Below are 56039 nucleotides of genomic sequence, written 5' to 3'. Positions count from 1 at the left end.
ACAACCTGAAAATAGTCCCGGATCGGCAGAGCGAGGTGCTGGCCGATGATCGCGGCGTAGCCGGTCGCGCCGGCGCGCTCTGCCCCGTCCGACCCCGGCGCGTTATCATCAGTCATGCGCGTATCCTGGTCCCGATCGCCGAGTATACTGGAATTGGTCTAACGTCGGTAGCGCCCCAAGTCTGAACCGATGCCAAACACGCCCGTGAAAAATCGGAGGATTGCGCCATCCGCAGCGATCATGATTGATACATCGCAACGACAGTGGCCGGGGGCGAGGCAGCGGTGCAGAATGCCGATCGCCAGGAGGACGGATGAGCCACGACCACGCGCACCCGCATGATCACCCGCACGGCAGCGACCTCTCGCCCGTCGAGGCACGAGTCCGCGCCCTCGAATCCCTACTGACCGAGAAGGGCTATATCGATCCGGCAGCCCTCGACACCCTCGTAGACCTCTACGAGAACAAGGTCGGTCCGCATGCCGGAGCCCGGGTGGTGGCACGGGCCTGGGTCGATCCGGCTTACCGAGCCCGGCTCCTGTCCGACGCCACGCGGGCGATCGCCGAGCTCGGTATCGGCGGGCGGGGCGGGGAGCACATGGTGGTGGTGGCCAATACCCCCGAGACCCACAACCTTATCGTGTGCACGCTCTGCTCCTGCTATCCCTGGCCGGTGCTCGGCCTGCCGCCGATCTGGTACAAGGCGCCACCCTATCGTGCCCGGGCGGTGATCGACCCGCGCGGCGTGCTGGCCGAGTTCGGGGTATCGATTCCCGAATCCACCCGGATCACGGTCTGGGATTCCACGGCCGAGACCCGCTACATGGTCCTGCCGATGCGCCCCGCGAACACCGAAGGGTTCTCCGAGGAGGCCCTGGCCGCCCTCGTCACGCGCGACGCGATGATCGGCACGGGCCTGCCGGATTCCATGCCGCCGACCGCGCCGGAGATGCCGCTATGAATGGCGCCCAGGACCTCGGCGGCGCGCACGGCTTCGGGCCGGTGGTGCCCGAGCCGAATGAGCCGGTGTTCCATGCCGAATGGGAGCGTCGGGTCTTCGCGATGGCGATGGCCATGGGCTACACCGGCGCCTGGAACCTCGACGGCAGTCGTGCCACCCGGGAATCACTGCCGCCCGCCCAGTATCTCGGGTCTAGCTACTACGAAATCTGGCTGGCCGCCCTGGAGAAGCAGGTCGCCGCCACGGGTCTCGCGACGCCCGACGAGCTCGCCGCAGGCCAAGCTCTCGAGCCGTCCAAGCCGGTGACGCGGGTCCTGGCGCATGACGGTCTGGAGGCGCGCTTCAGGGCCGGCTTCCCGAGCAGTCGCGAACCAGCGGCTGCGGCCCGCTTCGCGGTTGGCGATCCCGTCATCGCCAGGAATGTCCACCCGACCGGGCATACCCGCCTGCCACGCTACGTCCGTGGGCGGCGGGGCCGGGTCGAGTGCGTTGATGGCACCTTCGTCTTTCCGGACACCAACGCCTACGGGGCGGGCGAGAACCCGACTTGGCTGTACACCGTCAGCTTCACGGCTCAGGAATTATGGGGCCCCAGCGGCGATCCGGGCGGGACCGTCACGGTGGCGGCCTTCGAACCCTATCTGGAGCCGGCGTGAGCACTCCATCACCCAAAGCCTTCGCGGCGCCCTGGGAGGCGCAGGTCTTCGCCCTCGTGGTGGCCCTGCAGGAGGCCGAGTTGTTCACCTGGTCCGAGTGGGCCGAGGCGCTCGGCCGGGAGATCCGGCCGGATGACGGGCCTGAGCGCACGGCGGATTACGGCGCGTGGCTCGCGACGCTGGAGAAGATCCTCACCGAGCGTGGGGTTACGGCCACCGAAAGCGTCGCCACGCGAACCGACGCGTTTCTCCGCGCCGCGGCTGCGACGCCGCACGGCCAACCGATCCGCCTGGAAAACGATCCGCTCTACCGGGCCTGAACCCGGAGGCTGTCGAGCGGTACCGGGGCGGCGTGCGGGCGACCGCTCAGCAATTGGTCAAGCAGCGCCAGAACCTCGGGCCGGCCGCAATTGCGCGTAGGCTCGAACGGTGTCCAGGTCTGGGTAAAGTCGAGGCGCTCGAACACATCGCGGTAGCGGCGCAACTCGCTCGGGGTGAGTGGCACGCCGCGTACGAAGGCCTTGTGCGCCGAGATCGTGGTGGCCCGGCGCGGATCGGCCGGATCCAGTTCGAACTTCAATGCGTCGCCGCAGAAACAGATCTTTCGCCCTCGGTCGTACAGAACGGCATGACCGTCGAAATGCCCTGCGGTGCGGTGCAGCTCCAGGCCCGGCAGGGGTTCCAGGAAATCGTCGTAGGGCCAGCTCACTTGAAGCGCGGCGCTCCAAGTGAAGTCGGCGGCCGGCAAGCAGAGCTCCGGGTCGAACCGGTCCTGAAGTTGCGTCAACGCCCCGTAGGCGTGCGGGTGCGAGGACGAGAGGACCTGCATGCCGCCAAGCGCCGCAATCTGGTCGAGGGCGGCCTCGCTGAAGACCGGGCAGCCCTCGAAGCCCATATTGCCGTGCTCGGTCCGGATCAGATAGGCGGAGGGCCCGATGCCGGAGACCGGCTCGTTCCAGAACCGCCAGACGCCGGGTTCCAACTCCTGCCAGTGGCACGGGAAGGCGTCCTGCGCCTCCCGGGTCGTGCGGAAGCGCCAGCCGTCCTGCGGGACCACGTGACGGGCGTCGAGGCACATCGGGCAGGACGGGGGCGCCTCGAAATGGCGCTGCCAGAACCCGCAATTGTCGCAGGTATAGGCCGGCAGCTTCAGGGCGCCCGCGAAGGGTAGATAGCCGGGCATCGTCTCGGATCTCTTTGTCTTAGATCTCTTTCGAGGAATGGTCCCCGAGGCTCCCAAAGGGCTCAGCCCCTTCGCAGAGTTCGGGGCAGAGCCCCTGAGACCTGCAGGACTTCTCTAGCGCATGCGATCGGGCAGCGCAGCGCGCCGCGGGCGGGTAGCCGCCACCGCAGCGGCGGCGAGCCCGAGAAGCGCGAGCCCGGCGAGCCCGCCGACCGCCAAGTCGCGGGTCCGGCTGGTGACAAACTCGCCCCGTGTGGATTTCATCCGGTCGTTGAACCGCCCGTCGATGCCGACCTCGCCGGGCACTGGATCGTACAGGTTGCCCTGCATCTCGGGGATGGTCGTGTCGGACAGCTGGGCCGACCACATCGAGGCGGCCTTACGGTCGGCGAGCGCGGGGGCGAGCGCCTGCGCGGCGGCCATCATCATCGATGAGCGCCCGACCCAGACCTCCCGGCGCGGATGCTCGACGGCGTAGACGATCGCCTCGGCACAGAGCCGCGGATCGAAGACCGGGTCCGGGGCATACTGGCGATGGCCGGTGTGGTTGCGCGCCCAGTTGAATTGCGGCGTGTTCACCGCCGGCAGATAGACCACGCTGAGGCTGACGGCGACGTCGTCGTGGAGCAGCTCGCAGCGCAGGGCATCGGTGAAGCCGGAGACGGCGAACTTGGCCGCGCAATAGGGTGCCTGGAGCGGCGCCGCCCGGATCGCCAGGCCGGAGGAGACCTGGATGATCGCACCGCGATTGCGCCGCTTCATGTAGCGGAGCGCCGCCAGGGTGCCGTAGACTTGGCTGAGATAGGTGGTCTCGGTGACCCGCCGGTACTCGTCCGGGGTGATCTGGTCGGCGGGGCTCACCACGGTCGACATGGCGTTGTTCACCCAGGCTCGGATCGGGCCGAGCTCGGCCTCGATCCGGGCGGCGGCCGCGTCGACGGCCGACGAATCAGCGACGTCGGCCGCGATCGCCAGAACCGGCTGGCCGTAGGCGGCGAGCGCCCGCTCGGCCGCAGCGAGCCGGCCGGGATCGCGGGCCACCACGGCCACAGACCAGCCGCCGGCGGCGAAGCGATGCGCGGTCGCGAGCCCGATTCCGGCGGTCCCTCCGGTAACGACTGCAACCCGTGCCATCCTGGCCTCACGCGAACGGTTAAGAATCGCTGCGGCAACGGGTGTGGCCGCCTCCGGTTGCGCCGCACCACCGTGCCGCAACGTCACGGCCGCCGGTCTTTTTGGAACCGTTGCGCAACGACCAACGACGAGCGCTGTTGATTCTGCGTAGTCGCGCGCCATCCAAACGCGGCCGGCCTCAAGGATCGCAGCCATGCGCTCTGGACGACGGTTCTCCCTGCCGATCGATCCCTGGCCGCAAGCCTCGCTCGGCGAGCGGATGTCGGTCGGCCTGGTCCTGACCCTGCTACTTGTCGTGCCGCTCTGCGCAGCCAGCGCGATGATGGTCGTGAGCGCGGCGATCGGGGCCTACATCACCTGGTCGTACGATCTCGGCGCGTCCTTGCGGGACGCCCTCGAGCGCCAGATCGGCCGGATGGCCGGCGCGCACGGACGCACGTTCCGGAAGGTCTGAGGTTCGGCTCGCGTCCAAGCCGGATCGGCAAGCAACTGTTGAAATCGTTCGCTGAACCGTCACAGCGAGCGCAGCGAAGCAACCCATGGCGACGCGCGATCCCCGAACCGGGGCGCGTCACTGGGTTGCTTCGCTGCGCTCGCAATGACGCTGTCGTTCGAATGCAGGCTGAACCGGTGTATGGCGACCCCGCAACCGCCACCTGACGCAAGGCCGATTTGACCTCGACGCATCGGCTGGGCCAGTCAGGTTCGGAACCGAGAGATCGCCATGTTCCGTTCCCTGATGAGTGCCCGGCGCTTCGCGCCACTGTTCTGGTGCCAGTTCTTCTCGGCGTTCAACGACAATTTCCTGAAGAACGCCCTGGCCTTCCTGATCCTGTTCGGGATCGGCGGGGAGGCGGATGCGCATGCGGGCGTGCTCGTCACCCTGGCGAGCGCCGTGTTCATCGGGCCGTTCTTCATCCTGTCGGGCCTGGGCGGCCAATGGGCCGACCGGTACGACAAGGCGCTGATGGCCCGGCGGCTCAAGTTCGCAGAAATCTTCGCCGCCGGGACCGCGGTGCTCGGCTTCCTGCTGCATTCGGTGCCAGTGCTGTTCGTGGCGCTCGGCCTGTTCGGGACGATCGCGGCCCTGTTCGGCCCGATCAAGTACGGGATCCTGCCGGACCACCTGCGCCGCGAGGAACTGCCGGCCGGCAACGCTTTGGTCGAGGCCGCGACCTTCCTGGCGATCCTGCTGGGCACGATCGCGGCGGGCGCGGCCTCGGCGATGGGCGGCTCCGGCTTGGTGTTCGGCGCGCTGGTGATGGGCTTCGCGGTTTTGTGCTGGCTCTCGGCCCGGATGATCCCGCCCACCGGGGAGGGGGCGCCGGACCTGAAGGTCGACCGCAACGTCGCGCGCTCCACCGCCTCCCTGCTGCGCGACCTCTGGGCCGACACGCGGCTGTGGCGCGGCTCCCTGACGGTGAGCTGGTTCTGGCTGGTCGGCGTCGTCGTTCTCTCGCTTCTGCCGGTTCTGGTGCGCGACGCCTTCAACGGCACCGAGACCGTGATCACCCTGCTGCTCGCGCTGTTCTCCATCGGCATCGCCGTGGGTTCGGGACTGGCCTCGTGGCTCGCCAGCGGCCGGATCGTGCTGCTGCCGACGCCGGTCGGGGCGGTGCTGATGGGCCTCTTCGGCCTCGACCTCGCCTGGACGATCGGACATCTGCCGCCACCACCCGCTGAAGCGATCGGCCCGCTCGCATTCCTGCAGACCGCAGAGGGCCTGCGCACCGCCATCGGCTTCCTCGGCCTCGCCGTCTCGGGCGGACTCTATATCGTCCCGTCCTTTGCGGCCGTGCAAGCCTGGACCGACAAGGCGATGCGCGCCCGCATCATCGGCGCGGTCAACGTCGTGACCGCGGCCTTCATGGTCGCCGGCACCCTGGCGCTGGCGGCCCTGCAGGGCGCCGGCCTGTCGATCGCCAGCCTCCTCGCCCTGGTGGGGGTGCTGAACCTGATCGTCGGCGCCGTCGTGTTCGCGACCCTGCCGACCAGCCCGTTCCGGGACGCGCTCTCGATCCTGTTCCGGGCCTTCTACCGCTTGGAGGTCCGCGGGCTCGACAACGTCGCGGCGGCCGGGCCGAACTGCATCCTGGCGCTCAACCACGTCTCGTTCCTCGACGCGCCGCTGGCCCTGTCGCTGCTCGACCAGGAGCCGGTCTTCGCGGTCGATAGCGGCATCGCCCAGCGCTGGTGGGTCCGGCCGTTCCTGCGGGTCACCAAGGCGATGCCGCTCGACCCGACCCGTCCGCTCGCGACGCGGACGCTGATCAACGCGGTCAAGAGCGGCGAGACGCTGATCATCTTCCCCGAGGGCCGGCTCACCGTCACGGGCAGCCTGATGAAGGTCTATGACGGCGCTGGGCTCATCGCCGACAAGTCGGGCGCCATGGTGGTGCCCGTGAAGATCGACGGGCTGGAGCGCACCGCCTTCTCGCGCCTGTCCCGCGGGCAGGTCCGCCGCCGCTGGTGGCCCAAGGTGACCGTGACGGTGCTGCCGCCGGTGCGGCTGAGGGTGGACGACACCCTGCGGGGCAAGGCCCGGCGGCAGGCCGCTGGCGCGGCCCTCTACGGCATCATGTCGGACCTGCTGTTCCGCACCGCCGACACGAACCGCGGCCTGATGGCGGCGCTGATCGATGCCGGCGACCGCCACGGCTGGCGCCGCACCGCGCTCGAGGACCCGGTCACCGGTCGCATGAGCTACAGCCGGCTGGTGCTCGGCGCGAACGTGCTCGGCCGCAAGCTGATGCCGCTTGTGCCGGAGGGCGGCCGGATCGGTGTGATGCTGCCCAACGCCAACGGCGCGGCCGTGACCCTGTTCGCCCTCGCCTCGGCGGGCCGGGTGCCGGCGATGATAAACTTCTCCGCCGGGGCGGCCAACGTGCTTTCGGCGTGCCGGGCGGCGCAGGTCGACAGGATCCTGACTTCTCGGGCCTTCATCGAGAAAGGACGGCTCGGCACCCTGATCGAGGCCATCAAGGAATCGGTGGAGCTGGTCTACCTGGAGGACGTGCGCGCCACCGTCACCACGCCGGACAAGATCCGCGCCCTGCTGGCCGGGCGCAAACCCATGGTGAAGCGCACCGGCGAGGATCCGGCCGCCGTCCTGTTCACCTCGGGCAGCGAGGGCACGCCCAAAGGCGTAGTGCTGGCCAACCGCTGCATGCTCGCCAACGTCGCCCAGGTGGCGGCCCGGATCGATTTCGGGCCCACCGACAAGGTGTTCAACGTGCTGCCGGTGTTCCATGCCTTCGGGCTGACCGCCGGGCTGGTCCTGCCCCTGGTCTCCGGGGTGCCGGTCTATCTCTACCCATCGCCGCTGCACTACCGGATCGTCCCGGAGCTGATCTACGGCTCGAACAGCACGGTCCTGTTCGGCACCGACACGTTCCTCACCGGCTATGCCCGGGCCGCGCATTCCTACGACCTCCGCTCGCTCCGCTACGTGGTGGCCGGCGCCGAAGCCGTGAAGGAATCCACCCGCAAGACCTGGGGCGAGAAGTTCGGGCTGCGCATCCTGGAGGGCTACGGCGTCACCGAATGTGGGCCGGTGGTTGCGCTGAACACGCCGATGTTCAACCGCTTCGGCACGGTCGGGCGGATCCTGCCCGGCATCGAGACCCGCCTGGAGCCGGTGCCCGGGATCGCGGAGGGCGGACGCCTCTCACTCCGGGGACCAAACATCATGCTGGGCTATCTGCGGGCGGAGAAGCCCGGCGTGCTGGAGCCGCCGCCGGACGGCTGGCACGACACCGGCGACATCGTGGCGATCGACGCCATGGACTTCGTCACGATCAAGGGCCGGGCCAAGCGCTTCGCCAAGATCGCCGGCGAGATGGTGTCGCTGGCCGGCATCGAAGCGCTCGCAGCCGAACTCTGGCCGAACCATCCGAGCGCGGTGGCGGCCGTGCCGGATGTGCGCAAGGGCGAGCGGCTGGTGCTGTTCACCCAGGAGACGGGCGCGACGCGCGCCGCCTACCAGAGTTTCGCCAAGGAGCGCGGCGCCTCGGACGTGGCGATCCCCGCCGAGGTGGTGGTGCTGGAGGCGATCCCGATGCTCGGCAGCGGCAAGGTCGATCAGGTTTCCGTCGTCAAACTCGCGCTGGAGCGCGCTCGGGAATCGGCCGCCGCCTGAGCGGCCGTCTTGTCCGCCCGACCCGCGTCCCCCAAACAGGGGATGCGGGCGTCGGCGCGATCGCATGGTATCGGGAATACAGTCATGATTCGATCAATCCTAAGTGATTGAGATTCGTCGACTGGATTTCGCGATTCGTGCACGTGTCGACGAGGAGTTGAACATGCTCAAAGGCAGGCGATTTCCGATCTGGCTGACCCGGCGGGCCTATTTCAAGCGGATCGAGCGCTGGGCAAAACCCGTCAAGACCCGCAAGCCCGCGCCGCAGATCCTCGAGGCCGAGCCCGCAATTCTTTCCTCCAACGTCGTCCCTTTCCCGATCCGGGTGGGGCCGGTGGGCCGGCCGACCTTCCCGGGCATGCGCGGCGTCGGCATCGGCTGAGCCGAAATTCCGGGACTTGCTGGCGCCGGCAGATCAGTGAATCTGTGGCCCCCGGGAGACTCGGGACCAGGAGGATGCGTGCCGGACCACAGGGTTGATCCGAGCGCCGCAGCATCGTCCCGGTGCCCCCAGCGCCGCGTCACTGGGGTGAGCCTCGGGATCGCGGCGCTCGTGCTGGGGTTCCTGGCGGCCGGTGCCGGCATGCTCTGGCGCTACGCCGCAGCGCTGCCACCCCTCGACCTCGCGGCGGCCTCGGCGCGCTCGACCGTGGTGCTCGACCGGTCCGACACGCTGCTGCGCCCCTTCGCCACCGCGGACGGCCGATGGCGCCTGCCGGTCACCGCCGCGACCGTCGATCCACGCTACCGGGCGATGCTGCTCGCCTACGAGGACCGGCGCTTCGGATCCCATCCGGGCGTCGACCCGGTGGCGATTCTGCGCGCCGCCGGCCAATGGCTGGCCCATGGGCGGATCCTCTCCGGCGGCTCGACCCTGTCGATGCAGGTCGCCCGCCTGGTCGAGCCGCGCCACGGGCGCTCGCTGGAGGCCAAGCTCCGCCAGATCGTGCGGGCGCTGGCGCTGGAGCGCCATCTCGGCAAGGCGGCGCTCCTCGATCTCTACCTGGCGCTCGCCCCCTATGGCGGCCCGCTCGAAGGTGTGCGGGCGGCGAGCCTTTCCTATTTCGGGCGGGAGCCGGCGCGGCTCACGGCGGGGCAGGCGGCTCTGCTGGTCGCCCTGCCGCAATCCCCAGAGACCCGCCGGCCGGACCGATTCCCCGGCCGCGCCCGGGCCGCCCGCGACCGGGTGCTCGACCTGGCGGCGCGCCGCGGCGTCCTCACCCCGGCGGAGGCCGCAGCGGCCAAGGCGGAGCCGGTGCCGACCGAACGCGAGCCGTTCCCGATGCTCGCGGCCCACGCCGCCGAGGAGGCGGTGGCGGCCGAGCCCGGGGCGCCGGTGATCCGCCTGTCCATCGACGGCCGCCTCCAGGCGCGGCTGGAGACGCTGGCGGCCGAGCGCGCCGCCGCGGCTGGTCCGGCCCTGTCGGCCGCGATCCTGGTGCTCGACAACCGCGACGGCCGGGTCCTCGCCCAGGTCGGCAGCGCCGGCTACCTCGACCCGACCCGGCGCGGGGCGATCGACATGACCCTGGCGGTGCGCTCGCCGGGCTCGGCCCTGAAACCCTTCGTCTACGCCCTGGCCTTCGAGAACGGTCTCGCCCATCCCGAGACGCTGCTGGAGGACCGCCCGGCGCGGTTCTCGGCGAGCTACGCGCCGGAGAATTTCGACTTGACCTTCCAGGGGACGGTCACCGCAAGGCGCGCCCTGCAGCTCTCGCTCAACGTGCCCGCGGTGGCGCTGATGGAGGCGGTGGGGCCGGCGCGCTTCATCGCCCGGCTGCGGGCGGCAGGCGCCGCGATCCAGCTCCCCCGCGAGGCGGCGCCGGGCCTGCCGGTGGCCCTGGGTGGCCTCGGCATCACCCTGACCGACCTCGCCCGGCTCTATGCGGGGCTCGCCCGGGGCGGGACGGTCCCGGACATCCTGCGCCGGGCTGGGGATTCCGCCGCGACCGGCCCAGAGCACCGGATCAGCGAGCCGGTGGCGGCCTGGTACATCGCCGATATCCTTCGCGGAACGCCGCCGCCCGAGAACGCGCTGCCGAACCGCATCGCCTACAAGACCGGGACCTCCTTCGGCTACCGTGACGCCTGGGCGGCAGGGTTCGACCGGCGCGTCACGATGGTGGCCTGGATCGGGCGTCCCGACGGCGCATCGGTGCCCGGCCTCGTCGGCCGCATGGCCGCCGCGCCGATCCTGTTCGATGCCTTCGCGCGGCTCGGCACCGAGCCCGAGCCGATCCCGCCGCCCGCCAACGTACTGAGCGCAGCCGCATCGCTTAGTCTGCCGCCGCCGCTGCGCCACCTGCAGCGCGACGGCGCGGACATGCAGGGCCCGGCGCTCAAGATCGCCTATCCCCCGGACGGGGCCCACATCGATCTCGGCCTCGCGGGCGAACACGCGGAGGAGCGCGAGCCAGCAGGCCCCGGTCTCGCCCTCAAGGCGCTCGGCGGTGTGCCGCCGCTGACCTGGCTGGTCGACGGCCAGCCGGTGGCGCAGACGGCGCGGCGCCGGGCCGAGTGGGTCCCGGACGGAGCCGGATTCGTCCGGATCTCGGTTCTCGATGCAACGGGGGCGAGCGACAGCGTCTCCATCCGTCTGGAGTGACGTCGCGGATCAGAGATTTCGCGACGAACATGCCTGGGTGCGTCATTCTGCAGCCACCAATACGCTCGCGAGGCCCAATCTTTCTATTCGGATTCATCGGTCGTCAACGAATACCGGTCTAAAGCTCACCGGTGAGGTCGGTGATGGCTTGGAAGGTCGGCGCCGCGATCGCGGTGCTTCTCGGATTGGTCGGTGTAGCGGCGGGACTCGGAAGCGGTGGCGATCCGCGCCGAGCCGGCTGGCGTGAGACCTATCGGCCGCCCGCCGAGATCCCGTTCCCCAGTGAGAACCCCTATTCCGCCGCCAAGGCCGAGTTGGGCCGGCGGCTGTTCTTCGATCCGATTTTGTCCGGCGACGGCACCCGCGCCTGCGCAACCTGCCACATCCCAGATCTCGCCTGGGGCGACGGGCGTGCGCGCGCCGCGACCCGGATGCAGGGTGACATGGACCTGCGCACGCCGACCCTCATCAACGTCGCCTGGCAGGATGGCCCCCTCGGGTGGGACGGGAAGTTCCGGACCCTCGAAACCGTCGCCGCCATGCCGATGACGTCGCCTGCAAACATGAATCTGCCGATGGCAGATGCGCTCGCTCGGCTCTCCGCCGATGCGAGCTACGCGGCCGCCTTCGCCACCGCCTTCAAAGATCCGGCCATCACCCGTGACCGGCTCGAGGCGGCGCTCGCCACCTTCGAGCGTCTGATCGTCGCCGGAACGACCCCGTTCGATCGCTGGATCGCCGGCGACGAGGCCGCCATCGCCGAGCCGGCCAAACGCGGGTTCGACCTATTCAACGGCCGCGCCGACTGCGCCAGCTGCCATTCCGGCTGGTCGTTTACCGACAACTCGTTCCACGATATCGGCGTGGGCACCGGCACCGATATCGGCCGCGGCCGCCTCATGCCGACCTCGGTCGCCCTGCGCTACGCCTTTAAGACGCCGACGCTCCGGGAGATCGGCAAGCGCGGCCCCTACATGCATGACGGCTCGGTCGCGACCCTGGCAGCCGTCATCGACCTCTACGACCGCGGCGGGATCGACCGTCCGAGCCGCTCCCGATCGATCAAGCCGCTCCATCTCAGCGCAGCTGAGCGGGCGGACCTGCTGGCGTTCCTGTCGACCCTCTCGACCGGGACGGGTCCCGACCTAACGGCGGCGTCATTCACAGCGGCCGTTCCGGCGCCGTAAGACGAATCGGATCGTCACCGCGTCAGCGCCGGCTGGGGCACGCTGGCCCCCCGACGCTCGCCCGTCTGCAGGGCGGCGACGATGCGAGCCTCGCTGATCGCGTATTGGTGGGACAGACTCGCGAGGCTGAGGATGATCCACACGCTCCCGAGCACGCTGGCCACCACGACTCCGAGCAGGACGTAGACCGTCCGGGTGTTGCGCCGCACTTCCACCGACAGGTCGTGGACGAGTTCCCGGTTGCTCTGAGAGAGCGAGTCCCGAGCCGCAACCAGCTCGTTGTGCATCTCGCTGATGACGTGGGTCGCGTTGTACAGCAGCAGCAGGTGGACGACGAAATCGTCGTCCGTGGTGGTGTTGAGAGCGGCCGCGACGCGCACGGCAAGCTGCCGCTCCCAAGGCAGGAGCGCCCGGCCGTGAACCGTCCGGTAGAACCGCTCGAGGTTGTTCACGGACGGAAGGCCTCGCGCCAGGCCGTGTGGAAGTTGCGCCGCAGGCGCCGGCCCTCGACGCGCAGGCGCATCGGCGCGGTGGTCGCCAGTTCCAGCCACGTCGTATGCTGGATCCGCAGCGCCTCGATCAAGCGCTCGCCAATCCGCTCGATCTCGGTGGTGCGGAAGTTCGGCTGCGCTCGCAGCTGCCGCACCACGTCGGAGGCTTCCAGATAGTCGAAATTGGTCGCCGGAGCGGTGTTCTTGGCCAGGATCGCCCGGTCGCATTCGAGCAGCAGCGGCCGCAATTCCCGGAGCACGTCCAGGGCGGTCGGATCGACGGCGCCCGCGGCCACGACCACGCAGAGGCGGATCTTATCCTCGCGGCAGCTTTCGACGATGATCTCGGTGCTGCGCCGGGTCGTCTCGGTGTCGCCAGCTGGGAAATCGACCACCACGAAGCGCTCGGCGGCGTCGGACACGCGCTCGATCAGGTCCTGGACGAGGGTCGGGTCGACGCGGCCGGTGGAATCCTCCGCGCGCAGGCGCTGCCGGAAGCAGGACACGCCCGGACGGCGCGGCACGAAGTTCTGGCTGCCCGGCTCGGTCTCGCGCATCAGCGCCGTGTGGAAGTGGCGGTTGGCCGGGTCGGTGTCGACCGCCAGAACCGGGCCGACCTCGGCGGCGAGATCGGCGATCTGCAGGGCGATGGTCGTCTTGCCGACGCCACCCTTGCCGCCGAGGCACAAGATCAGGACCTTCGCATTGCCCGGCCCTAGTAGATCCTGCTGGATCTCCTGGATCTCGGAGGGGCTGTACCAGACCGGAGCCTTGAGCTGCGTGGTATCGGTCATCGATGGGTCTCCTTGGCTTGAAAGGCGCAGGGCGACATCCGCGCGTGCGGTGCTGCAGCGCGCGGGCAGGGTCCTGCAGGGGTTTCAGGGTTGATGAGATCGATCCGCGGGGATCCGGCCAGGCGAGGGTGTCCGCAGGCCGACGACGCGGTTGGGCACAAGAGGGCAGGGGAACTTCAAGCAGCCGGTCCGATCGCGCGCGACGTGTCGAGGCTGCCAGCCGGCTTTGTCCGAGCCCCGCTATGCGCAAGCGGGCCGATCCCGGACCGACGGGTGGCCGAGGCCGCATGACCCCGCGGGATGATGCCCAGTCCGAGCATCACGCCGGGCAGGCCTGGAACCGGAAACGTCGCCCACTTCACAGCTTGCACTCCGTTGCCAGCTCAGGGCCGCGATGGGCTCCGGTCCGGTCTTCGTCTCGCCAGCGTCGCGCAAGGCCGAGAGTTCGCCCAGACGAGGGCCAGAGGCAAGCCTACAATCAAAGACATTGACAGCTTATCCTCTGCTATGATCGCAGGCACGGAGAGTTACCCGCGCAAAATATCCCTCTTTTATAGCATCATTGGCCGACACATGCGCAAAGTCGACCAATCGATTTCGAATATTTCTTCGTAAATGCGACAAACATCCAGCGCAGAGACGAATAATCATCGATTCGACTGAAATCGCAGTTCGGCCTTCTCAGCAGGCTCAGGCCGTCGGCTGTCGAGGCGCGTTCCGGACCGATCGGCGGCGATCCAACGGCAGGCGATCATAATCCGGGCCTGGACCGCAGAGGGGGCAACGCCGCCAGGCTCTTCTCTTGCCGCGGTGCCCATTCGTGTGGGCTTGCGCAGACCGTGATGGGATGCGGCCGGCCAATCCTGGCTTCGGGCCGCCGATCCACGGCGCAACTGGAATTCGGCAGGCTTGCCGGCAGAATCCACAGCGTTAACCTTCCACTCATATTCGTTAATAAACCATTGGCGGGACGCCTATTAATCTATCTAAATAGCCCAGTAACCACGGTGTGAACGTGCACCGGCGAGGCTCCGATGCTAGCATTCAAGACTAAGCACATATCAGCCAGGTACGCCCTCGCCGGGGCCGGGGTCGCAAGCCTCGCGGCCACCGGGGAGGCCCAGGCCCACGTCAAATGGTTCTGCGCCTATGACGTCGCCGGGCAGCCGCAGGGCCTGGAACAGGTGCTCTGCGCCAACTTCGAAGGGCTGACCGTGCTGGCCCTGGTGTGCCTGATGTTCGGGTGCCTGGCCGAGGGGACGCCGCTCGGCGGCGCCTTGCTCAACGCGCTGGATCGTGTGACCTCCCGGGTCCGAACCGACACCGAGCTGCTGGTCCGCGCCACGCTGGGCTTCTTCTTCGTCTCGCTCTGGGAGCTGGGCGGCATCATTCTGACCCCGGAACTGAAGACCGACGTCGCCTGGATCCCGTGGTTCCAGCTGGCGCTGGCCACCTGCCTGATCTGGCGGCGGACCATGCCGCTCACCGGGCTCGGCATCGTGTTCCTGTTCAGCTTCGCCACCGCGCAATACGGCGTGTTCCACCTCGCCGACTATCCGATCTTCCTGGGCGTAGCCGTCTACCTGATCTGCCGCGGTCTCGACCTCTCGCCCTTCAACATCCGTCCGCTGGATATCGTGCGCTGGACCGCCGCGATCACGCTGATGTGGGCCTCCATCGAGAAGTGGGCCTATCCGGAATGGACCGCGCCGCTCCTGGCCGCCAAGCCGCAGATGACGCTCGGCGCCACCCCCGAACTGTTCATGCAGGCCGCTGGCGTCATCGAGTTCACCCTGGCCTTCGCGCTGATCTGGACTCCGCTGGTCCGGCGCGTCGCGGCGATTATCCTGGCAGCGATCTTTGTCTCGGCGGTGTTCGAATTCGGCAAGGTCGACGCGATCGGCCATTCCGGGATCATCGTGGTGCTGCTCGGCATCGCCGCCGACGATGTCCGGATGGCGGTCCGCGCCCGGGACGTGGTGCTGGCACCGGCCTGGTACGGCGCAGCCCTGGCGATCTTCCTCTTCCTCTACTACGCCGGCCACGCGGCCCTGTTCGGCGGGCTCGGGACGCTGCCGGTGATCTGAGCGCCGCTCAACGCGCCGCGATGAGCGGCGCGAACACGTCGGTGAGCCCGGTGATCAGGATCTGGGTCCCGACGCAGAGCAGCAGGAAGGCGAACAGGCGCCCGGTGACCCGGGCACGGGCCGGGCCGATCAGCGCCACCACCCGGTCGGCCGAGGCGTAGATCAGCGCGACCGCCAGCGCTACGACCAGGGCCGCCAGGGTGACGCCGAGATAGAAGCCGAACCGGTCGGCATAGGCCGCGGGCCGGTTCGCGCCCAGTGTGATCGCCACCGCGATGGTGCCCGGCCCGGTGGTGAACGGCAGGGTCAGCGGGAAGAACGCGATCTCGGCGAGCGGCCCCGGCGCCGGATCCCGGTTCGCCTCGATCAGGATCGTCGAACCCCGATCGTTCGAGCCCCGATCCTTCGAACCCGAAGCCTCCGCCTGCTTACGCGCCTCGCGGGCCTCGGGGCGGTTCAGCTGGGTCCAGGCCGAGGACATCACCACCAGCCCGCCGGCGATCCGCAGGGCCGCCAGGGTCACGCCGAAGAAGTTGAGGATCGGCGTGCCGGCCCAGAGCGCGCCGAGCATCACCAAGGCGGCGTAGACCCCGATCTTGCGGGACAACAACACCCGCTCGGCGTGGCTGTAGGCGCTGGTCACCTGCGCGAAGATGAAGGCTCCGCCGATCGGGTTCACGATCGCGATCAGGCCCGAGAGGGCGAGCAGGAACTGCTGAATGGTGAAATCGATGCTCATGAGGGCCGCCGCCTAGAGCAAGCGGGCCGCCACGGCCAGCGTCGCGAGCGCGTCAGCCCGGGGAGGGTGCCGGCACCAGCACCCGGGCGGGGGCGAGGCGGCGGGCACGGCGCACCTGCTGGACCGCCACCGGGCGGTAGAGCTGCTTGGTCGCGTGGACGACGTGCAGGCCGGCGAACGGCAGGGCCAAGCCCGAGCCGAGGCGCTCCCAGGCGGGCCCCGTACGCAGCATCAGCCGCGAGCGTACCGGCGGCATGTACAGGGTCTCGGCCCAGCCCTCCGGAGAGAACAGCGTGTCGCGCATCAGCCGGCCCAGTTGCGAGCGGCTGTAGGGCTGGCCGTGGCCGAACGGCGTCGCCTCGCGCCGGGCCCAGACGCCGCGCCGGTTGGGCACCACCAGGATCATCCGGCCGCCGGGGGTGAGGGTGCGCCAGACCTCCTGCAGCAGCTCCGTCGGGCTCTCCACCGATTCGAGAGCGTGGACCAGCACGACCCGGTCGATGGCGGCCTCGGGCAGCGGCATCATGGTCGGGTCGGCCAGCGCCGTGCAGGACCGGCCGGTGCCCGGCCAGTTCACCACACCCTGAGTGGCCGGCATGAAGGCGAGGGTCCGTTCCGCGATGCAGTGGATCGGCCCGAGATAGGGCGTCGCGTAACCGATCCCGAGGACGCTCAGTCCCGACACCGAGCCGAGAAACCCGTGGAGAACACGGGCGACGACGCGGTGCGTCTCGACCCCCAGGGGGCTGGCGTAGAAGGCGCGCAAACCGTTGACGTCGAGACGCATGGAAGAACAGGACCGAGTCCGGAACGACGATTCCGACTCAATGGTGGGCCGCGGTGCCCGCGGCAAGCATCTTGGGATGTTACACCAACGGAACCGGGCCTGATCGCCGCCGGTTCACGGCAGCAGATTCTGCGCTTCGCCGCATCTGCGAATCTTCGCGTACCCTGGAGAGGGAATCCGATGGCTGCCGAGACCGAGATCAAAACGTTCCTGTGCCGCAGCGACAATATCGGCGTCCTGATCCGCGATCCCGCAACCGGCGCCTGTGCGGCGATCGATGTGCCGGAGGCCGGCCCGGTCCTGAAGGCCCTGGACGAGACCGGCTGGCGCCTCACCGACATCCTGGTCACCCACCGGCACGGCGACCATATCGATGGCATCCCTGACGTGAAGCGCGCCACCGGTGCCCGGGTGGTGGCCCCCGCCAAGGCGGGCAACGCCATCCCGGACGTGGATGTCACGGTCGGGGAGGGCGATACCGTACAGGTCGGAGGGCTCCTGGCCCAGGTTTGGGAGACCCCCGGCCATTGTGCCGACCACGTCACCTACTGGTTCGCCGAGGCCGGGATCGTCTGCTCGGGGGACACGCTGTTCACCCTCGGCTGCGGTCGTGTGATGGAGAGCCCGCCCGAGACCCTATGGCGCTCCCTGCGCCGATTCGAGCAGCTGACCGACGAGACCCGGGTGTTCAGCGGCCACGACTACGTCCTGTCCAATGCTCGCTTCGCCCTTGTGGCGGACCCGGAGAACCGCGACTTGATGGCGCGCAAGGCCGAGGCCGAGCGGGCCAAGGCCGAGGGGCGTTTCCTGATTCCATCGACTATGGGCGCAGAGCGCGCGACCAATCCGTTTCTGCGCAGCAACCTTCCAGCGCTGGCTAAATCAATCGAATTTGCGCCCGGCACAGATCCGGAAGCGGTGTTTGTGGCACTGCGTGCGTGGAAGGACCGCTTCTAGAGCCGGTGATAACCAAGAAAATTTTGTTGCGTTCTCAAGCCGAACTGACACATACCCTTTGCAAGCGGTACCAATCCGCTCAGTCAACGGGCTCCCGGGGGGAAGCCGTAACGTCAACGCGAAGCGCCGGGACGCTTCCGCCGGTCTGATGGGGGTCCGTCTCGCCCTACCACCTGTCCACCTCCCGCCTTCCGCTCCCGTTCCTGAAGTCAGAGTCCGACGGGGCCAGGGAAGAGGCGATCAGCGCGAAGATCAAGGTTCCAGGAACCGACACGACGGCCGGTGACGCGCTGCGCGACACCGGCGAGGTCGCAACGAACGCCCGTCCCCGCGCGCCGGTCGCGGCCGATGTTCGGCTGCTCGGCATCGCTACCAAGCACCTCTCCCGCCTCGGGCCGAAACGCGTGACGGTGGTGGCCGTCGCAGCTGAAGCCGGCATGACGCATGCCAACGTCTACCGCTACTTCCCGTCGAAGGATGCGCTCCTCGACGCGGTGGCCGGACGCTGGCTGCGCGAAGTCGAGGCCCGGCTCGCCGGCATCGCCGACGCGCCCGACCCGGCCGACGACAAGATCGAGCGTCTGCTCACGGCCCTCGCCACGGTGCAGCGCGACGCCCTGTTCGACGAGCCGAACCTGTTCGCGGTGCATCTCGACGCCACGGTGTCGGCCCGACCCATAGCCAGGCGGCACCGCGTCCGCCTGCGCAGCCTGGTCGAGCGGGTGGTGGAGGAGGGCATCACGTCCGGCATCTTCTCCGCCCGGGACCGAGAGCGGGCCATCGCCTACATTTTCGATGCGAGCTACCGCTTCACCCATCCCCTTGCGATCCAGCACGACGCCGAGGTCCCGCGTGACCTGATCGAGGCCCGGTTCGGGGCGGTCATTCACGCGATCCAGCGCGTCTTGCGCTCCGGGATCCTCTGAGTTCGCGTAGCGCGCGGCCCGGCACCGGCTCATGCCTTTCAAGGCCCGGACCTCGCGTCCGGGCCTTCTGCGTTTCCTGCCGTCCGGCGACGGTTCGATCCCCAGCACGAGAGAGCCGGAAACACTGAAATGACAAGCTCTCGAATCTGTCATCTGAGCGTTGCCACTGCGACCGGGCAGAGTGCAGTGCACCTAATACCCTCGCGTCATTGAGGTTTCATCGGCTGAGCCTGCGACATCCGAGCGCTGGCGCGAGTCGAACCGCCACCGCTGCAACTACCCATCGGGTTGAAGCGACGAGGCTTTTCGGCCACACAGCCGCGCAGATTCCAGAGCGGCGAATCCCGTGTCGGAGCCGACCAGCGGACGGTCCCGGCACCTCGCCGATCCCACCGAAGACGATACGCAGCGGAGGTTGATCCGACATGGCTCGCAACAAGATCGCGCTCATCGGTGCCGGCCAGATCGGCGGCACCCTGGCCCTCCTGGCTGGCCTGAAGGATCTGGGCGACGTGGTGCTGTTCGACATCGTCGACGGCGTGCCGCAGGGCAAGGCGCTCGATATCGCCGAGGCCGCCCCGGTCGAGGGTTTTGACGCGACCTACGCGGGGGCGAGCGACTATGCCGCCATCAAGGGTGCGGACGTGGTGATCGTCACCGCCGGCGTGCCGCGCAAGCCCGGCATGAGCCGCGACGACCTGATCGGCATCAACCTCAAGGTCATGCAGGCGGTGGGCGAGGGCATCAAGAGCTACGCCCCGGACGCCTTCGTGATCTGCATCACCAACCCGCTCGACGCGATGGTCTGGGCGCTCCAGAAGTTCTCAGGCCTGCCGACCAACAAGATCGTCGGCATGGCCGGCGTGCTCGACTCGGCGCGCTTCCGCCATTTCCTCGCGGAAGAATTCAAGGTCTCCGTGGAGGACGTCACCGCCTTCGTGCTCGGCGGCCACGGCGACGACATGGTTCCGCTGACCCGTTACTCGACGGTGGCGGGCGTGCCGCTGACCGACCTAGTCAAGCTCGGCTGGACCACCCAGGAGAAGCTCGACGCTATGGTCGAGCGCACCCGCAAGGGCGGCGGCGAGATCGTCAACCTGCTCAAGACCGGCTCGGCCTTCTACGCGCCCGCCGCCTCCGCCATCGCCATGGCCGAGAGCTACCTGCGCGACAAGAAGCGGGTCCTGCCCTGCGCCGCCTATCTGGACGGCCAGTACGGCGTGACCGGCATGTTCATCGGCGTGCCGATCGTCATCGGCGCCGGCGGTGTGGAGCGCGTCCTTGAGGTGACCTTCGACCCGGCCGAGAAGGCCATGTTCGAGAAGTCCGTCGCCTCGGTGACCGGCCTGATCGAGGCCTGCAAGGGCGTCGACGGCTCGCTGGCGTAAGAATCAGGCGAATAGCGAGTTGGGAATAGCGAATAGGGCCTACTCAAGACCGCTTCGCGCTCAGAAAACTCCTCGCTCCTCGCCAATCCCTATTCGCTCCTCATCAAGAGGCTCCGATGAACATCCATGAATACCAGGCCAAGGCCGTGTTGAAGGAGTTCGGCCTGCCGATCTCCCGCGGTGTGGCGATCTTCGATCCGTCGGAGGCCGAGGCCGCCGCCAAGGAGCTCGGCGGCCCGGTCTGGGTCGTGAAGAGCCAGATCCACGCGGGCGGCCGCGGGAAGGGCACCTTCATGGGCGCCCCCGAGGGCGCGAAGGGCGGCGTGCGGGTCACCAAGTCCATCGGCGAGGTGAAGCAATACGCCAGCGAGATGCTCGGTCAGACCCTTGTGACGATCCAGACCGGGCCGGCCGGCAAGCAGGTCAACCGCCTCTACATCGAGGAAGGCGCCCAGATCGCCGCGGAATTCTACCTCTCGATGCTGGTCGACCGCGCCACCGGCGGCGTCGCCTTCGTGGTCTCCACCGAGGGCGGCATGGATATCGAGGCGGTCGCCCACGACACGCCCGAGAAGATCCACACGATCCCGGTCGATCCGGCCACGGGCGTGATGCCCCATCACGGCCGTGCGGTCGCCAAGGCCCTCGGGCTCACCGGCACTCAGGCCAAGGAAGCGGCCTCGCTCACCGAGAAGCTCTACACCGCGTTCGTGTCCAAGGACATGAGCATGCTGGAGATCAACCCGCTGGTGCTCACCGGCGACGGCCATCTCAAGTGCCTCGACGCCAAGATCTCGTTCGACTCGAACGCCCTCTACAAGCACGCCGACATCGTCGCGCTGCGGGACGAGACCGAGGAGGACGCCAAGGAGATCGAGGCGTCCAAGTACGACCTCGCCTACATCGCGCTGGACGGCACGATCGGCTGCATGGTCAACGGCGCCGGCCTCGCCATGGCGACGCTCGACATCATCAAGCTCTACGGCGAGAGCCCGGCCAACTTCCTCGACGTCGGCGGCGGTGCCTCCGAGGAGAAGGTCACCGCGGCGTTCAAGATCATCACCGCCGACCCGCAGGTGAAGGGGATCCTCGTCAACATTTTCGGCGGGATCATGAAGTGCGACGTCATCGCCCGCGGCGTCATCGCCGCCGTCAAGGCGGTGGGCCTGCAGGTACCGCTGGTGGTGCGCCTGGAAGGCACCAACGTCGAAGAGGGCAAGGACATCATCCGGGGCTCCGGCCTCAACGTGATCCCGGCGGACGACCTCGACGACGCCGCTCAGAAGATCGTCGCCGCCGTGAAGGGAGCCTGATCATGTCGGTGATGATCGACGCGAACACCAAGGTCATCTGCCAGGGCTTTACCGGCAAGAACGGGACCTTCCACTCCGAGCAGGCGATCGCGTACGGGACCAAGATGGTCGGCGGCACGAGCCCCGGCAAAGGCGGCGCGACCCATCTCGGCCTGCCGGTCTTCGACACGGTGGCGGAGGCCCGCGAGGCCACCGGCGCCGACGCCTCGGTGGTCTACGTGCCGCCGCCCGGCGCCGCCGACGCCATCTGCGAGGCGATCGCCGCGGAAATCCCGCTGATCGTCTGCATCACCGAAGGTATCCCGGTGCTCGACATGGTGCGGGTGAAGCGGGCGCTCGTCGGCTCGAAGTCGCGCCTCGTCGGCCCGAACTGCCCCGGCATCGTCACCGCCGGCCAGTCGAAGATCGGCATCATGCCGGCCAATATCTTCCGCCAGGGCTCGGTCGGCATCGTGTCCCGCTCGGGCACCCTGACTTACGAGGCGGTGTTCCAGACTTCGAATGCTGGGCTCGGCCAGACCACGGCCGTGGGCATCGGCGGCGACCCGGTGAAGGGCACCGAGTTCATCGACGTGCTGGAGCTGTTCCTGGCCGACCCGAAGACCGAGTCGATCGTGATGATCGGCGAGATCGGCGGCTCGGCCGAGGAGGAGGCCGCGCAGTTCCTGAAGGACGAGGCCAAGCGCGGGCGCAAGAAGCCGATGGTCGGATTCATCGCCGGCCGCACGGCGCCTCCGGGCCGCCGCATGGGCCATGCGGGCGCGATCATCTCGGGCGGCAAGGGCGGCGCAGAGGACAAGATCGCCGCCATGGAGGCCGCGGGCATCCGCGTTTCGCCATCCCCGGCCCGGCTCGGCTCGACCCTGGTTGAAGTCCTGAAGGGCTGAGCGCCGCGCGCCTGCGTCGCGGCCAGCGCAAGGCTGCGACCCCCATATCGACGGGACGGGGCGGTCTGCCGCCCCGGTTCAATTTCAGGGCGATCCGCCCCGCGAGCGGGTCGCCGGATGGGCAGCCAGCCTGCCCGCGCGACAGGATGAACGGACCATGGCACGCCAGGACGTGAACGAAGCGCTTCTCGAAACCTCGTTCCTCTACGGCGCCAACGCCGCCTATATCGAGGAGTTGCAAGCGGCCTACGCCCGCAACCCGGCCTCGGTGGACCCGGAGTGGCAGACCTTCTTCAAGGGTCTGGGCGAGGACGAGACCCTCGTCGAGAAGAACGCCGCGGGCGCGTCCTGGGAGAAGCCCAACTGGCCGGTGCCGCTCAACGGCGAGCTGGTCTCGGCGCTGGACGGCAATTGGGGCGCACTGGAGAAGGCGATCGGCGACAAGATCGTCGCCCGGGACGCCAAGGAGCCGAAGCCCGGCAAACCGGTCGACAGCGTCGCCGCCACCACCGGCGTGTCGGTGGAGCAGGCGACCAAGGATTCGGTGCGGGCGATCATGCTGATCCGCTCCTACCGCATGCGTGGCCACCTGCACGCCAAGCTCGACCCGCTGGGTCTGGCCCCGCGCGGCGACCACGAGGAGTTGCACCCGCAGCATTACGGCTTCACCGAGGAATCCGATTGGGACCGCCCGATCTTCCTCGACAACGTGCTCGGCCTCCAGTTCGGGACGATCCGCGAGATCGTCGACATCCTGGAGCGGACTTATTGCCAGACCCTCGGCGTCGAGTTCATGCACATCTCCGATCCCGCCGAGAAGGCGTGGATCCAGGAGCGCATCGAGGGCAAGGACAAGGAGATCTCTTTTACGCCTGAAGGCCGCAGGGCTATCCTGAACAAGCTGATCGAAGCCGAAGGTTTCGAAAAGTTCCTGGACCTCAAGTACACCGGCACCAAGCGCTTCGGCCTCGACGGCAGCGAGGCGATGATCCCGGCGCTCGAGCAGATCATCAAGCGTGGCGGCGCGCTGGGCGTGCGCGAGATCGTGCTGGGCATGGCCCATCGCGGCCGGCTCAACGTGCTCACCAACGTGATGGCCAAGCCGTTCCGGGCGGTGTTCCACGAGTTCAAGGGCGGCTCCGCCTCGCCGGCCGAGGTCGAGGGCTCGGGCGACGTGAAGTACCACCTGGGCGCTTCCTCGGACCGCGCCTTCGACGGCAACAACGTCCACCTGTCGCTCACCGCCAACCCGTCCCACCTCGAGATCGTCGATCCGGTGGTGCTGGGTAAGGTCCGGGCCAAGCAGGACCAGTGGGCCAAGCCCCACATCCAGCGCTCCAGCGTGCTGCCGCTGCTGATCCACGGCGACGCCGCCTTCGCGGGCCAGGGTGTGGTCGCGGAGTGCTTCGGCCTGTCAGGCCTGAAGGGCCACCGCACCGGCGGCTCGGTGCACTTCATCATCAACAACCAGATCGGCTTCACCACCGACCCGCGCTTCTCGCGCTCGTCGCCCTATCCGTCGGACGTGGCGAAGATGGTCGAGGCCCCGATCTTCCATTGCAACGGCGACGACCCGGAGGCCGTGACCTTTGCGGCCAAGGTCGCAGTCGAGTACCGCCAGAAATTCGGCAAGCCGGTCGTCATCGACATGCTGTGCTACCGCCGCTTCGGCCACAACGAGGGCGACGAGCCGGCCTTCACCCAGCCGAAGATGTACCAGCGGATTCGCAAACATCCCTCGGTGCTGGAAACCTACGGCCGCCGGCTCGTGGAAAACGGCACCCTCGACCAAGAGGCGCTGGACGCGCGCAAGACCGAGTTCCGTCAGATGCTCGACAGCGAGCTCGACGTCGCCACCAATTACAAGGCCAACAAGGCCGATTGGCTCGACGGCCGCTGGTCCGGCTTCAAGGCCGTGCACGAGGATGTCGACGATCCGCGCCGCGGCCGCACGGCGGTGCCAGCCGAGACCCTGCAGGAGATCGGCCGCAAGATCACGCAGGCGCCCCCCGGCTTCCACCTGCATCGCACGATCCAGCGGTTCATGGACAACCGCGCGAAGGCCGTGGAGACCGGCGCCGGCATCGACTGGGCGACCGCCGAGGCCCTGGCCTTCGGGGCGACCCTGCTCGACGGCAACCGGGTCCGGCTCTCCGGCCAGGATGTCGAGCGCGGCACCTTCTCGCAGCGCCACGCCGTGGTGATCGATCAGGAAAACGAGCAGCGCTTCACGCCGCTCAACGCCATCCGCGACGGCCAAGCCTCGATCGAGATCATCAACTCGATGCTCTCCGAAGAGGCGGTGCTCGGCTTCGAGTACGGATACTCGCTGGCCGAGCCGAACGCCCTGGTCCTGTGGGAAGCCCAGTTCGGTGACTTCGCCAACGGTGCCCAAGTGGTGATCGACCAGTTCATCGCGAGCGGCGAGCGCAAGTGGCTGCGCATGTCCGGCCTCGTGCTGCTGCTGCCGCACGGCTACGAGGGCCAGGGCCCCGAGCATTCCTCGGCTCGCCTGGAGCGCTACCTCCAGGCCTGCGCCGAGGACAACATGCAGGTGGCCAACGTCACGACGCCGGCCAACTACTTCCACATCCTGCGCCGGCAGCTGAAGCGGGACTTCCGCAAGCCGCTCGTGCTGATGACGCCCAAGTCACTGCTGCGCCACAAGCGGGCGGTCTCGACACTCGACGCCCTGGCCGAGGGCTCGACCTTCCACCGCGTCCTCTGGGACGATGCCGAGGAAGAGGGCGCACCCAACAAGCTGGTGCGCGACGACAAGATCCGCCGCGTCGTGCTGTGTTCCGGCAAGGTCTATTACGACCTGCTGGAGGAACGGGAGAAGCGTGGCCTCAACGACGTCTACCTGATGCGCGTCGAGCAGCTCTATCCGTTCCCGCTCAAGGCGCTCGCCACGGAGATGGGACGGTTCCGCAATGCCGACGTGGTGTGGTGCCAGGAAGAGCCCAAGAACATGGGGCCTTGGTCCTTCGTCGAGCCGTACCTCGAGTGGGTCCTCGGCCAAGCCGGCTCCGCGGTGAAGCGCGCCCGCTATGTCGGGCGACCGGCCTCCGCGTCCACGGCCGTGGGCCAGATGTCGAAGCACCAGGCCCAGCTCCAGGCGTTCCTCAACGAGGCGCTGGCGGTCTGATCCTCGAGACGCGGCGGCGACCCGAGCAGGTCGCCGCCCTCACCATTTCCAGGCCGTCCGGTACGGCCCAACCGATCCGGAAGTGCGAAAGACCATGGCTACCGACATCCTCGTCCCGACGCTCGGCGAATCCGTGACTGAGGCCACCATCGGCCGCTGGTTCAAGAAGCCCGGCGACACGGTCGCGGCCGACGAGCCGATCGTGGAGCTCGAGACCGACAAGGTCACCCTGGAGGTCAACGCCCCGGCGGCCGGTCAGCTCGGCGAAATCCTCGCCAAAGACGGCGAGACCGTCGAGCCTGGCGCGCTGCTGGGCTCGATCGTGGAGGCGGGGGCTGCGACCGGCAGCGGCAAGAAGGCGGCGGCCCCGAAAGCGGTCGCTGAGACCAAGGCCGAGAGCCGCAGCGAGGCTCCGGCGCCGGCCGCCGCCCCGAAGGCCGAGGCGCCGGCTCAGGAATCCTCAGCCGGTTACGGCAACCATGGCGAGGCGGGCGCCCCGGCGACCCAGCAGCGCCCGACCGGCGACAACGGCCCGGCCGTTGCCAAGCTCGCCCGCGAGAGTGGCGTCGACCCGTCCGGCATCAACGGCTCCGGCAAGGACGGCCGCGTCACCAAGGGCGACATGCTCGGCGCGATCTCCAAGGGACCGGCTCCGGCCGCGGCCCCCGCCAGAGAGGCCCGCCCGACCCTGCCGCGCGCGCCCTCGGCGCCGGACGATGCCGCGCGCGAGGAGCGCGTGCGCATGACGAAGCTGCGCCAGACCATCGCGCGCCGCCTCAAGGACGCGCAGGACACCGCCGCGATGCTGACGACGTTCAACGACGTCGACATGTCGGCCGTGATGGCGCTGCGCAGCCAGTACAAGGACATCTTCGAGAAGAAGCACGGCACCAAGCTCGGCTTCATGGGCTTCTTCACCAAGGCGGTGATCGGCGCCCTCAAGGACGTCCCGGCGGTCAATGCCGAGATCGACGGGCAGGACCTCGTCTACAAGAACTACTACCACATCGGCATCGCGGTCGGGACCGATAAGGGCCTGGTCGTGCCGGTGGTGCGCGATGCCGACAACCTGTCCATCGCCGGCATCGAGAAGACGATCTCCGGCTTCGGCAAGAAGGCCCGCGACGGCAAGCTGTCCATCGAGGACATGCAGGGCGGCACCTTCACGATCACCAACGGCGGCATCTACGGCTCGCTGATGTCGACCCCGATCCTCAACGCCCCGCAATCGGGCATCCTCGGCATGCACCGCATCGAGGAGCGTCCGGTGGTCCGCGCCGGCAAGATCGAGGCGCGGCCGATGATGTATCTCGCGCTGTCATACGATCACCGGATCGTCGACGGTAAGGAGGCCGTGACCTTCCTGGTGCGGGTGAAGGAAGCGCTGGAGGATCCGGCCCGCCTCGTGCTGGACCTCTAAGCTCCATCGGTATGGCTCGGCATCGATCGCGACAACGGGCTGATCGATGCCGACCAACGCCATCGTCGAGGGTGTTCGGATCACGATCTATCTCAACGATCATCTTCCGCCACATCTGCACGCGTTCTTTGCTGGCCAGGAGGCGAAGCTTTCGATCGTCACGGGCGAAGTCCTCAGCGGGACTTTGCCGCGTGCGAAACTCAAGGCCATCCGTGCGTGGCTGGCTGCCAATCGCGAACAGGTTTCCTATGTTTGGCGAGAGATTCGGGCCGGCCGCCACAGCGGGGGAATGATCGAATGAAGACGCATCGGATCGCCTCTGTTGAACCCCTGCAGTATCCGACGCTCCGCATCACGTTCGATGACGGTGTCGGCGGCATCCTCGACCTTTCGGATCTGATCGCCGACGGTGCGATATTCGCACCGCTGAAGGACGAAGCCTATTTCCGGACGGTGTCTGTCGGTGAAGACGGCTGGACCTTCGGTTGGAATCTCCACGCCCTCGGGCACGAGATCGATTTCTGCCCCGACGCGACGCGGATCCGGATCGAGACCCAGATCGTCGAAGATTTGGCCGATCGATACGCATCCACCCAGGCCGCAGCCGCATGAGTGATCCCATGAACGGACCAAGCGTCGCCATCGTCACCGGCGGCAGCCGGGGCATCGGGCGGGCGGTGTCGCTGCTCCTGGCAGAGCGCCGCTACGCGATCTGCCTGAGCTACGTCTCCGACTCGGCCGCGGCCCAGGCGGTGGTGGATGCGATCACTGCCAGGGGCGGCACGGCGCTGGCGGTGCGCAGCGATGTCGGCGTCGAGGCCGACGTGCTCGCCCTGTTCCAGGCCGCCGACGGTCTCGGCCGGCTCGCAGCGCTCGTGAACAACGCCGGCGTGGTCGACCTTAAGTCGGACGTCGCCGACATGAGCGCGGCCCGGCTCCAGCGCATGATGAACACCAACGTGGTCGGCAGCTTCCTGTGCGCCCGGGAGGCGGTTCGGCGCATGTCGACCAAGCGCGGCGGGACAGGGGGCGCCATCGTCAACCTGTCCTCGGTGGCGGCTCGCCTCGGCGGCCCGAGCCAGTTCGTCGATTACGCCGCCTCGAAGGGCGCGATCGACTCGCTCACCATCGGGCTTGCCCGCGAAGTTGCCGGGGAGGGGATCCGCGTCAACGCGGTGGCGCCCGGCATCATCGCCACGGAGATCCATGCCAGCGGCGGCGAGCCCGACCGGGTCGAGCGCCTCGGGCCCGGCGTACCGATGGGCCGCGCCGGCACCGCCGAGGAGGTGGCCGCGCCGATCGTGTGGCTGCTTTCGGACGAGGCCGCCTACACCACGGGCGCCATCCTCGACGTCGGCGGCGGCCGCTGATCCCACTCTCTCAAACTCCCTTCTCTCCGACCGCCCCAGGCGGCATGACCGACCGGAAGCGAACTCCCATGTCCTACGATCTCGTCGTCATCGGCACCGGCCCCGGCGGCTATGTCTGCGCGATCCGCGCGGCGCAACTCGGCCTGCGGACCGCTGTGGTCGAGAAGCGCGCGACCCACGGCGGCACCTGCCTCAATGTCGGCTGCATCCCGTCGAAGGCGCTGCTCCACGCCTCCGAGGCCTATGAGGAGGCAACCAAGCACTTCGCCGATCTCGGCATCGAGGTCAGCGGCGTGAAGCTCGATCTCAAGAAGATGATGGGCTTCAAGGCTGAGGGCGTGGCCGGGAACACCAAGGGCGTCGAGTTCCTGCTCAAGAAGAACAAGGTCGACACCTTCCACGGCACCGGCAAGATCGCGGGCGCCGGCCGGGTCGAGGTCGTGTCCGAGGATGGCGGCAACCAGATGCTCGAGACCAAGAGCATCGTCATCGCCACCGGGTCGGACGTGACGCGCCTGCCGGGCGTGACCATCGACGAGAAGGTTGTGGTCTCCTCCACGGGCGCCCTGGAGCTTGACCGGGTGCCGAAGAAGCTCCTGGTGATCGGCGCCGGCGTGATCGGGCTGGAGCTGGGCTCGGTCTGGCGCCGGCTCGGCGCCGAGGTCACCGTGGTGGAATATCTCGATCGGGTGCTGCCCGGCATGGATGGCGAAGTCGGCAAGCAGTTCCAGCGGATCCTGACCAAGCAGGGCATCCTGTTCAAGCTGTCGACCAAGGTGACCGGCGTCGAGGTCGGCAAGAAGGGCGCGACCGTCACCGTGGAGCCGGCAGCCGGCGGCGAGGCGGAGAGCCTGCAGGCGGACGTGGTCCTCGTGGCGATCGGCCGTGTGCCCTACACCGATGGCCTCGGCCTCGAGACGGTGGGCGTGCAGCGCGACGACAAGGGCCGGATCCTCACGGATGCCCATTACGCCACCAACGTCACCGGCATCTACGCGATCGGCGACGTGATCGCCGGGCCGATGCTCGCCCACAAGGCCGAGGACGAGGGCGTCGCGATCGCCGAGATGCTGGCCGGCCAGTCCGGCCACGTCAATTACGGGGTGATCCCGAACGTGGTCTACACGTTCCCGGAGGTGGCTTCCGTCGGCAAGACCGAGGAGGAGCTGACCAAGGATGGCATCGCCTACAATGCCGGCAAGTTCCCGTTCACGGCAAACGGCCGGGCCAAGGCGAATGGCACCACGGACGGCTTCGTGAAGGTTCTGGCCGACGCCCAGACCGACCGGGTGCTCGGCGTGCACATCGTCGGCGCGGATGCCGGCAACCTGATCGCCGAGGTCGCGGTGGCGATGGAGTTCGGCGCCTCCTCCGAGGACATCGCCCGGACCTGCCACGCGCACCCGACGCTGACCGAGGCGGTCAAGGAAGCGGCGCTCGCCGTGTCCAAGCGCGCCATCCACGTGTGATGGGCAGTACCCGGCGCGGGATCAGGCGATCTTGCGCCGGGCGTTCGGCAGATCGGCGATCCGCAGCAACGCGCTCGGCGCCGGCGGGGCGGTGAGTGCGTTCAGGAGATAAGGCCGGCGCAATCCCAGGGCGTTGTGCAGCGCCAGGTCGATGTCGCGGGCGTAGAACGGCATCCGCAGCACCGCGTCGACCCCGAAATAGCGCCCGGCCTGGGCGACCGGCTCCAGATCCGAGGTGGTCAGCAAGGTGATCCGGGTCGGAAGGCCGAGGGGCTGGATCTGGCAGGCGAGTTCCATTCCCTCGATGCCGCTGAGCTTCACGTCGAGGAACGCGAAGTCGTAGGCGCCGAGCTTGAGCTGGCTCAGCGCGTGGCGGCCGCAATTGGTCTCTTCGAGGGTGATCGCGAAGCCGCTGCGGGCCACCACCCGGCTGATCGCCGTGCGCCCGGCAGGCGAGGAGCAGGCGAGCAGTGCCCGGGTCGGGGTGCGGCGGCGGGCATCGGCGTGCAGGAGCTGCTCGATATGGCCCGGGTCGAGAGGCGTCTTCAGCACCTCGTAGGCGCCGAGGCTCTGGGCGATCTCCTGCCAATGCGGCAGCACGCGGCTGGCGACTAGGACCAAGCAGGGCGGCTCGGCGCCGGCCCGGCGCGCCACCGCGACCGCCTCGGGCCCGCTCAGGTCGTCGAGCTGGAGGCCCACGAAGGCGAGGCTGGGGCGTTTCTGGAGAAGGATGTCGCACAAAGCCTGGCCGGACGTGGCCTCGTCGACCACGGCCTGAGGGTCGAAACGCTCGACGATCGCCCGCAGGGCGGTGCGGCGCCCAGCATCGCAATCCGCGATCACGACACGCGCTGGCGACTTCGCCTCCTCAAGCTTCATGGCCATGTCCCGGCAATCGCATCCCCCGATCCGGAGAATGGATGCAGATCATGACGAAGCTCTTAAAAGGCGGCCCAATAAGCCACTATAGGGGATATCCTGCTCAACTTAGCCCTGAAAACAGCTCCCGGAACTGGTATCCCGCCGTTAGATTAGCGGCCGGCTCTTGGATGTGCCGCCGTATAGGCGCTCATCAGCCGGGCGGCGTCGACTTGGGTGTAGAGCTGCGTGGTCGACAGGGATGCGTGGCCGAGTAGTTCCTGGATCGCCCGCAACTCGCCCTGGCGGGCGAGCAGATGGGTCGCGAAGGAATGGCGCAGGGCATGCGGCGTTGCGCTCTCGGGCAAGCCGAGGGCGCCCCGGGCGCGGGCCACGGTGTACTGGATGATGCGCGGGGACAGCGGGCCACCGCGGGCGCCCACGAAGAGCGGCCCCTCCGGCGGCAGCGGCAACGGGCAGGCGGCGATGTAATCGGCCACCGCCCGCGCCACGACGGGCAGGATCGGCACCATGCGCTGCTTGCCGCCCTTGCCGAGCACCGTGACCTGATCGCTGCCCGGCAGCGGCGCGTCGCGCCGGGTGAGGCCCAGAGCCTCGGAGATGCGCAGGCCAGCCCCGTAGAGGAGCGCCAGCACCGCGGCATCCCGGGTCAGCACCCAGGGCTCGCGCTCCTCGCCGACCCGGATGGCCGTGTCGGTGAGCGCCACCGCGGCGGCGACCGGCAGCGGCCGGGGCAGGCGCCGCGGGACCTTGGGCGCCCGGACGCCGCCGAGTGCCGAGACGCTGCCGTAGCCCTCGCGCTCCAGGAAGCGTCCGAACGAGCGCAAACCCGCCAGCATCCGCATCAGCGAGCGCCCGGACACCTCGTCGGCCCGGCGGGCCGCCATGAAGGCGCGGATGTCGCGGACCTTCAGCGCCACCAGCATCGGGATGGTCGGCAAGCCCTGGCGCGCTGCGAGGTGGATCAGGAACTGGCGCAGGTCCCGGCTGTAGGCCTCGACGGTGTTGGGCGACATCCGCCGCTCCCGCGCCAGCCCGTCGACCCAGGCATGGACGACCTCACGCAGGCGCGCATCGCCCGGAAGCAGGATCAGGTCGTCGGCCGTATCGTGCGCGCTCATGGCTTCACTCGACCGGTTTTTTGTTGTCGAGGGCTTAACGCGCCGACGCGCGGCCGATCAGCTCAAGATCCCATCCTTGCCCTGAAACCCGGCCAGGGGCGCGGTGAGGACGCAGTGCAGCCCGGTCGTCTGATAATCCAGGGCGACGTCCCCGGCCACTGTGCCGGCAAAGGCGCGCTCGATCAGGCGGGTGCCGAACCCCTTGCGTGAGGGCTGGACCACCGGGGGGCCATCGGATTCGACCCAGCTGAGCCGGAGCTGCGGGCCGCCCGCCAGCGTCTCGATCTGCCAGGTGACGGCCACATGGCCCGCCGCCGCAGAGAGGGCGCCGAACTTCGCTGCGTTGGTCGCGAGCTCATGGATCATCAATGCCAGGGCGAGGGCTGCCTTCGGGCCGATCTCGATGGGCGGCCCCTCGATCCGGAGGCGGCCGACGCGCGCATTGTCGTGGAGCGCAAGCGCGCCGCGGATCACCGCCTCCATACCGGCCCGCTCGGCGTTGCCGGCGAGCAGGATGTCATGCGCCTTGCCGAGGGCCAGGAGGCGCTGAAGCAGAGCATCGCGCGCCGAGGTGACGTCGGGTGCGTCGCGCAGCGTCTGCGAGGCGATCGCCTGGACCATCGCCAGGGTGTTCTTCAGCCGATGGCTCAGTTCCTGGCTGAGCATCTCGCGATGTGCATCGGCCTCGGCCTGCTGGGTCGCATCCAGCATCACGCCGGTCATTCGGGTGGCCGTGCCTTCCGCGGTGCGGACGATGATCGCCCTGTTGAGAACCGTGGCGTAGGTCCCGTCGGCACGACGAAAACGGTATCCTTCGCTCCAGCGCAGGGGCGCACCCTCGATGGCCGCTTGGACGCTGCGGCGGACGCGGTCGCGATCTTCGGGATGGATGTGCGCGTACCACCAGTCGTTGCTCGGCTCGATCTCCGCCGGCTGATACCCGTAGAGAGCCGACAGCGCCTCGTCCCAGTGGATTCGACCCGTCTGCGGGTTCCAATCCCAGATCAGGTCCGTAGTCGCCCGCGACGAGAGGCGGTAGCGCTCCTCCGAGACCGCCAGAGCGACACGCGCTGCACGCTCGGCCGCCAGCGCCACCTCGCGCTCCCGGACCGCACGGCGCAATTCGAGCTGCGCGATCACTTGCTGCGCCAACGCCCGCAGCGCGAAAGCCTGATCCGGCCTCAGCCCGGCCGGTCGGGGCTCGGTGTCGATCACGCACAGGGTCCCGAACGCCACGCCGTCATCGGTCCGAAGCACCGCCCCGGCATAGAACCGGATGAACGGCGCCCCCGTCACCAGGGTGTTCTCGCGGGTACGCGGATCGGCGGTCAGGTCGGAGATCACCATCAGCCCGTCGGCGGCATCCAGGGCGTGGACGCAGACCGACTGGCTCAGGGGCGTCTCGCAGGCCGGGAAGCCGCGCCCGGCCTTGAACCATTGCCGGTCGGCCGCGACGAGGCTCACGAGGCCCACCGGCACGGCGCAGATCTGCGTCGCCAGCGTGACGATGTCGTCGAAGGCCGGCTCGCGTGGCGTATCGAGGATGCCGTAGCTGTGGAGGACCTGGAGGCGGGCGGTCTCGGTCGGATCTGACATGGCCGGGGGGCGGAGGATCGGGCGGCGGAAGCCGGAGAGAGCACGCGGAAGCAATCAGGATCGGTCTTAGCCCATCTTGAGCGTATGAGCATCTCGCACTTCCAGCTCATCCGTTCGGTTGACGCATATTCGACCGGTTTGTCCCTCACGGCTCGCCCGATATCGCTGCCCGTGCCAAATTCGTCCGATGACGCTCCTCGCCTATGCCGGTGCCGCCCTCGCGGAGATCGCCGGATGCTTCGCGTTCTGGGCCTGGCTCCGGCTCGGCCGCTCCGCCTGGTGGGCGCTGCCGGGGATCGCCTCGCTCGTGGCATTCGCCTTCCTGCTGACCCTGGTGGACAGCCCGGCGGCGGGGCGGACCTTCGCGGCCTATGGCGGGGTCTACGTCGCCGCCTCGATCCTTTGGCTGTGGCTCGCCGAAGGCCAGCGTCCTGACCGCTGGGATCTGGCCGGCGGCGCGGTCTGCCTGGCGGGCACGGCGATCATTCTGCTCGGGCGGCGGGGGTGAGGCGGCCTCACCGCCCCAGCGTGTAGAACTCGTTGTTCGGCCTCAGCTCGGCGACGCTGGCCAGCCGGTTCGACAGGGCGAACAGGGCGGTGATCGACGCGATGTCCCAGATGTCGTCCGGGCTGAACCCGTGGCCGGCCAATACGGCGTGGTCCTCGGCCTCGACCCGGTAGGCTTCCTGCGCGACCTTGAGCGCGAAGGCCAGCATCGCGCGCTGGCGCAGGGTGATGTCGGCCTTGGCGTAGGCGACGGCGATCTGGTCGGCCAGCAGCGGGTTCTTGGCCCGGACCCGCAGGATCGCGCCGTGTGCGATCACGCAGTAGAGGCAGTTGTTGGCCGCGCTGGTGGCGACCACGATCATTTCGCGCTCGGCCTTGGTGAGGCCGCCGGGCTTGTCCATCAGCGCGTCGTGATAGGCCATGAAGGCGCGGAACTCGTCCGGGCGATGCGCCAGCGCCAGGAAGATGTTGGGCACGAAGCCCGCCTTCTCCTGAACAAGCGCGATGCGGGCGCGCAGGTCCTCGGGCATCTCGGACAGCTTCGGCACCGGAAAGCGGCTGATCGGATTGTCGGTGCGCATGGTCGTGCTCCCGTGATCCCGCGCCCTTGGTGAAACCAGGCGTTCACGATACGTACGGCACGCTCGGGCCGATCGTCGAGAGCTTCATCCCTACGGCGGTGGCCGGCTTTCGGGATGACGCAGAGCAAAACCCTGGAGCGTCATGAGCAGCAGCGTCCGCATTCTGGGGATCGATCCTGGCCTCCGCCGCACGGGCTGGGGCCTCATCACCGCCCAGGGCAGCAAACTGACCTACGGCGATTGCGGCGTCGTGACCTCGGACGGCGACCTGCCGCTGGCGCTGCGCCTGCGCGAGCTGTTCGAGGGGATCAGCCGCATCGTGGATGCGCAGAAACCCGACGAAGTCGCCGTGGAGGAGACCTTCGTCAACAAAGACGCCCAGGCGACGCTCAAGCTCGGCCATGCCCGAGCCATGGCGCTGGTGGTGCCGGCGCTGGCCGGGCTGCCGGTGTTCGAATACGCCGCCAACCTGATCAAGAAGACGGTGGCAGGCTCCGGCCACGCCGAGAAAGTCCAGATCCAGGCGATGGTGCGCTTCCTGCTGCCAAAGGCCGAGTTCCGCGTCGCCGACGCTGCCGACGCGCTGGCCATCGCGATCACCCATGCCAGCCACCGCGACGCGCACGCGCTCCGCAAGACACACCTGCCGGAGGGCAAACGGCGCAATCTCACCGGGCAGGCCGCCGCGGGGCAGGGGTTGGCCGGGAAGGGATTTTCGGCTGCCGCCGCCGCGCGTATCGAGGCGGCCCTGGCGAAGCAGGGCTGATCGGGCTGGGCTGACGGGATCGATCGGGAAACTTGGTGGGGGAAGTAGGACTCGAACCTACGAAGCTTACGCAGCGGATTTACAGTCCGCCCCCTTTGCCGCTCGGGACATTCCCCCAAGGCGGGTTTTTCGCCCGCGGCGCCCTTATGGTGAGGGGCTGGCCGGGTGTCAACGCTTCTCGTGCAGGGATCCGCAAGCGCGACAGTCGGAAGGCGGCTTCTCTGGGCGAATGATGCGGCAATCGCGCCGCCGCATTCGAACGAATCACGGTGATTGCGCGAAAGAAACACGAACACCGCGGTGGTCCGGGGGATTCACAAAGGAATTGGGATCGGCCACGGTGCGCGGATGTCCCCCTGCTTCGCCGGCCCTTGACCCGTCCCGCCCCGTCCCTGCGGTCCCACCAGCGTACGTTGATGGCCCTCGTGGCGGCCATGGCGAGCGGGCAGGCGGGGCATGTCCGGAAGATCCTGGCGGCGGTGACCCCGGGGGGCGGCAAGTCGCTCCTGCCGGTGATCGCGGCGCACACGCTGATCGCGGCGGGCCGGGTCGATCGCGTCGTCTGGGTGGTGCCGCGGGATTCCCTGCGCCTTCAGGCGGAGGAGGCCTTCGCCGACCCGCTCTGGCGGGCGGCCTTCGGTCATGCGCTGAGCGTGCGCGCCGCCGACAACGAGCGCGATCCGGCCCGCGGGCTCTCCGGCTACGTCACCACTTATCAGGCGGTGGCCGCCGCCCCGGCGCTGCACCTCGCCGAGGCGCGGGCGCACCGGACCCTGCTGGTCGTCGACGAGGTCCATCACCTGCCGGTCCCGGGGCGGCCAGGGGCGGACGAGGCCTCGGCCGAGGAGGAGGCCGAGGCGGGGGCGTGGTCCCGGGCGATGCTGCCGGTGATGGAGGCGGCCGAGATCGGCCTGTTCCTGTCCGGCACCCTGGAGCGGGCCGACGGGCGGCGCATCCTCGGCCTGCCCTACCGGCCGTCCGCCCTCGGCCGCGGCCCGGAGCTGGACCTCGACGCGCCGGGTCTGGCGGTGATCGGCTATTCCCGGTCGCAGGCCCTGGCCGAGCGGGCGGTGCTGCCGGTCACGTTCGGGGCGATCGACGGAGAGGCGAGCTGGCTGGAGGGCGGCCGGATCTCCGGCGACAGCCCTCGGGTGGGGCCGCACCGGCTGGGGGCCGGTTCGGTCCGGGTCACCACCCGGCCGGCTTTGTTCACGGCCCTGCGCACCGGATTCGCCCGTGATCTCCTGAGCGAGGCGTTCTTCGCGACCAAACGCCTGCGTGCCCGGCGCCGGCTCGAGCGAGACCTTCCGCCCGGCGAGATGACGCGGGGCCTGGGCAAGCTTCTCGTGGTCGCCCCGGACCAGGCGAGCGCCCGCACCTATCTGACGACCCTGCGGAGCTGGATGCCGGCCGGCCAGGGGGAGCGCGATGTCCGTCTTGCGACCTCGGGCCAGGGCGACGCCCACGCGGCCCTGGCGGCGTTCCGCCTGACCGCGGAACCGGCGGTGCTGGTGACGGTAGCGATGGCCTATGAGGGGCTCGACGCCCCCGAAGTCGCCGTGGTGGCAGCCCTCACCCATATCCGCTCCCGGCCCTGGCTGGAGCAGATGCTGGCGCGAGCCACCCGGGTCGATCCGCATGCCGGCCCCTACGACACGCAGCAGGCCCTGGTCTTCCACCCGGACGACCCGCTCTTTGCCCGCTTCCGCCTGGAGCTCGAGACCGAACAGGGCAGCAGCGTGCGGCCCAAGCGCGAGCGGCCGGTGACCGCCATCGTGCCGGAGCGGACCCCGTGGCGCGACGAGGATCCCGGCGGCATCACGCCGCTGGAGAGCAACGCGATCGGGCTGCGCTACGCCCTGCTGCGCCCACGGCTCGCCGAGCCCGCACCGGCGGCGCCGGCGCCGGAGCCACCGTCTGTCACCGAACGCACCCTGCGCCAGCGGCTCGCGGTCGCGGTGGCGAGCCAGGCCGTCGAGGACGAGGCATCGCTGCGCGTGCCCCGCGGCGGCAATCTGGCTCATCGCTACAACGCGGTGCTCAAGCGCGTCCTCGGCAAGGGCCGCGCAACCATGACCCTGCCCGAGTTGGAGGCGGCGCTCGCCTGGCTTGAACGCAACCGGCTCTCGGACCATCTCGACCGCCTCGACGGCGATGCCCGCTACGCGTGGTCCGCCCGCCAGCGCCGCGGCCGCTGGCAACCGGTGCGCGCCGCCGGGCGCTGATCCGTCGCGGTTCAGGGAGAAGACGCGATGACCGAGAACCTGCCGTCCGTCTTTGCAGAAGCGCTGACCAAGCCCGAGCCGCCAGCCGCTTGGCCCGCGCCACTCGCGGCTCTCTGGTGGCTGGCCAAGGATGCAACGGAAACAGCGGACACCGCTGCCTGGGCACGGGCGCATGCCCTGGTCCAGGACGCCTCCGGGCCCGACGCCGCCTGGGTGCACGCGCACCTGCACCGGATCGAGGGCGATGCCGGCAATGCGCGTTACTGGTACGACCGCGCCGGCCGCTCCGTGTCGCGCGAGACGCTCGCTGAGGAGCGGACAGCTCTCACCGCCGCCCTGTCGAACGCCGGTTGAGCGCCAGTTGCCGCGTGGGCGGTACCGCGTCAGCCTTAGCCGACATCCTTCGACGCTTCATGAACGGCCGATGCGACACGCTGCCTTATTACTTATACTGACAATGCCTAACGGCCATGAATTTAATATCCGCCCGATATGCGGCTCGATTCCTACCCGACAGGATTGATTTTTCGGTATGATCCCCAATCCAGATGGGACGGAGCGTGTCATTTTTTTACGCTTTGAAAATCCGAAGCCTGTGCATTGCGCATTGACTACGTGGTCTTCGATACCCCACAGCGGCCAAATCTGATTATGGCTGGGGCCGTTGATTTCGGACCACAGGAAACGTGCTGTTTATCGTGATGAGCCTGAGCTGTTTAGTCTGCAGTGTGGGTCTGGCGGGTCTTTCCCTGCGCAACCCCGCGCGCGCCGTCGTCCTTGAACGCTGGAGCGGGATCTGCCTGGTGCTGGGCCTGTCTCTGCTCGGGATCGCGCTGCACGGTGCCCGCCTGTAGTCTCTGTCCCGGCGAGACCGATTCTCGGAACGCCTGAGCCGACAACCGGTTGACAGCCCGCCCGGCGCGCAGGTCGGGCCTTGATTATCGGAGCGGACCTATGAGCCTCCTCGGCAGCATCGTCGGCAAGATCCTTCATCCGTTCGGCGGCGGTTCCGCGGACGCCGCGCCGGCGTCCACGTCTGGCTCCTCGGGCGGCTCGGCCGGCTCGGGCACCGCGTCGGCCCCCGGAAGCGCCGGTGGCGGCGAGACCGTGGATGTGGCTGCCGTGCTCACCGGCCTTGCCGAGAAGAACCCGCAGAAGCTGGATTGGCGCAACTCCATCGTCGATCTGATGAAGCTGGTCGGCTTGGATTCGGGCTTGGCGTCGCGCAAGCAGCTCGCCGATGAGTTGCATTATACCGGCGACAAGGAGGATTCGGCCTCCATGAACATCTGGCTGCACAAGCAGGTGATGCAGAAGCTCGCCGAGAACGGCGGCAAGGTTCCGGAAGACCTAAAGAACTAAGGCCTTGAATGGGCCCGGCGCCTGATCGCGCCGGGCCTCGCTCAGCGACCGGTGCGGACCCGGGTCCAGAGCCGGGTTACGTAACGCTGGGTACGGTCGTCCCAGGCGGTGTTGATCGACAGGCGCTGCATCGTGGCCTCGTCCGGGTAGATCCCGGGATTGCTCAGGATGTCGGGCTTCACGAACTTCTTGGCCGCCAGGTTGCCGCTGGCATAGGCGACGAAGTTGCTGTTGGCGGCCGCCACCTCGGGCCGGAGCATGTAGTCGATGAAGGCCAGAGCCTCGGCCGGGTGAGCGGCATCCTTCGGAATCGCGAAGGTGTCGAACCACATCAGCGCGCCTTCCTTGGGCACGACGTAGGCGATTTCGATCCCGTTCTTGGCCTCCTCGGCCCGGCGCTTGGCCTGCATCACATCGCCCGAATAGCCGACCGCTACGCAGATATCGCCGTTGGCCAGAGCCTGAATGTATTCCGAGGCGTGGAACTTCCGCACGCTGCCCCGGACCTTGTAGAGCGCGTCGGTGACCAGGGTCAGGTCGTCCCAGCGCTTGGAATCGGCCTTCGCGCCGAACACCGGCAACATGCTCGGTATTAGATCCTCGGGCGAGTCCAGCATCATGATCCCGCAATCCTTGAGCTTGTTCGCGGACGCGGGATTGAGGACGACGGTCCAGGAATTCAGCGCCGCGTTGGCGCCGAGGCGCTCGCGGACGGCGGCGACGTTGTAGCCGATGCCGGTGGTGCCCCACATGTAATCGACCGCGTAGGTGTTGCCGGGGTCGTACACGGCCAGCCGGTTGGAGATCTCCGGCCAGAGGTTGCCGAGGTTCTTCAGCTTCGCCTTATCCAGGGGCAGGAAGGCGCCGGCGCGGATCAGCCGCTGCAGATAGGGACCGGACGGAACGACGATGTCGTAGCCCGACCGGCCGGCCAGCAGCTTGGTCTCCAAGATTTCGTTGTTGTCGTAGGTGTCGTAGACGACCTTGATCCCGGTCTCCCGGGTGAAGGCGTCGAGCACCTTCGGGTCGATATAGTCCGACCAGTTGTAGATGTTGACGATCCGCTCCTCAGCGGCTCGCACGGGCGCGGCGAGGGGAAACAGGGCTGCGAGCAGCATCCCCACCGCCAGACGAAAGCCGGTCCGCCCGCGCGACGCGAACCGGCACCGGGCCGGGACGAGGCGCCAGACCGATCGTTCGACCCGGCCCGTCCCGGCCCCGCTCACGCCTGCCTCGCGGCGACGACCACTATCTCGACCAGATATTGCGGATCGCACAGGCGCGCCTCGACGGTGGCGCGCGCCGGCGGGTGATCCTTCGATACCCAAGCATCCCAGGCTGCGTTCATTTCAGCGAAATGACCGATGTCGGCGAGGTAGATCGTTGCCGACAGGATGTGGTCCTTGTCGCTGCCGGCGACGGCGAGCAGCCGGTCGATCTGCACCAGAATGTTCTGGGTCTGGGCGGTCACCCCGGTGCCGACGGGATCGGACGCCACCTGGCCGGCAAGGTAGATGGTGTTTCCGTGAATGGCGCCCTGCGACATCCGCGTGCCCGGTTCGATCCGTTCGATGCTCATTCAAGTCTCCAGCCGGCGAAAGCCGGTATCTGCCGCGGCACCGGGCTGGCCGTAAAGGGCCGCGCGCCCACGCGTCGCGGGAACCACGGAAAATTCTCCCCTGCCTGTGCAGTTGCGAGCAACCGTGGCCGGCCGCCGTGCGTTCACACGGCATCGCTTGTCACGCCTTGGGGTTCGTCATGGGTATTCTCTGGACCATCATCATCGGGTTCCTCGCTGGAATCATCGCCAAGTTCCTCATGCCCGGACCGAACGAGCCGTCGGGCTTCATCCTGACGACCATTCTCGGCATCGTCGGCGCCTTCGTCGCGACCTTCCTGGGGCAGGCCATCGGCTGGTACGGACCGAACCAGGGCGCGGGCTTTATCGGGGCCATCGTCGGTGCCGTGGTTGTGCTCTTCATCTACGGTATGATCGCCGGTCGCCGCCGCACCACGATCTGATCAGTTCCTGAGGTCTGGAACGAGAAGGGGCGCCCCGCGGGGCGCCCCTTTTTTGTGGCTTGATGACCGGCTGATGGCGACGAGCCTTCAGAGGTGATCCGCAGCCGCCTTCACGGCGCAGTGGCCTGTGGCGCCGCGTACGGCAAGCCCGACTCCGACGACCAGCGCCAGCAGGCTGAGGATCTTGTTCGGCCGGGGCTGCGCGGCCGCCGCGGCGATCCCAAGGCCCAGCGCCACCGACACCGCCCGCTCCGTGGTGGTGAGGTTCGGTTGCCCGCTGAAGATGTCGTGGATCATTTCGTTGGCCATGAACGCTTTCCCGTTGTGAGGTCGCGGGGCGAACGCGGGGGCAGGATCGGCGTTCCCGCGGTCGCGCGCGGCCGAGGCGCGCGCGCCGCGCAGGAGGTTCGAAGAGCGCCTGCCGCTGCCAGGCCACGGCCGCCACGCGGGAAGGCCCCATCCGTATCGAGAGCCTGAGCGGGACGGACCGAACAGCCACTCGCTCAGGACTCAGACCGAAGGGGCTCGGCCCGGGATACGAAAAAGGCGCGGCCCTGATAGGATCGCGCCTCTCGCATCGCACCCGCACAGGCCGAGGCCTATGCTGGGTTCTGGTCTCGCTTATTCGCCAGCGGATTCGCGGCGGCGCTCACCACGATGGCGGCCGCCGTTATCCTCACGCCGGGGCTCACCGTCCCGGTCGCTGCGGCCGCTCGAATCCCGCTCGGCCTTCACCTTCTCGGTGATGTCCTCGCCGGTCTGCTGGTCGACGACGCGCATGGACAGGCGGATCTTGCCGCGATCGTCCTGACCAAGGAACTTCACCTTGACCTTGTCGCCTTCCTTGACGACGTCCGTCACCTTGGCGACCCGCTGAGCAGCGAGTTCCGAGATGTGGACGAGGCCATCCTTGGCGCCGAAGAAGTTCACGAAGGCGCCGAACTCCATGCACTTCACGATCGTGCCGTCGTAGATCATGCCGGTCTCGGGCTCGGCGACGATCGAGCGGATCCAGTTATAGGCCGCCTTGATCGCCTTACCGTCGGCCGAGGCGATCTTCACGATGCCGGTGTCCTCGATGTTGATCTTGGCGCCGGTCTTCTCGACGATCTCGCGGATCACCTTGCCGCCGGTGCCGATCACGTCGCGGATCTTGTCGGTCGGGATCTGCATCGTCTCGATGCGCGGCGCGTACTCGCCGAGTTCCGGCCGGGCATCGGTGAGGGCCTTGGCCATCTCCTGGAGGATGTGGGCGCGCCCGTCCTTCGCCTGATCGAGGGCGACCCGCATGATCTCCTCGGTGATGCCGGCGATCTTGATGTCCATCTGGAGCGAGGTCACGCCCTCGTCCGTGCCGGCCACCTTGAAGTCCATGTCGCCGAGGTGATCCTCGTCGCCCAGGATGTCGGACAGGACCGCGAAGCGCTCACCCTCGAGGATGAGGCCCATGGCGATGCCGGCCACCGGACGGCGCAGTGGCACGCCGGCATCCATCAGCGACAGTGAGCCGCCGCAGACGGAAGCCATCGAGGAGGAGCCGTTGGACTCGGTGATCTCGGACACGACGCGGATCGTGTACGGGAACTCATGCGCCGGCGGCAGAACCGGCCGGATCGCCCGCCACGCCAGCTTGCCGTGGCCGATCTCGCGACGACCCGGGGAGCCCATGCGGCCGGTCTCGCCCACCGAATAGGGAGGGAAGTTGTAGTGGAGCAGGAAGCGCTCCTTGTAGGTGCCATCGAGCGAGTCGATGAACTGCTCGTCCTCGCCGGTGCCGAGCGTGGCGACCACGAGGGCCTGGGTCTCACCGCGGGTGAACAGCGACGAGCCGTGGGCGCGGGGCAGAACGCCGACCTCGGAGACGATCGGGCGGACCGTCTTCAGGTCGCGGCCGTCGATGCGCGAGCCGGTGTCGAGCACGTTCCAGCGCACGACCTTGGACTGCGCCTCCTTGAAGGCGGCCTTGACCTTCTCGGCCGGGAACTTCTCGGCACCCTCGGAGCACAGAGCGGCCATCACCTTCGCCTTCACGGCGTCGACGGCGGCGTAGCGCTCCTGCTTGACGGTCTTGGTGTAGGCGGCGCGCAGCTCGGTCTCGCAGACCTCGAGGACGGCCTTCTCGACGTCGGCGTTCTCGGGGGCCTGGAAGTCGCGGGGCTCCTTGGCAGCCTTCTCGGCCAGGCGAATGATCGCCTCGATGACCGGCTGGAAATGCTTGTGGCCGAACATCACGGCACCGAGCATCACGTCCTCGGAAAGCTCCTTGGCCTCCGACTCGACCATCAGCACGGCGTCCTGGGTGCCGGCGACGACGAGGTCGAGGGACGATTCGTCCTTCGTCTCGGTGACCAGCGGGTTCAGCCGGTAGCCGCCGTTGATGTAACCGACGCGAGCGGCGCCGATCGGGCCCATGAACGGCACGCCCGACAGGGTCAGGGCGGCGGAGGCCGCGACCATCGACACGATGTCGGGATCGTTCTCGAGGTCGTGGGTCAGGACCGTGATGACGACCTGGGTGTCATTGCGCCAGCCATTGATGAACAGCGGGCGGATCGGGCGGTCGATCAGGCGGGAGACCAGGGTCTCCTTCTCGGAGGGACGGCCCTCGCGCTTGAAGTAGCCGCCCGGGATGCGGCCGGCAGCGTAGGCGCGCTCCTGGTAGTTCACGGTGAGCGGGAGGAAGTCGATGCCGGGCTTCGGCTCCTTGGTGGCGACCACCGTGGCGAGCACGGAGGTCTCACCGTAAGTGGCGAGCACCGCGCCGTCAGCCTGACGGGCGACCTTGCCGGTCTCGAGGACGAGCTTGCGGTCGCCCCACATCAGCTCTTCGCGTTGAACGTCGAACATTCTTGTCTCTTCCTTGCCTTCGGCGGGCCCGGCCCGGCGCCGTCGGGGGCAAGACGGCGAGACACTTCATCCGGCGAAGTGTCTCGCGATCCTGCCCCGACGCTGGCGCCTCGAAGCGGCCCGTTTTTCGAGCGGCCGGACCCATTCCGGCAGCCCGAGATCGTGAAACGCGGCTCCGAGCCGGGCTCGGAACCGCGCGTGGTCGGCCTTAGCGGCGGATACCGAGACGCTCGATGAGCGCGCGGTACCGGGCCTCGTCCTTGCGCTTGACGTAGTCGAGCAGCGAGCGGCGCTGCGAGACCATCTTCAGCAGGCCGCGGCGGGAATGGTTATCCTTGCCGTGAGTCTTGAAGTGGCCGGTGAGGTTGGTGATCCGCTCGGTGAGAATCGCGACCTGGACCTCGGGGGACCCGGTGTCCTTGGCGTCCTTGCGGTGTTCCTTGATGAGCGCGGTCTTGCGCTCTGCCGTGATCGACATCGCATGCCTTTCGGGTTGTGCTGGTCAGATGCGGCGCCCCGATCGGGGCGCTCGAGCTCGGCGTTCGGCCGGTGCCGGGATGTCGTCCAGCACGGTCACAGCGCCAAGCGGCTCAAGCCCCGCCCGGTAACCCGGGCCGAGGCTGCGTGATCCATACACGAAACCGCCGGATACACCAGCCCCGGGCCCCAGAGCCGCGCCGCGGGAACGGGCAGGACCCGCATGCTAGCCGGCGTCGCGGCGCCCCAGGCGTCGGTTGAGCCGATCTTGCACGTCATCAACCGCGCCGCCGAGGCGTACCGTCGGGCAACTGCGCCGGACTCGGCCGCACCTGGGATCTCCGCCGCCGCGAGGCCCTCGGTGCCTGCGTGCTATCGCTCGCCCTGAACCTCAGCGCCTCTTGGTCGTCCCGGTGACGGTCGACCGCTCGATCAGCGAATTCTTGCTCGGGCAGCTGGCGGCTCATCCCGAAGAGCGCTTCAGCGCCGTACGGGCGCAGGCCGTGTTCGAATCGGCCTATCTCGGAGAGTTCCGTCAGATCGCGCAGCGCCCGGCGGAACAGACCGCCTCCGGCGAGGTCGCTCTCGATGACGACGGCTACGTCGTCCCCCCGCAAGGCCACGCCTTTATGAAGTTGTCAGAAATCGTAGCCAAGATATTCCGATCCGATCCCAGAATGATCGAGAGCGGGCCGCGAACGCCGATGGGTTGCGCGTAGCATCAGCCAGCTCGTCTGGGCAGGTTCGCGGCAACCCGTGGATGGCGTTCCGACGTGAACGCCCCACGCCATCGCAACCATATCCGCGTTGCTGGCGATCAAGTCTTTTAACAAACGCATTGGATAAAGTATCCTCTGCACAGGTCGGCGAATCGCCCTGCCGCGCCATACTCCGGACTTGAGGCACTGTGACGAGATGCAAGGCATGCGACGTTGATCCACGATGTGTACCTGCGTGTTCCTCCGACGAGGCCGGACCGCATAGACGATGCATTACCCAAGCCTGACGCCCGTGGGGTCGAATGGGCTCTCGGAGGGGTCGGCTGCCTGATCGTCCTCTTGACTCCATTGGCTGTCCTGGCGTTGCCCCAATCGGACGTGGTGGCGGTCGTCAGTACGCCCGGCGGCGGCGCAGCAGATTCCATCCGGATCATCGCGAACGCGGGCGGGACGGTCCTGAACCGCGGCGGCCCGGACAACGTCCTCCTGGCCCACTCGGACCAGGCCGGCTTCGCCGGTCGCCTCTACGCAGCAGGAGCGCGCCTCGTCATCGACGGCCGCCTCTCCGACGGTTGCGGCCCCTCCACCACCTCGACGTCTTCGCCGACCGCCGTCACGGCCACGGCCCGGAACCCGACTCGATGAACCATCTCGACATCCTGCAGCGCCGCTTCGGCCGATTTCTGATCCCGCTCCTGTGGGCGCATGTCCTGTTGATCGGCGTCGTTGATGCCGTGCTGACGGCGAACTTTCCGGCTTTGGGGCCCGTGGTCGGCGCCATCGGCATTGCGGGCGTCACGACCACCCTGTGGCTGCGCGACCCGGTGAGCGCGGCGACCCGCATCGTGAGCGGCGTGGCCCTGGTGGGCATGGCCGCGCTGCTCCTGATCACGTTCGCCGGCCATCCCTGGCAAATCGACCTGCACATGTATTTCTTCGCCTGCCTGGCAATGCTGGCCGGATGGTGCGACTGGCGCGTGATTCTGGCGGCGGCGGCCGCGACAGCCGTCCATCATCTCACACTCGACCTGGCGATGCCGGCCCTGATCTTTCCGGGCGGGGCGAGCGATCTTGGCCGGGTGATCCTGCATGCCGCGATCGTGCTCATCGAAACCGGTATCCTGATCTGGGTTTGCCGGACCGTGGAAGAGTCCTTCCGGGCCCTCGCGGCCTCCGACGCGCAGACGCAGGCCCAACTCGCACGGGCGCTCGATCTGGAAAGCGAGGCCGCCACGACCCGGTCGGCGCTCGAACTAGAGCGCAAATCCGAGATGGAGCAGCTCGCGCGCGCATTCGAGACGTCTGTCGGCAGCATCCTCGATCACGTCGCCGCAGCGGCCGGCACCGTCGAGGCCGCCGCGGCTGGAATGGCGACGACGGCGACCACGACGGCGGATCGATCGCTGACGGTGGCGGCGGCCGTCGGAGAGACTGCCGTCAAGGTCCAGGGCGCGGCGGCGGCGGCCGAGGAACTGGGTTCGTCGATCGGCGAGATCGGCCGACAGGTCGACGTGTCGGCCGAGATGGCGCGCGAGGCCGCCGCACAGGCCGCCGCGGCGACGCCCCTGGTCAGCGAACTGCGCACGGCGGCCGAACGTATCGGCGACGTCGTGGCGCTGATCTCGAACATCGCCGGCCAGACCAACCTGCTCGCCCTCAATGCCACGATCGAGGCCGCACGAGCCGGGGAGGCGGGCCGCGGCTTCGCGGTGGTGGCTGCCGAGGTCAAGGAACTCGCCGAGCAGACGGCGCGCGCCACACAGGACATCGCCGCGCAGGTCCACCACATCCAGACCTCGACCGGACAGGCGGCCGCCGCCGTGGACGGCATCACCGTCCGGATCCGCGACATGAGCGGCGTCGCCACGGCGATCAATGCCGCGGTCGAGGAGCAGGGCGCCGCCACCCGGGAGATCCTGCGGAATGTCTCGGAAGCCGCCACGGATGCGAGTGACATCACCGCCACGCTCACGGACGTCACCGGCGACGTGCAGGTCACGGGGTCCGAGGCCGGCCGCGTCCTCGCCTCGGTCTCGGACCTGTCGCGGGAATTCGCCACCCTGCGCACCGAGGTCGGGCGCTTCCTGGCGTCCGTGCGCGCGGCCTGAAGCACCGGCTCGGATCTTGCTCGCTGGATCCCATCCGCATTATCCGGTGACCAAAGGCCGAGAACCACGACATGTCCGACACCGCCGCCATCGCCCGGATCGAGGATCCGGCGACCGGCAATCCCAGTCTCGCCCGGAGCCTCACCGCCCCGGGCCTGATCGCCATCGGGCTCGGCGCCACGATCGGCGCGGGCATCTTCGTTCTGACCGGAACCGCAGCGGCACAATATGCGGGGCCGGCACTCAGCCTGTCCTTCGTGATCGGCGGCATCGCCTGTGGCTTCGTCGGCCTGTGCTACGCCGAGCTCGCCGCCATGATCCCGGAGGCGGGCTCGACCTACACCTACACGCGGGCGTGCCTCGGCCTGCTCCCGGCCTGGATCATCGGCTGGGACCTCGTGCTCGAATTCGCCATGGCGGCGGCCACGGTGGCGGTCGGCTGGTCAGGCTACGCGCAGTCGCTCGCAGCGGATTTCGGCCTTAAGTTGCCTGCAGTTCTATCGGGAGCGCCGGGGGACGGCGGTCTGGTGAACCTGCCCGCCGTCGGCATCGTACTGTTGCTGACGGCGCTCCTGACCCGCTCGACCCGGGACGCCTCCCTGATCAACGGCCTGCTGGTCGCCTGCAAGGTTGCGATCATCCTGGCCTTTGTGGGCGTCGGCGTGGTCCATCTGCATCCGGAGCTGTGGCACCCGTTCGTCCCCGAGAATGCCGGCGCGTTCGGCACCTACGGCTGGAGCGGCGTGTTCCGCGGCGCCGCGGTGGTGTTCTTCGCCTTCATCGGCTTCGAGACCGTGGCAACCGCGGCGGGCGAGTGCCGGGCGCCCCAGCGCGACGCGCCGATCGGGCTGATCGGATCGCTGACGATCAGCACGGTCCTGTACGTGGCGGTGGCGGCGGTGCTCACCGGCCTCGTGCCCTATCGGGAGCTGGACGTCGCCGATCCGATCGCCAAGGCGATCGACCGCCTCGCGATGCCCGGGCTGGCGATCGTGATCAAGATCGGGGCCCTGATCGGGCTGACCACCTCGGCACTCACGGCGCTCTACGGGCAGGGCCGGATCTTCTTCGCCATGGCCCGGGACGGGCTGCTGCCCCCCCTGTTCTGCCGGGTCGATCCGGCGACCCGGGCACCGGTGGCGAGCCAAGTGGTGATCGGTCTGTTCACCGCGGCCGTAGCTGGGCTGGTGCCGATCGACATCCTGGGCGAGCTTGTCAGCATCGGCACGCTGCTGGCGTTCTGCTTGGTCTGCGGAATCGTGTTGATCCTGCGCCGGACGGAACCCGACCGGCCCCGGCCGTTCCGCGTACCGGCGGCGATCCCGATGGCCACGCTCGGCATCCTGTCATGCCTGGTTCTGATGGCCGCGTTGCCGGCCGATACCTGGATCCGGCTCGCGGTCTGGCTGGTGATCGGGTTGGCGATCTATGGCGGCTACGGAAGGCGCAACGCGCGGCTCACCCAAGCAGGTTGAGCGTGGCCCGGCTCACCGCGTCGATCGAAGCCTCGGCGCTGAGGTTCAGTTCGTAGTTCCGGATCACGCGCTGCAGGTCGGCCGATTCCAGCGCGACGTTGACGTTCGGCAGGCGGATATAGCCCTGGCGATCAGCCGCCACATTCGATGGATCGTAGCGCCGGCGGAAATCGCTCCCGTCGCGCACGATGCGGCCGACCGGTTCGCGCCCTCGGTCGACATCAACCGGCTGGAACACCGCGATCTTCCGGGCATAGGGCGTGCCGCCCGGATCAGCCGGGGCGGAATCGGCGTTCGCGATATTCTCGGAGATCGCCCGGATCTGACCGCTCTTGATCCGGCGGCCGTAGGCCAACGCGTCGGTGGCCGCCTTGAGGGGGCTGGTATCCGGCATGCGGGCGGGCTCGGTCGGCGCGGGGAGAGGCTGAACGATCCTCTACGAAACAGCCTTAAGCGAAGGTTAAGCCGCCCGGCCTGATAGGCTCACCGCCTCACGCAGGTCGCGGCTATCGGTGAGCCGCAGGCCCCTCCGGCGCAGGGAGGCCAGCAGCGCGCGGTCCGGAAACGAGCAATACGGCAGAACCTCGGTGCTCCGGCCCTCAGGGATTCGGTCCGTGCGGGCGATCTCGTCGAGCAACCGGTCGAGCATGCCGCGCCCATGCACATGCAGCGCCACGGCCGCCCGGGTGGCGGTGGTGTCGGCCGGGAGCGGTACAGCCTCCTGAGCCAGGATCGCCCCGGTATCGATCGTGGCCGCAAGCCGGTGCAGGGTCATGCCGAAGCTGCCGGGTCCGTCTGCCAGCGCATGGATTGTCGGCACCGGGCCACGATGGCGCGGCAGCAGCCCGGGATGACCGTTGATGCCGCCGAGACGTGCCAGTCCGATGGTCTCGGCCTTCAGGATCTGGTCGAAATGATAGGTCAGGATCAGGTCTGGCGCGGTCGCACGTAATCTCTGCGCGACCTCGGCGCCGTTCACATCGTCGACCGTCAGGGTCGGGATACCCAAGCGCCGGCACAGGGTTTTCAGGGGTGTCGATTCCGGCGCAGCGCCGCTGCCGGCTACAGCCTGGGTGAGGGGCGCCAGCGGCCGCAGCAAATCCGGCAGCCCAAAATTGACCGCGAGATACGGCAGGATCCCGGCGCCGGAGCGCGCGAGATGCCTGCGGACCTGGCCAGTCAGCCCCCCGCTCGACGGCCGCTCCGCGTTCGACAACCCGACGAAGGCGATATCGGCCCGGTGATCGGCCACGAACCGGCGCACCACCCGGGCATTGGGCAGCGCCTCCAGGACGAACAGCGCGATCCGGGCGCGGGCCATCAGCGGCGCGGCCGGCGCTGGAAGCGGAAGGCGTAGAGGCCGGCCCGGCGGATGCTCTCCGGCAGGAGCAGCACGGTCCGCGCGAGCGCCGCCAGGACGAACGGGAAGGCGATGACATCGCGATCCTTGGCAATACCCTTGACGATGTGCTGGGCCGCTTCCTCGGCGCTCATCTCCAGGGGCCGCCAGCCCTTCAGCTCGCCGCCCATCGGGGTCTTCACGTAGCCCGGGGCCACGACGTTGACCTTCACGCCGCGCGGCCCGACCTTCTGCCGGAGTGCCAGCCCGTGGGCGACCAGGGCGGCTTTGGCCCCGCTATAGGCCGGGGCATCCTGAAGCGGCGCGTAGGCTGCCAGCGAGGACATCAGCACGATCTGCCCGCGTCCGCGCTTGAGCATCAGGCTCAGGGTCGGCAGCACGATGTTGAGCGAGCCGGTATAGTTGATATCGGCGGTCTCGAACGCCGTCTCCTCGGGCTCGACTTCGCCCTTCTGGTTGCCGCCGTTCACCGCGGCATTGGCGATGACGAGGTCGAGGGGCTGGGCGGCGTCGGCTTTGTGGATCAGGTCGATCGCGGCGGCCCGGTCCCGGGTATCGAGGCGCACGGCCTCGACGGCGGCACCGCTGGCCCGGCAATCCCGGGCCACGGCTTCCAGGCGATCGGTATTGCGTCCGATGAGGACGAGGCTCACGTCGGCACGTGCGTAATGGCGTGCGAGCGCAGCGCCGATACCGCTCGACGCGCCAGTGATCAGAATGCGGGGCATGACGCGGGTGCTACGCCGCGGAGCACGCAAAGATCAAGACCGGGAAGGGCTCATCGGCGACTTAAAGGCTCGCGCGACGCCCGAAACTGTCAGCAGAACGCGACAGGTTTCCTGTCACGCTTCAATAGACAGGCGCGAGCTGCCCGTCACTCTCGCCACCCTCGCGGATCGCCCGCGCGGCAGCCAGCATCGCGTCGGGGAGCGCCGATTCCATCCGCGGCACCGAGCCGGCCACGGCGCGCTCGATCGCCCCCTTCGAGAAGAAGCCGCCGTTGACCTGCGTCCGGTGCAGCACGACCCGGCGGAAGTCAGCCATCAGGCCCATGTCCGGCGGGGTCGGGTTCGTCCAGAACCCGTCGAGGTCGCCTTGATGGGTCAAACCGGCCATGTTGTAGATCGCGGTGCCGACCGCGTGGGTCGGGCGGCCCATCTCGAGGGATAGCATCCCCACCGTCGAATTCACGATGACGACGCCGCGGGCGCCCTTGATCAGGGCCGGGAGGTCGCCGCCGTCGATGAAATCGAGGCGGTCGCTGACGCCATGCCGCCGGGCCGAGGCTCGGGCGAACTTGCGCCAGTTGATCAGGCCGCTATCCAGCGGATGCAGCTTCACCAGAAGCCGCGTCGGCGCCGAGGAGGCATCCGCGAAGGACTTGATCACCCGGTCCATGAATCCCTCGACCCCGAGGAACGGCGAGTGGACCCGGATCTGGTAGTCGCTGTCGAGCTGGAGTGGCAGCAGGAAGTAGTCGCAGCCGACCGCGCGGTAGATCTCGTCGCAGCGGGCAGCCTCCCGGCGGGTATGGGCGCGCCGGGTGAACTTCTTGATCCAGCCGGCATACTCGGCCGCGATGTGGGTCGGCCGGTGGCTGCGGAAATGCGGGAAGAGATAAGGGAACGCAATGTTGGCGACGTTGTAGCTGACGTCCCAAACGCTGCGGCGGGCCATGTCGCCCGTGGAGGGCATCGCCCGGCCCGGCTGGGGCAGGCGTCGCGCCAGGGCGCGGACTTCTGCGGCCGTACGCGGCAGCGACGAGAAACCGTTTACCCCGCCGAGCTCACAGGTGATCCAGTTGGGTCGGATATAGCCTTCCTCGAACACGTGAACCCGGAGCCCTCGAACCTCAGCGATCATCCGGGCCGCCCGGTGAAACGGCCGGCAATCGCCGAACAGCACGATGTCGGTGACGGCTTCACGGTCGAGATAGGATTCGAGATACGTGCCCCAGGCCTCGCGGCGACCGCGGTAATTGTCGGCCTTGCCGTTCCAGAACAGCCAGTCGCCGGGGCACAGGTTGATACGCCGGACCTCGTGTCCCCGCGCACGCAGGGCCTTGCCGAGATCGGAGAAGAACGGGGAAGCGATGCCCTGCAGGAACAGAAAGGTCGCGGGGCGGTCGCGGAGGGCGTCGGGGGCGGTCTTTTGCATTCCGCGGCGCTTCTATCCTTGACCCTCGGCCGGACGGAGCCGCACCGGAAAGACTGACCTGAGGTGGCACGCCTCGGCGCGAGCCGGCAATCCGAAGCTACGTCGCAGGACGGCGTTTCCGCTCCGGCGTGGCCCGTCTGCAACGGTCGCACTTTCGCGGCCACCAGACGGATTGAAGGGGCAATCACGGCGACGATATGTCCAAATCCTTTCCACGACGTGACGCTTTGGCGAAACCGCAGCGCTCGTCCCCGCGTCGCCGGCCATCCCATGCCGGGTAAAATGCGCTACACGGCGGCCCGAACGACTCAGACGAGCGGAGCCAGGCGCCCCATCATGTCCCTTGAACCGACCCCGTCGCTCTACGCGACCGGCCGGACGATCCGCCGCCTGCAGGTGGAGATCGAGGCCGCGACGGGCTTCGCCTTCGGTCGAGCGCGGCCAGGCGCAGTCGGTGCCGTGTGGGGATCGGGAAGCCTGCCCGCGCGCCTGCTTGCGCTGGCCGGAGGGCGTCGGCTCACGGTCGCGCCGGGTCCGCTGCTCAGCCCGTACGACAGGCCGGAGACCGGGTTCGCGTCCTTGCGGCTCACCCTCGACGGCAAGCCGCTCGGCGGAGAGCGCGGCATCCACTATCTCGATCCCTGGACACGTCAGCCGATCGGTCGCGAGGCCTGCGCCGAGCACGTGGCCTGGCTCGCCGCGCGGTTCGCCGAGAACGACCGGCGCGTTGTCTATGTGGGTATGTCGCGCTGGAAGCGGCCGGCCCTCGACGTACTCGGCACCGGACCGGCCGGCCCCCCGGTCCATACCATGACGGCCGAGGCCGCGGTCGCGGCCGGACAGCGCCATCAAGGGCGGATCCTCGCCTGGGCGACCCGGGCGCCGGGCAAGCTGGAAGACGCCTGCACGCAGGCCGGCCTGCCGCTCGCCCGGGTGGAGGACGGCTTCCTGCGCTCGGTCGGTCTCGGGGCGAGTCTGCAGCCCGGCGCCTCCATCGTGGTCGACGATCTCGGCATCTACTACGACCCGCGCCGGGAGAGCCGCCTGCAGCGGCTGCTGGCCGAGGCCGCGTTCCCGCCCGAGCTGGTGAGCCGGGCCAAGCGCCTGCGCGAGGAGGTCGTGGCGCGCCGCCTCAGCAAGTACAATGTCGGCCTCGATGCCACCGCTCTCGACTGGCCGTCCGGCCGGAGGATCGTGCTGGTGCCGGGACAGGTGGAGGACGATGCCTCGGTGCAGCACGGCTCGCCGCTGGTCCGCTCGAACCGGGCGCTGCTGGAGGCCGCGCGGCGGCGCAACCCCGACGCCTTCCTGCTCTACAAGCCCCACCCCGATGTCGAAGCCGGGTTCCGCCCCGGCATCATCCCGGAGGCGGAGGCATTGACTCTCGCCGACCGGATCGTGGGCGGCCTCAGCATCGTCGATCTGCTCGACAGGGTGCACCACGTCGAGACCATGACATCGCTCGCAGGCTTCGAGGCGCTGATCCGCGGACTGAGCGTGGCGACCCACGGACGCCCGTTCTACTCGGGCTGGAGCCTCTCGGAGGATCTGGCGCCCGGGGCCGACCGTGGCCGCAGGCTCACGCTCGACGAGTTGGTGGCCGGCGCGATGATCCTCTATTCGCGCTACCTCGATCCCGTGGCGATGAAGCCATGCAGTCCGGAGCAACTCTTGGATCGGCTCAGCGCCGCCCGGGAAGCCGCCCCACGCAACGCGCTCTCGCTCGGCCGAACCGCCCATCTCGTCATGCGGGCGCGCTACGGCCTGTTCAACCCGATCGTGCGGGCGCTCCGCAACCGCCGCGGCGTCGGCCGCGAGACCAGGCCGCGCTAGGGCAGGGGCGCAATCGTGGCATCCGGTTTCTCGGGCTTTTCGCGCACCGCCCAAGGTAGGGAGCGCGCTCCCGTCGCCGTGGGCGAGGCGAGAAGCCATCAGCCCACGCTCCGGAAAACGCCGCGAAGCCTCTGTACGTCCCGCGTTTTCCGTGCCCGGTCCCAGCTCGTATCGACCGCCCGCACGCGCAAGCCACATCGAGTTCCCGCATTGTGACGACGTTCCTCACCGCCGCCAGCCTCGCGCTCGCCATCTGCCTCGCCCTTGAATTCTTCGTCGGCGATTCGCTCACCCGGGCGAGCTTGGCCACGCGCGATCTCGCCCTGCGGCTGCTCGGCTACCTGCTGATCCTGCTGTTCTGGTTCGTCTTCTCGTGGCGGCCCTGGCTCGCCGGCCTGACCTGCGTCGTCTCGGTCGCGGCGCTGATCTATGTCAGCCGGGCCAAGCGCTCGGTGATCGGCGAGCCACTCCTGTTCAGTGATTTCGTCCTGCTGCCGCAGGTGCCGCGCCATCCGCAGCTCTACTACATCCCGCCGCTCTGGGATCCGCGCATTTCGGTCCCCGTGATTCTGACGGTGATCGCGACGGTAATCTGGTACCGGACCGAGCCCAGCGTCCTGCCGGATGCGCCGATCCCGCGCGTCGCGGCGATGCTCGGCTTGCCGCTGGCCCTCTGGCTTCTGTTCCGCGCTGCGTCCAGGCCGCCGTTGGCGGGGCTGATCGCGCGCTGGTTCCCCGAACCCGACCTGGAGGCGGATGTCGCCCGGGTCGGCCTGCCGGCGAGCCTGCTCGGCTACACGGCCCGGGCGCTGGCGGGCAGCGCACCGGTGCCGGAGGTTCCGACGCTGCCCTCCGGCCCGGGCGACGACGTGGTCGTGGTGATCCAGCTCGAATCGTTCATCGACCCGGAGCGCCTCGGCGGCCCGGCGCTGCCGGCGATGGAGGTGTTCCGCACCCGGGCCGCGCAATACGGCCGCCTCCGGGTCCCGGCCCACGGCGCCTACACGATGCGCAGCGAGCACGCCGTGCTCACCGGCCGGCCCTCGGACAGCCTCGGCTTCGGTCGTTACGATCCCTACACGTCCCGGAGCGGCGACGAGCCGACCAGCCTGGCCCGGCTGGCCCGGAGCCGGGGCTACGAGACCCTCTTCCTGCACCCGTTTCACCGGGATTTCTTCCGCCGGGCAAAGGTGATGCAGGCCTTCGGCTTCACCGACCTGGTGATGGGCGAATCGTTCGAGGCAGCCCCCCGGGTCGGACCCTATGTCGGCGACGTGGCGCTGGGCGAGCGCCTGATCGACGAGGTCCGAGGCCGACGCACGCCGCTGTTCCTGTTCTGCGTCACGATGGAGAATCACGGGCCGTGGAAGCCCGGGCGCCTGCCTGGGATCGATGCCCCGGAGGCGCAGTATCTCCACCACGTCGTCAATACCGGACGTATGGTCCAGAATCTGGTCGCCGGACTCGACGGTTTGGCCCGCGACCGCGGCCAGTCCATCACCCTCTGCGTGTTCGGCGACCACGCACCTTCACTGCCGACCTGCAAGCCGGGCTTCGGTGGCCAAGCGACCGATTATGCCGTGTTCCGATTCGGCGGAGAGCCGGTGCCGCCGCGGCGCCTGGACATCACCGCAGACGCCCTTGGGCGCGATCTGCGCTCCGCCCTGGCCAGCACACTTGCGGACATGCCGGCAACGACGCGATAAGGTTAAGCTTGACCGTATCAAGCTCGGCAGTGCCACGCTGGTGACGCATTGCGACCGGATAGCAATGCTGTCCGAGAAGCGGGTTCCGCGAGGAGTCCGCACGTTTGACGCGGCCGTTAAAGCGATCGCAGCGTTTGGCGGTCACCATGGATGTCCCGGTCCGAGCCAGCGATGGCGCGGAGGCCGGCGAGGAGAAGTCTCTGTGATGCTGCGTAACACGGCGCGTTCGGCGCTGATGGCCGCCCTCGCGGCAGGGTCCATCGGCGGCTGCACATATCTGCCCGCGGCGGGTCCGACGGCGAGCGCGATCGAGGCGGGCGCGGAAGTCGCCACCGCCGACGGGGGCGTGCTCGCCCGCTACGAGATCATCGACGTCACCCCATCCGTGATCGAGGCCCTGCGCGGACGCCCCCTCGACAGCCTGCTCGCCTCCTTCGGCGACCACCGCCCGTCCACGGAGCCGGTGATCGGCATCGGCGACATGGTCTCGGTCTCGGTCTGGGAAGCCGGATCCGGCGGCCTGTTCTCCGGGCCGCTGGTCGCCGACCGGTTCTCCGCCGGCTCCAAATCCGCCCTCATCCCCGAGCAGCCGGTCGGCCGCGACGGCGCGATCTCGGTGCCCTATGCCGGGCGCATCAAGGTCGCCGGACGCCGGCCC

54 protein-coding genes and 1 tRNA gene (1 of these 55 running past the window's edge) are annotated in these 56039 nt (G+C 68.6%); 34 read left to right on the top strand and 21 right to left on the bottom strand.

The features are described from left to right. On the bottom strand, positions 1 to 116 hold the 5' end (the start) of the coding sequence (locus MKK65_RS24595) for a sigma-70 family RNA polymerase sigma factor (RefSeq protein WP_058191087.1). 586 nt of this gene lie to the left of the window's left edge; the window shows 116 of its 702 coding nt (coding positions 1–116); its start codon is at positions 114 to 116; its stop codon lies off the left edge, out of view. A gap of 197 nt (positions 117 to 313) precedes the next feature. Between MKK65_RS24595 and nthA the strand changes: the two genes are divergently transcribed. Genes nthA through MKK65_RS24580 form a run of 3 tightly spaced genes read left to right on the top strand, consistent with a single transcriptional unit; the run spans position 314 to position 1937 of the window. Further along, positions 314 to 961 carry a nitrile hydratase subunit alpha gene (gene nthA / locus MKK65_RS24590; protein ID WP_243960592.1) on the top strand — a complete coding sequence of 216 codons (648 nt, stop codon included), beginning with the start codon at positions 314 to 316 and terminating at the stop codon, positions 959 to 961. Beyond that, complete coding sequence (gene nthB / locus MKK65_RS24585; RefSeq protein WP_243960591.1) at positions 958 to 1617, top strand: nitrile hydratase subunit beta; 660 nt, start codon at positions 958 to 960, stop codon at positions 1615 to 1617. Before nthA ends, nthB begins: the two co-directional genes overlap by 4 nt. Further along, positions 1614 to 1937 (top strand): nitrile hydratase accessory protein, encoded by a 324-nt coding sequence (locus MKK65_RS24580; RefSeq protein ID WP_243960590.1) that lies wholly within the window; start codon positions 1614 to 1616, stop codon positions 1935 to 1937. The genes nthB and MKK65_RS24580 overlap by 4 nt, the downstream gene beginning before the upstream one ends. On the opposite strand, the gene MKK65_RS24575 is transcribed toward MKK65_RS24580, so the two are convergent. Continuing rightward, on the bottom strand, positions 1925 to 2800 hold the full coding sequence (locus MKK65_RS24575; protein WP_243960589.1) for an MBL fold metallo-hydrolase: 876 nt from the start codon (positions 2798 to 2800) through the stop codon (positions 1925 to 1927). The two genes, MKK65_RS24580 and MKK65_RS24575, sit on opposite strands and share 13 nt — an antisense overlap. Before the next feature lie 114 nt (positions 2801 to 2914). Continuing rightward, positions 2915 to 3934: an SDR family oxidoreductase gene (locus tag MKK65_RS24570; RefSeq protein WP_243960588.1), complete on the bottom strand. Its 1020-nt coding sequence runs from the start codon at positions 3932 to 3934 to the stop codon at positions 2915 to 2917. A 193-nt stretch (positions 3935 to 4127) separates the two neighbouring features. Between MKK65_RS24570 and MKK65_RS24565 the strand changes: the two genes are divergently transcribed. From MKK65_RS24565 to MKK65_RS24545, 5 genes are all read left to right on the top strand, one after another. Next, positions 4128 to 4388 carry a hypothetical protein gene (locus MKK65_RS24565; RefSeq protein ID WP_243960587.1) on the top strand — a complete coding sequence of 87 codons (261 nt, stop codon included), beginning with the start codon at positions 4128 to 4130 and terminating at the stop codon, positions 4386 to 4388. Positions 4389 to 4658: 270 nt separating this feature from the next. Further along, positions 4659 to 8072: an acyl-[ACP]--phospholipid O-acyltransferase gene (locus tag MKK65_RS24560; protein WP_243960586.1), complete on the top strand. Its 3414-nt coding sequence runs from the start codon at positions 4659 to 4661 to the stop codon at positions 8070 to 8072. A gap of 103 nt (positions 8073 to 8175) precedes the next feature. After that, entirely contained in the window at positions 8176 to 8454 is a 279-nt protein-coding gene (locus tag MKK65_RS24555) for a hypothetical protein (protein ID WP_243960585.1), read from the top strand. Between the two features lie 78 nt (positions 8455 to 8532). Next, positions 8533 to 10677 (top strand): penicillin-binding protein 1C, encoded by a 2145-nt coding sequence (gene pbpC, locus MKK65_RS24550; RefSeq protein WP_409565494.1) that lies wholly within the window; start codon positions 8533 to 8535, stop codon positions 10675 to 10677. Between the two features lie 143 nt (positions 10678 to 10820). Beyond that, the gene (locus MKK65_RS24545; RefSeq protein ID WP_243960584.1) at positions 10821 to 11864 is read left to right on the top strand and encodes a cytochrome-c peroxidase; all 1044 of its coding nucleotides are present in this window, start codon (positions 10821 to 10823) and stop codon (positions 11862 to 11864) included. 14 nt (positions 11865 to 11878) lie between these two features. On the opposite strand, the gene MKK65_RS24540 is transcribed toward MKK65_RS24545, so the two are convergent. Together MKK65_RS24540 and MKK65_RS24535 are read right to left on the bottom strand one after the other, a co-directional pair. Continuing rightward, on the bottom strand, positions 11879 to 12316 hold the full coding sequence (locus MKK65_RS24540) for a hypothetical protein (protein ID WP_243960583.1): 438 nt from the start codon (positions 12314 to 12316) through the stop codon (positions 11879 to 11881). Then, positions 12313 to 13149 carry an ArsA-related P-loop ATPase gene (locus MKK65_RS24535; protein ID WP_243960582.1) on the bottom strand — a complete coding sequence of 279 codons (837 nt, stop codon included), beginning with the start codon at positions 13147 to 13149 and terminating at the stop codon, positions 12313 to 12315. Before MKK65_RS24535 ends, MKK65_RS24540 begins: the two co-directional genes overlap by 4 nt. A gap of 1034 nt (positions 13150 to 14183) precedes the next feature. On the opposite strand from MKK65_RS24535, the gene MKK65_RS24530 reads away from it, so the two are divergent. Beyond that, entirely contained in the window at positions 14184 to 15236 is a 1053-nt protein-coding gene (locus tag MKK65_RS24530) for a hypothetical protein (RefSeq protein WP_243960581.1), read from the top strand. 7 nt (positions 15237 to 15243) lie between these two features. On the opposite strand, the gene MKK65_RS24525 is transcribed toward MKK65_RS24530, so the two are convergent. Further along, entirely contained in the window at positions 15244 to 15975 is a 732-nt protein-coding gene (locus tag MKK65_RS24525; protein ID WP_243960580.1) for a MarC family protein, read from the bottom strand. Between the two features lie 52 nt (positions 15976 to 16027). Further along, positions 16028 to 16762 (bottom strand): methyltransferase domain-containing protein, encoded by a 735-nt coding sequence (locus MKK65_RS24520; protein WP_058191102.1) that lies wholly within the window; start codon positions 16760 to 16762, stop codon positions 16028 to 16030. Between the two features lie 180 nt (positions 16763 to 16942). Here MKK65_RS24520 and gloB point away from each other — a divergent pair, with 180 nt between their 5' ends. The 11 genes from gloB to lpdA all read left to right on the top strand — a co-directional run bounded on the left by gloB (position 16943) and on the right by lpdA (position 29640). Then, positions 16943 to 17719 (top strand): hydroxyacylglutathione hydrolase, encoded by a 777-nt coding sequence (gene gloB / locus MKK65_RS24515; RefSeq protein WP_243960579.1) that lies wholly within the window; start codon positions 16943 to 16945, stop codon positions 17717 to 17719. Positions 17720 to 18009: 290 nt separating this feature from the next. Then, positions 18010 to 18645, top strand: a complete 636-nt coding sequence (locus tag MKK65_RS24510) for a TetR family transcriptional regulator (protein ID WP_279596955.1) — start codon at positions 18010 to 18012, stop codon at positions 18643 to 18645. A gap of 425 nt (positions 18646 to 19070) precedes the next feature. Continuing rightward, on the top strand, positions 19071 to 20033 hold the full coding sequence (gene mdh, locus MKK65_RS24505) for a malate dehydrogenase (protein WP_243960578.1): 963 nt from the start codon (positions 19071 to 19073) through the stop codon (positions 20031 to 20033). A gap of 116 nt (positions 20034 to 20149) precedes the next feature. After that, the gene (gene sucC, locus MKK65_RS24500; protein WP_243960577.1) at positions 20150 to 21346 is read left to right on the top strand and encodes an ADP-forming succinate--CoA ligase subunit beta; all 1197 of its coding nucleotides are present in this window, start codon (positions 20150 to 20152) and stop codon (positions 21344 to 21346) included. A 2-nt stretch (positions 21347 to 21348) separates the two neighbouring features. After that, positions 21349 to 22233: a succinate--CoA ligase subunit alpha gene (gene sucD, locus MKK65_RS24495; protein ID WP_058191107.1), complete on the top strand. Its 885-nt coding sequence runs from the start codon at positions 21349 to 21351 to the stop codon at positions 22231 to 22233. Between the two features lie 157 nt (positions 22234 to 22390). Next, a complete protein-coding gene (locus MKK65_RS24490) occupies positions 22391 to 25381 on the top strand; it encodes a 2-oxoglutarate dehydrogenase E1 component (RefSeq protein WP_243960576.1) in 2991 nt (996 codons plus the stop codon). Positions 25382 to 25475: 94 nt separating this feature from the next. Then, positions 25476 to 26801, top strand: coding sequence for a 2-oxoglutarate dehydrogenase complex dihydrolipoyllysine-residue succinyltransferase (odhB, locus tag MKK65_RS24485; RefSeq protein ID WP_243960575.1), 1326 nt, complete (start codon positions 25476 to 25478; stop codon positions 26799 to 26801). A 46-nt stretch (positions 26802 to 26847) separates the two neighbouring features. After that, the gene (locus MKK65_RS24480; RefSeq protein WP_243960574.1) at positions 26848 to 27102 is read left to right on the top strand and encodes a DUF4160 domain-containing protein; all 255 of its coding nucleotides are present in this window, start codon (positions 26848 to 26850) and stop codon (positions 27100 to 27102) included. Continuing rightward, positions 27099 to 27413 carry a DUF2442 domain-containing protein gene (locus MKK65_RS24475; protein ID WP_243960573.1) on the top strand — a complete coding sequence of 105 codons (315 nt, stop codon included), beginning with the start codon at positions 27099 to 27101 and terminating at the stop codon, positions 27411 to 27413. The genes MKK65_RS24480 and MKK65_RS24475 overlap by 4 nt, the downstream gene beginning before the upstream one ends. Before the next feature lie 8 nt (positions 27414 to 27421). Then, on the top strand, positions 27422 to 28171 hold the full coding sequence (locus MKK65_RS24470; RefSeq protein WP_243960572.1) for an SDR family oxidoreductase: 750 nt from the start codon (positions 27422 to 27424) through the stop codon (positions 28169 to 28171). A 68-nt stretch (positions 28172 to 28239) separates the two neighbouring features. After that, positions 28240 to 29640, top strand: coding sequence for a dihydrolipoyl dehydrogenase (gene lpdA / locus MKK65_RS24465; protein ID WP_243960571.1), 1401 nt, complete (start codon positions 28240 to 28242; stop codon positions 29638 to 29640). Positions 29641 to 29661: 21 nt separating this feature from the next. Here the strand turns inward: lpdA and MKK65_RS24460 are convergent, their stop codons facing one another. The 3 genes from MKK65_RS24460 to MKK65_RS24450 all read right to left on the bottom strand — a co-directional run bounded on the left by MKK65_RS24460 (position 29662) and on the right by MKK65_RS24450 (position 33236). Further along, on the bottom strand, positions 29662 to 30525 hold the full coding sequence (locus tag MKK65_RS24460) for a response regulator (RefSeq protein ID WP_243960570.1): 864 nt from the start codon (positions 30523 to 30525) through the stop codon (positions 29662 to 29664). A 146-nt stretch (positions 30526 to 30671) separates the two neighbouring features. Further along, positions 30672 to 31640, bottom strand: a complete 969-nt coding sequence (locus MKK65_RS24455) for a tyrosine recombinase XerC (RefSeq protein ID WP_243960569.1) — start codon at positions 31638 to 31640, stop codon at positions 30672 to 30674. Between the two features lie 57 nt (positions 31641 to 31697). Beyond that, on the bottom strand, positions 31698 to 33236 hold the full coding sequence (locus MKK65_RS24450) for a PAS domain-containing protein (protein WP_243960568.1): 1539 nt from the start codon (positions 33234 to 33236) through the stop codon (positions 31698 to 31700). A 187-nt stretch (positions 33237 to 33423) separates the two neighbouring features. Here MKK65_RS24450 and MKK65_RS24445 point away from each other — a divergent pair, with 187 nt between their 5' ends. After that, positions 33424 to 33744 carry a YnfA family protein gene (locus MKK65_RS24445; RefSeq protein ID WP_058191116.1) on the top strand — a complete coding sequence of 107 codons (321 nt, stop codon included), beginning with the start codon at positions 33424 to 33426 and terminating at the stop codon, positions 33742 to 33744. 7 nt (positions 33745 to 33751) lie between these two features. Here MKK65_RS24445 and MKK65_RS24440 read toward each other — a convergent pair whose 3' ends face one another. Continuing rightward, entirely contained in the window at positions 33752 to 34324 is a 573-nt protein-coding gene (locus MKK65_RS24440) for a peroxidase-related enzyme (protein WP_243960567.1), read from the bottom strand. 142 nt (positions 34325 to 34466) lie between these two features. On the opposite strand from MKK65_RS24440, the gene ruvC reads away from it, so the two are divergent. After that, complete coding sequence (gene ruvC, locus MKK65_RS24435; protein ID WP_058191118.1) at positions 34467 to 35090, top strand: crossover junction endodeoxyribonuclease RuvC; 624 nt, start codon at positions 34467 to 34469, stop codon at positions 35088 to 35090. 33 nt (positions 35091 to 35123) lie between these two features. Here the strand turns inward: ruvC and MKK65_RS24430 are convergent. Next, positions 35124 to 35207 (bottom strand) — tRNA-Tyr (locus tag MKK65_RS24430). 254 nt (positions 35208 to 35461) lie between these two features. Between MKK65_RS24430 and MKK65_RS24425 the strand changes: the two genes are divergently transcribed. The 4 genes from MKK65_RS24425 to MKK65_RS24410 all read left to right on the top strand — a co-directional run bounded on the left by MKK65_RS24425 (position 35462) and on the right by MKK65_RS24410 (position 38677). Further along, the gene (locus tag MKK65_RS24425) at positions 35462 to 37315 is read left to right on the top strand and encodes a DEAD/DEAH box helicase (RefSeq protein ID WP_279596942.1); all 1854 of its coding nucleotides are present in this window, start codon (positions 35462 to 35464) and stop codon (positions 37313 to 37315) included. Positions 37316 to 37342: 27 nt separating this feature from the next. Then, positions 37343 to 37669: a hypothetical protein gene (locus MKK65_RS24420; protein ID WP_243960565.1), complete on the top strand. Its 327-nt coding sequence runs from the start codon at positions 37343 to 37345 to the stop codon at positions 37667 to 37669. Between the two features lie 332 nt (positions 37670 to 38001). Next, complete coding sequence (locus tag MKK65_RS24415; protein WP_160329310.1) at positions 38002 to 38169, top strand: hypothetical protein; 168 nt, start codon at positions 38002 to 38004, stop codon at positions 38167 to 38169. 100 nt (positions 38170 to 38269) lie between these two features. Continuing rightward, positions 38270 to 38677: a DUF3597 domain-containing protein gene (locus MKK65_RS24410; RefSeq protein ID WP_243960564.1), complete on the top strand. Its 408-nt coding sequence runs from the start codon at positions 38270 to 38272 to the stop codon at positions 38675 to 38677. 41 nt (positions 38678 to 38718) lie between these two features. On the opposite strand, the gene MKK65_RS24405 is transcribed toward MKK65_RS24410, so the two are convergent. Together MKK65_RS24405 and MKK65_RS24400 are read right to left on the bottom strand one after the other, a co-directional pair. Continuing rightward, positions 38719 to 39795: a polyamine ABC transporter substrate-binding protein gene (locus MKK65_RS24405; RefSeq protein ID WP_243960987.1), complete on the bottom strand. Its 1077-nt coding sequence runs from the start codon at positions 39793 to 39795 to the stop codon at positions 38719 to 38721. Positions 39796 to 39899: 104 nt separating this feature from the next. After that, positions 39900 to 40256: a RidA family protein gene (locus MKK65_RS24400; RefSeq protein ID WP_058191122.1), complete on the bottom strand. Its 357-nt coding sequence runs from the start codon at positions 40254 to 40256 to the stop codon at positions 39900 to 39902. 179 nt (positions 40257 to 40435) lie between these two features. Here MKK65_RS24400 and MKK65_RS24395 point away from each other — a divergent pair, with 179 nt between their 5' ends. After that, entirely contained in the window at positions 40436 to 40699 is a 264-nt protein-coding gene (locus MKK65_RS24395; RefSeq protein ID WP_147909286.1) for a GlsB/YeaQ/YmgE family stress response membrane protein, read from the top strand. A gap of 87 nt (positions 40700 to 40786) precedes the next feature. On the opposite strand, the gene MKK65_RS24390 is transcribed toward MKK65_RS24395, so the two are convergent. The 3 genes from MKK65_RS24390 to rpsO all read right to left on the bottom strand — a co-directional run bounded on the left by MKK65_RS24390 (position 40787) and on the right by rpsO (position 44024). Continuing rightward, a complete protein-coding gene (locus MKK65_RS24390; RefSeq protein WP_007560132.1) occupies positions 40787 to 41008 on the bottom strand; it encodes a YgaP-like transmembrane domain in 222 nt (73 codons plus the stop codon). Between the two features lie 312 nt (positions 41009 to 41320). Next, positions 41321 to 43546 carry a polyribonucleotide nucleotidyltransferase gene (gene pnp / locus MKK65_RS24385; protein WP_058191124.1) on the bottom strand — a complete coding sequence of 742 codons (2226 nt, stop codon included), beginning with the start codon at positions 43544 to 43546 and terminating at the stop codon, positions 41321 to 41323. Between the two features lie 208 nt (positions 43547 to 43754). Further along, positions 43755 to 44024 carry a 30S ribosomal protein S15 gene (gene rpsO, locus MKK65_RS24380; RefSeq protein ID WP_007560136.1) on the bottom strand — a complete coding sequence of 90 codons (270 nt, stop codon included), beginning with the start codon at positions 44022 to 44024 and terminating at the stop codon, positions 43755 to 43757. A gap of 412 nt (positions 44025 to 44436) precedes the next feature. Here rpsO and MKK65_RS24375 point away from each other — a divergent pair, with 412 nt between their 5' ends. The 4 genes from MKK65_RS24375 (at position 44437) to MKK65_RS24360 (ending at position 48325) form a co-directional block, all read left to right on the top strand. Next, a complete protein-coding gene (locus MKK65_RS24375; protein ID WP_243960563.1) occupies positions 44437 to 44742 on the top strand; it encodes a hypothetical protein in 306 nt (101 codons plus the stop codon). A 339-nt stretch (positions 44743 to 45081) separates the two neighbouring features. Beyond that, a complete protein-coding gene (locus MKK65_RS24370) occupies positions 45082 to 45387 on the top strand; it encodes a hypothetical protein (RefSeq protein WP_243960562.1) in 306 nt (101 codons plus the stop codon). Continuing rightward, the gene (locus MKK65_RS24365; protein WP_243960561.1) at positions 45384 to 46850 is read left to right on the top strand and encodes a methyl-accepting chemotaxis protein; all 1467 of its coding nucleotides are present in this window, start codon (positions 45384 to 45386) and stop codon (positions 46848 to 46850) included. The genes MKK65_RS24370 and MKK65_RS24365 overlap by 4 nt, the downstream gene beginning before the upstream one ends. 71 nt (positions 46851 to 46921) lie before the next feature. Then, positions 46922 to 48325: an amino acid permease gene (locus MKK65_RS24360; protein WP_243960560.1), complete on the top strand. Its 1404-nt coding sequence runs from the start codon at positions 46922 to 46924 to the stop codon at positions 48323 to 48325. Here MKK65_RS24360 and MKK65_RS24355 read toward each other — a convergent pair. From MKK65_RS24355 to MKK65_RS24340, 4 genes are all read right to left on the bottom strand, one after another. Continuing rightward, the gene (locus tag MKK65_RS24355; RefSeq protein ID WP_243960559.1) at positions 48309 to 48719 is read right to left on the bottom strand and encodes a flagellar biosynthesis protein FlgC; all 411 of its coding nucleotides are present in this window, start codon (positions 48717 to 48719) and stop codon (positions 48309 to 48311) included. The two genes, MKK65_RS24360 and MKK65_RS24355, sit on opposite strands and share 17 nt — an antisense overlap. Positions 48720 to 48785: 66 nt before the next feature. After that, complete coding sequence (locus MKK65_RS24350; protein ID WP_243960558.1) at positions 48786 to 49646, bottom strand: formyltransferase family protein; 861 nt, start codon at positions 49644 to 49646, stop codon at positions 48786 to 48788. Beyond that, entirely contained in the window at positions 49646 to 50413 is a 768-nt protein-coding gene (locus tag MKK65_RS24345; RefSeq protein WP_243960557.1) for an SDR family NAD(P)-dependent oxidoreductase, read from the bottom strand. The genes MKK65_RS24350 and MKK65_RS24345 overlap by 1 nt, the downstream gene beginning before the upstream one ends. 121 nt (positions 50414 to 50534) lie before the next feature. Beyond that, positions 50535 to 51842, bottom strand: a complete 1308-nt coding sequence (locus MKK65_RS24340; protein ID WP_243960556.1) for a capsule biosynthesis protein — start codon at positions 51840 to 51842, stop codon at positions 50535 to 50537. 336 nt (positions 51843 to 52178) lie between these two features. Between MKK65_RS24340 and MKK65_RS24335 the strand changes: the two genes are divergently transcribed. From MKK65_RS24335 to MKK65_RS24325, 3 genes are all read left to right on the top strand, one after another. Beyond that, complete coding sequence (locus MKK65_RS24335; protein ID WP_243960555.1) at positions 52179 to 53675, top strand: capsular biosynthesis protein; 1497 nt, start codon at positions 52179 to 52181, stop codon at positions 53673 to 53675. A gap of 212 nt (positions 53676 to 53887) precedes the next feature. After that, positions 53888 to 55381 (top strand): LTA synthase family protein, encoded by a 1494-nt coding sequence (locus MKK65_RS24330; RefSeq protein WP_243960554.1) that lies wholly within the window; start codon positions 53888 to 53890, stop codon positions 55379 to 55381. 205 nt (positions 55382 to 55586) lie between these two features. Beyond that, on the top strand, positions 55587 to 56039 hold a 453-nt coding region (locus MKK65_RS24325; protein WP_243960553.1), incomplete at its 3' end, for a polysaccharide biosynthesis/export family protein.

Source organism: Methylobacterium sp. J-001, from assembly GCF_022829565.1.
Classification (GTDB): Bacteria; Pseudomonadota; Alphaproteobacteria; order Rhizobiales; family Beijerinckiaceae; genus Methylobacterium.
This window is presented reverse-complemented; position numbering and strand designations above follow the sequence as displayed.

Bases quoted from the DNA above. Each gene is read 5' to 3' on its own strand.
- nthA (WP_243960592.1), top strand. From the start codon at position 314: ATGAGCCACGACCACGCGCACCCGCATGATCACCCGCACGGCAGCGAC.
- nthB (WP_243960591.1), top strand. From the start codon at position 958: ATGAATGGCGCCCAGGACCTCGGCGGCGCGCACGGCTTCGGGCCGGTG.
- MKK65_RS24575 (WP_243960589.1), bottom strand. From the start codon at position 2,800: ATGCCCGGCTATCTACCCTTCGCGGGCGCCCTGAAGCTGCCGGCCTAT.
- MKK65_RS24570 (WP_243960588.1), bottom strand. From the start codon at position 3,934: ATGGCACGGGTTGCAGTCGTTACCGGAGGGACCGCCGGAATCGGGCTC.
- MKK65_RS24565 (WP_243960587.1), top strand. From the start codon at position 4,128: ATGCGCTCTGGACGACGGTTCTCCCTGCCGATCGATCCCTGGCCGCAA.
- MKK65_RS24560 (WP_243960586.1), top strand. From the start codon at position 4,659: ATGTTCCGTTCCCTGATGAGTGCCCGGCGCTTCGCGCCACTGTTCTGG.
- MKK65_RS24545 (WP_243960584.1), top strand. From the start codon at position 10,821: ATGGCTTGGAAGGTCGGCGCCGCGATCGCGGTGCTTCTCGGATTGGTC.
- MKK65_RS24535 (WP_243960582.1), bottom strand. From the start codon at position 13,149: ATGACCGATACCACGCAGCTCAAGGCTCCGGTCTGGTACAGCCCCTCC.
- MKK65_RS24530 (WP_243960581.1), top strand. From the start codon at position 14,184: ATGCTAGCATTCAAGACTAAGCACATATCAGCCAGGTACGCCCTCGCC.
- MKK65_RS24525 (WP_243960580.1), bottom strand. From the start codon at position 15,975: ATGAGCATCGATTTCACCATTCAGCAGTTCCTGCTCGCCCTCTCGGGC.
- MKK65_RS24520 (WP_058191102.1), bottom strand. From the start codon at position 16,762: ATGCGTCTCGACGTCAACGGTTTGCGCGCCTTCTACGCCAGCCCCCTG.
- gloB (WP_243960579.1), top strand. From the start codon at position 16,943: ATGGCTGCCGAGACCGAGATCAAAACGTTCCTGTGCCGCAGCGACAAT.
- mdh (WP_243960578.1), top strand. From the start codon at position 19,071: ATGGCTCGCAACAAGATCGCGCTCATCGGTGCCGGCCAGATCGGCGGC.
- sucC (WP_243960577.1), top strand. From the start codon at position 20,150: ATGAACATCCATGAATACCAGGCCAAGGCCGTGTTGAAGGAGTTCGGC.
- sucD (WP_058191107.1), top strand. From the start codon at position 21,349: ATGTCGGTGATGATCGACGCGAACACCAAGGTCATCTGCCAGGGCTTT.
- MKK65_RS24490 (WP_243960576.1), top strand. From the start codon at position 22,391: ATGGCACGCCAGGACGTGAACGAAGCGCTTCTCGAAACCTCGTTCCTC.
- odhB (WP_243960575.1), top strand. From the start codon at position 25,476: ATGGCTACCGACATCCTCGTCCCGACGCTCGGCGAATCCGTGACTGAG.
- MKK65_RS24480 (WP_243960574.1), top strand. From the start codon at position 26,848: ATGCCGACCAACGCCATCGTCGAGGGTGTTCGGATCACGATCTATCTC.
- MKK65_RS24475 (WP_243960573.1), top strand. From the start codon at position 27,099: ATGAAGACGCATCGGATCGCCTCTGTTGAACCCCTGCAGTATCCGACG.
- MKK65_RS24470 (WP_243960572.1), top strand. From the start codon at position 27,422: ATGAACGGACCAAGCGTCGCCATCGTCACCGGCGGCAGCCGGGGCATC.
- lpdA (WP_243960571.1), top strand. From the start codon at position 28,240: ATGTCCTACGATCTCGTCGTCATCGGCACCGGCCCCGGCGGCTATGTC.
- MKK65_RS24460 (WP_243960570.1), bottom strand. From the start codon at position 30,525: ATGGCCATGAAGCTTGAGGAGGCGAAGTCGCCAGCGCGTGTCGTGATC.
- MKK65_RS24455 (WP_243960569.1), bottom strand. From the start codon at position 31,640: ATGAGCGCGCACGATACGGCCGACGACCTGATCCTGCTTCCGGGCGAT.
- MKK65_RS24450 (WP_243960568.1), bottom strand. From the start codon at position 33,236: ATGTCAGATCCGACCGAGACCGCCCGCCTCCAGGTCCTCCACAGCTAC.
- MKK65_RS24445 (WP_058191116.1), top strand. From the start codon at position 33,424: ATGACGCTCCTCGCCTATGCCGGTGCCGCCCTCGCGGAGATCGCCGGA.
- MKK65_RS24440 (WP_243960567.1), bottom strand. From the start codon at position 34,324: ATGCGCACCGACAATCCGATCAGCCGCTTTCCGGTGCCGAAGCTGTCC.
- ruvC (WP_058191118.1), top strand. From the start codon at position 34,467: ATGAGCAGCAGCGTCCGCATTCTGGGGATCGATCCTGGCCTCCGCCGC.
- MKK65_RS24420 (WP_243960565.1), top strand. From the start codon at position 37,343: ATGACCGAGAACCTGCCGTCCGTCTTTGCAGAAGCGCTGACCAAGCCC.
- MKK65_RS24410 (WP_243960564.1), top strand. From the start codon at position 38,270: ATGAGCCTCCTCGGCAGCATCGTCGGCAAGATCCTTCATCCGTTCGGC.
- MKK65_RS24405 (WP_243960987.1), bottom strand. From the start codon at position 39,795: ATGCTGCTCGCAGCCCTGTTTCCCCTCGCCGCGCCCGTGCGAGCCGCT.
- MKK65_RS24400 (WP_058191122.1), bottom strand. From the start codon at position 40,256: ATGAGCATCGAACGGATCGAACCGGGCACGCGGATGTCGCAGGGCGCC.
- MKK65_RS24395 (WP_147909286.1), top strand. From the start codon at position 40,436: ATGGGTATTCTCTGGACCATCATCATCGGGTTCCTCGCTGGAATCATC.
- MKK65_RS24390 (WP_007560132.1), bottom strand. From the start codon at position 41,008: ATGGCCAACGAAATGATCCACGACATCTTCAGCGGGCAACCGAACCTC.
- pnp (WP_058191124.1), bottom strand. From the start codon at position 43,546: ATGTTCGACGTTCAACGCGAAGAGCTGATGTGGGGCGACCGCAAGCTC.
- rpsO (WP_007560136.1), bottom strand. From the start codon at position 44,024: ATGTCGATCACGGCAGAGCGCAAGACCGCGCTCATCAAGGAACACCGC.
- MKK65_RS24365 (WP_243960561.1), top strand. From the start codon at position 45,384: ATGAACCATCTCGACATCCTGCAGCGCCGCTTCGGCCGATTTCTGATC.
- MKK65_RS24360 (WP_243960560.1), top strand. From the start codon at position 46,922: ATGTCCGACACCGCCGCCATCGCCCGGATCGAGGATCCGGCGACCGGC.
- MKK65_RS24355 (WP_243960559.1), bottom strand. From the start codon at position 48,719: ATGCCGGATACCAGCCCCCTCAAGGCGGCCACCGACGCGTTGGCCTAC.
- MKK65_RS24350 (WP_243960558.1), bottom strand. From the start codon at position 49,646: ATGGCCCGCGCCCGGATCGCGCTGTTCGTCCTGGAGGCGCTGCCCAAT.
- MKK65_RS24345 (WP_243960557.1), bottom strand. From the start codon at position 50,413: ATGCCCCGCATTCTGATCACTGGCGCGTCGAGCGGTATCGGCGCTGCG.
- MKK65_RS24340 (WP_243960556.1), bottom strand. From the start codon at position 51,842: ATGCAAAAGACCGCCCCCGACGCCCTCCGCGACCGCCCCGCGACCTTT.
- MKK65_RS24335 (WP_243960555.1), top strand. From the start codon at position 52,179: ATGTCCCTTGAACCGACCCCGTCGCTCTACGCGACCGGCCGGACGATC.